The organism is Xanthomonas sp. GPE 39 (genome assembly GCF_000963005.1).
Classification (GTDB): domain Bacteria; phylum Pseudomonadota; class Gammaproteobacteria; order Xanthomonadales; family Xanthomonadaceae; genus Xanthomonas_A.
This window is the reverse complement of sequence record NZ_JZHZ01000007.1, coordinates 454,988-511,521: the sequence shown is the minus strand read 5'-3', so window position 1 is coordinate 511,521 and position 56,534 is coordinate 454,988. Positions and strand designations below refer to the sequence as shown.

The following is a 56,534-nucleotide window of genomic DNA, read 5'->3' as shown; positions in this document are numbered from 1 at the left end:
CAGATCCAGCAACTGCCGTGGCGCCAGCCCGAATTTAGCCTTGTCGCCGCCACTGTTTTGCCACTTGCCCGCGCCCAGCGAGGCCAGCCGCATGCGCACGCCCAGACCCGGACGCACATCCAGCGCGCGTGCTTCGTCCAACACCAATTTCAATTCGGACGGCTTCTCGATGACGATGAAGGTCTGCAAGCCCAGCTTACGGCCGATCAACGCCAGACGAATGTACTCACGGTCTTTGTAGCCATTGCACACGATCAACCCGCCCGGACGCGACAACGCCAGCACCGCCATCAGCTCCGGCTTGCTGCCTGCCTCCAGGCCGAAGCCCTCGCCCTGATGACCGGCCAACGTGCCAGCCACGCCACGGTGTTGGTTGACCTTGATCGGATACACCGCCGTGTAGCCGCCGGCATAGTCCCAATCGGCCTGCGCCTGGGCGAAGGCGGCCTGCAACTTGCCCAGGCGTTCGCCGAGGATATCGGGGAAGCGCACCAGCATCGGCAATTTGGCCCCCGCCGCGCGTGCGGCGTCCACCACGTCCGGCAGCACGATCGTCACCCCGTCGGCGCCCTGCGGCCGCACCACCATCCGACCGGCCGTATCCACATCGAAATACCCATCGGCCCAGTGCGGGATCGAATAGGTTTTACGGGCCTGGTCGAGGGACCAATCGCTCATCGTGGCGGCTCGGTTGACGGAAAAAGGGCGTGGATTGTAACCCCTGCTACGCGTTGGGTCCGTTACAATCCGCGCCGATCCAACACCCCTTTCTCGGCACGCGCTCGGGAATGGGAAGCTGAGCGCCAGACGTTGCACATGCACGCGGCGGCGCTTGTCCTCCCATCTCCAGCGCTTCGCGCCACTGTTTTCTCCCACACCAAGGGCGAGGATCGCCTGCATTTTTCCAAGGACACCGCATGAGCGCCAACGACAACTGGTACATCGAACACTTCCAGCCCACCGGCTCGGCCATCGGCTATCGCATCACCGGCAAACTGGACGAAGTGCAGTCGCCGTTCCAGAAGATCGAAATCTACGACACCACCGACTGGGGCAAGCTGATGGTGATCGACGGCGCGGTGATGCTGACCACCCGTGACAATTTCTTCTACCACGAAATGATCAGCCATCCGGCGCTGTTCACCCATGCCACGCCCAAGCGCGTGGTCATCATCGGGGGCGGCGACTGCGGCACCCTGCGCGAGGTACTCAAGCACCCTGGCGTGGAGCGCGCAACGCAGTGCGACATCGACGAACAGGTCACGCGCATGGCCGAGAAATACTTCCCGGAACTGTGCGAATCCAACAACGACCCGCGCGCCGAGTTACTGTTCGATGACGGCATCGCCTACATGGCCAACTGCCCAGCCGGCAGTGTGGACATCGTCATCGTCGATTCCACCGATCCGGTCGGCCCGGCCGAGGGCTTGTTCAACAAGGCGTTCTACGCGAGCTGTTTCAAAGCGCTGAAGGACGACGGCATTCTGGTGCAGCAATCCGAATCGCCACTTGCGCTGCTGGACCTCATCAAGGAAATGCGTGCGGAGATGAGCAAAGCCGGCTTCGCCAGCTTCCACACCGTGCCGTTCCCGCAGCCGTGCTACCCGACCGGCTGGTGGAGCGTGACCATGGCGCGTAAACAAGGCGGCTTCGACTTCCGTCACCACGACGCGGCGACCAAACCGTTCGCCACCCGCTACTACAGCGCACACCTGCACACCGGCACCCAGGTGCTGCCACCGTTCGTGGCCGAGGCATTGGGCGGCTGAGCGCCACGCGCACGTCATCGAGCTTGAACGGCTCGATGACGGCCATGACCACCTTCATGCCGTCTTCTCCAATCGCAACCCACTCAGGGTAAGGCGGTTGCGCGATGCCCGGCCGTCGGGTTCAATGGCCCGACACCTCCATCGCCGGAATTTTCCGACAGCGCGTCGCGCCCGTGACCGATGGCCCCGAAACGCCGGGTACTGCAATCTGGTGCCACTTGCCGGAGTACAACCATGATCGATCTCAACCATCTCGACGACCTCGCCCGCCGCCTCAGCGACCTGGTGCCACCAGGCCTGCGCCAATCCCGCGATGAACTGCAAAACACCTTCAAGAGCGCGCTGCAGGCCGGGCTGAGCAAACTCGACCTGGTCACCCGCGAAGAGTTCGAAGTGCAGCGCGCGGTACTGCTGCGCACACGGGAGAAGCTCGAAGCGCTGGAGCGCACAGTCGCCGCGCTGGAAACCGCGCACAGCGCGCAGACACCCTCCTCCAACACCTGATCCAACGACTGCCATGAGCCTGGCGCTGGTGCACAGCCGTGCCCGCGCGGGGGTGCTTGCGCCTCCGGTTCGGGTCGAAGTCCATCTCTCCGGCGGCCTGCCGGCAACGCAGATCGTCGGCCTACCGGAAGCCGCCGTGCGCGAATCGCGCGACCGCGTGCGTGCCGCCATCCTCTGCGCACAATACGCGTTCCCGGCACGACGGATCACCGTCAATCTGGCACCGGCCGATCTGCCCAAAGAAGGCGGCCGCTTCGACCTGCCGATCGCACTGGGCATCCTCGCCGCCGCCGGCCAACTCGATCCACAGGCACTGGACCAGTACGAATTCCTCGGCGAACTGGCGCTCACCGGCGAACTGCGTCCGGTCGATGGCGTCTTGCCGGCCGCGCTGGCCGCCGCGCAAGCCGGGCGCACGTTGATCGTGCCGGCGGACAACGGCGCGGAAGCGGCGTTGGCGCAACACGTGCGCGCATTCACCGCACGCACACTGCTGGAAGTCTGCGGATTGTTGAACGGCAGCAAGACCCTACCCGTGGCCGAAGCACTGCCCGCCACGAGCCTGCCGTTCCCCGATCTGAGCGACGTGCGCGGTCAGGCGCAAGCCCGACGCGCACTGGAGATCGCCGCCGCAGGACATCACCACCTGCTGCTGATCGGCAGCCCCGGCTGTGGCAAAACCCTGCTGGCCTCGCGCCTGCCCGGGATCCTGCCCGAGGCCAGCGAAGCCGAGGCGCTGGAAAGCGCGGCCATCGCATCGGTCAGCGGCCGCGGCCTGGACCCGGCCCGCTGGCGGCAGCGCCCATATCGGTCGCCGCATCACACGGCCAGCGCGGTATCGCTGGTCGGTGGCGGCGCGCATCCACGCCCAGGCGAGATCTCGCTGGCGCACAATGGCGTGCTGTTCTTGGACGAGCTGCCCGAGTGGAACCGGCATGCACTGGAAGTACTACGCGAACCACTGGAATCGGGCCAGGTTACCGTCTCGCGCGCGGCGCGCAGTGCCGAATTCCCCGCGCGCTTCCAACTGGTCGCGGCAATGAATCCCTGCCCCTGCGGCTGGGCCGGCGACCCCAGTGGCCGCTGCCGGTGCAGCGAGGACAGCATCCGCCGCTATCGCGCACGCATCTCCGGCCCCTTGCTGGACCGCATCGACCTGCACGTGGAAGTGCCTAGATTGCCACCACAGGCGCTACGCGCCGATGCCACGGCAAGCGAATCCAGCGCCACCGTGCGCACCCGGGTGGAACAGGCGCGGCAACGGCAACTGATGCGTGCCGCGCGGCCCAACGGCCAGCTCGACCACCACCAGACTATGCGCGACTGCCGCCTGCAACCACACGACGAAGCACTCCTGGAACACGCAATCGATCGCTTGCGACTGTCGGCACGCTCGCTGCACCGCATCCTGCGGGTGGCCCGCACCATCGCCGACCTGGATGGCAGCGAGGCCATCGCCACCCCACATCTCACCGAGGCCATCGCCTACCGGCAACTGGATCGTGGCGAGGCAATCGCGCCGGACGCGGAATCCACGCGGCACGGCGCACTGCGGCGTCACGCCAAGTAGTCAGGCCACCGCGCCACATCGACACGCCACACAGCGCAAAAATGGCGATGGCAGCACCGGCGGATCAGCCGGAAGTTTCGCGCACCATCTCGGCCAGCAACGTATTGCAGCGACGCGCATGGGTAAACGTCATGCCATGCGAGGCACCGGCAAGCAGATGCAGGCGCGGGTCCGGCAACCATTGCGCCAGCGCAGCGGCGTTGTCGCGGTATTGCGCCGGACTGTGTTCGCCGGTGACCAATAGCACCGGCAGCGCCAGCTTGGCGGCCTGCTCCGGAAGATACGCCGGCAGTGCATCATTGATCTGCGGCACCAACGTCTGCGCGTTATCGCGCACCATCTGCCGGAATGTCGTACTGCTACGCGCCCAAGCACCGGGCTGGCTGACAGAATCGACAAAACATTCCAGGCCGGCCTCGACCTGTCCATCCTGCAACAACGCCACCGCGCGCGCGCGGATGGCCAGCACCTCGGCCGACAAGCCATGCGCTTGCGGCCCGCCGGGATCGAACAAACCCAGGCTGGCGACCGCCGCGGGCTGCTGCAACGCCACCTGCCAGGCCACCGCGGCGCCACGCGAATGCCCGATCAGATGCACCGGCTGCGCTTCGCCCGCGATGAAAGCCGCCACTTGCTGCGCGTGCCAGCGCCAACCGAAGACATGCCGCGATGCCGAGCGTAGCGGCGGATAGTATTGACCCAGACTCACTGCACTGAGCTGACAATGATCGGCCAACCCGCGCAGTTGCGGCATCCAGTAGCGGTAATCGCACAACGCCCCATGCACCAACACGACCGGCGCACCATCGCCCACCCGCAGGTAAGCCAGCGCATCGTCCGTACCCAGAGCACGCACTGCGGGCTTGCCTAACGGACCACGCAGACGCGTCACCGGTCACCACACTGCGCGCGGCCACTACCTACGTGAAACATGCGACACGGCCGGCCGGATACCAAGGATGTGCAGCGATGGCGCGGCCTGTCGCACGAGAACGCGCGATCAGCCCCCTGCAGGACTGCTTCTATCTTGGGAATCATCCGTATACCGTTTACTGCTCATGGACACCTCCGAATTATCCATTTTCCACGGCATTGAGGATGTCTAGGAAAACCTGGGCTTATCACCCATCTGATCTCACATTCTCCAAGCTCAATGCTGCCTACTCTCTCGCCGGCCAGTTTGGGTTCGCTCCAAATGACACAGTTGTGCCCACACATCTCCATCGCTGCCGCAACAGCCAGCGCATGAGAGTCATCTGCGTAGGAGATGATCAGGAGGTTGATGCCGCTTTCTTTGCTCATATCCATGTGCCAATGCTGGGACAGGGAGGGTCCAGCGGACTGGACCCTCCGACCATCATGCTGTCAGCGGCGCATCAGTGATCGGCGCGCGTGGAGCCCGTGCCATTGCCACCGGTACCCACGGTGATCTTGGTGCCGTTCTTCTTCGGCTTGTCGCCGCCACCATCATCGTCGTCGCCACCAGAGACCTGGGAAATCTCCTGGTTGCTCAGTTCGCGCGCATGCACGTAGCCCATCACACGCTTGCTGTTGTCGTCGTTCTGCATTTTTCTGCTCCGTAGTAACAAACTATGGTGGCAGCGAAGGCCGCGCTGCCGTCGGCATCCAGGATGGCTCACCCTGAAATCTCTGTGGGTCGGTGACGTACCGCCTCCAACTTCAATCCGCCTTCGCCCAGGCGGTCGCTGATGACGCAGCCCCCACGTAGGACTACCACCCGATCCGCGCTGGCGATTGTGTCGGGCCTGTGCGCGATGATGATTTTGGTGATGTCCAAGCGCGCGATCTCGCTGTTGATGCGGCGTTCGCAGTCCATGTCCAGATGGCTGGTAGCCTCGTCTAGAACGAGAATCTGCGGCTTTTTGTATAATGCTCTCGCGAGCAGGATTCTCTGCTTCTGGCCGCCGGACAGTGACGATCCCATGTCGCCCACGAACGACTCGTAGCCCATCGGCATGGCTTCGATTTCCCCGTCGATCTGTGCCAGGCGGGCTGCGGCAACGATGTCTTCGAGGTGCGCTGCCTCCTCGAAGAAAGAGATGTTATCGGCTATCGACCCTGCGAAAAGAGCGTCGTCCTGCATCACGGTCCCGATCAAACTGCGGTACGCATTCAATCCGTGGTGGCGAATGTCCACGCCATTGATCTCAACACGTCCGCTGGTCGGCTCCAGTAGCCCGAGTATTACCTTTGCCAGGGTACTCTTACCGCAGCCGCTGGCACCAACGATGCACAGTGAAGCACCAGCCTCGACTTCCAGTTCTACCTCGTTAAGCACCAGCGGCTCACCCTCGGCATATCGGAAACAGACACCCCTGATCGACAGGTTCGGCCGGACGATTCTTCCCCCACTCCGCACTGTAGCCGTGCTCCGCTCCGGCAACGCCAGGACGATGTCCGCGATCCGCTCGCCATGGAGGCGCAGCATCCTCAGTTCGACCAGCTTGTCGACCAAGCCGCCCATCTTCGCGGAAAACTGGTCGGCGTACGCGACGAACGCGACGACCATTCCCGCGCTGAATCGCCCTTGCATCGTTAGATATGCACCGAGCGCGATCAGCGATGCACGCAGTAGGCCGAAAAGGCATTGGTTCACCACAACGAACGACAGTGCAATGCGCTGAACCACCACGTCGCGGCTCGCCATTTCTAGGGTGGCATTTGCGAGACGCGCGCTGCGGTCGGCCTGCTTGTTGGCAAGCTTGATGGCCTGTACCCCGCGGACGGACTCCATCAGTACGGTCTGCTGCTTCGCCCCGTACACCAGTTGCTCCTCGGTCGTGCGCCAGAGGGTTCGGTACATCGCCCAGCGAAGCAGGACGTAGACGGCGAACACTCCCAACACACAGCCGGTGAGCGGCAAGCTGTAAACGCACAGAATCACCAGCGCGAGTATTCCCATCGCACCGTCCAGCATGACTTCGACAAAGCTGCCCGTGAGGGTGGCCTGGATGGAGTGGATCGATGAGAACCGGGACACGACGTCGCCCATGTGGCGCTTCTCGAAATACTCCAGTGGCAACTTCATGAGGTGACTGAAGAGGTTACTGGTCCACTGCGCGCTCAAGGACGCACCGAGCCAGCTCAGCAGCCATGCCCGCGCCAGCGTCAGACCGGCTTGGATCGCGATGACCAGCATGAAACCCAGCGTCATCACCAGGAGCAGAGTGTGATCGGAACCCACGAGCACTTGGTCCAGCACCCATTGCATCTGGAATGGAAGGGTGAGGGCCAGCACCTCGATGCCCAGGGCGAGCCCCAAGACCTGAGCGAGCGCGCGCTTCCAGCCCGAGATGCGACCTGTAAGAAGTCGTAGCGGCACGGGCTTCCTGCGCTTCGTCGTCTCAAAGTCCTCACCCGGGATCAGCTCCAGCAAAATGCCGGTGAAGTGTTTCCCGGCCTCCGCCATTCCCATACGCAACTTGCCGCGCGCTGGGTCGTGGATCTCCACGCCCTTGGACGTCACCCTGCTCAGCACCACGAAATGGTTGAGATTCCAATGCAGGATGCACGGAGTGACCGCATCACGCAGATACGGCATGTCCGTACGCAGCGCCCGCGTCGCCAAGCCCAGCGAATGGGCGATATGCATCACGCGGGACAGCGTCGCGCCCTTGAGCGAGGTACTGAAGCGCCGCCGCATGCCGGCAAGATCGGCGTGATGGCCGTGGTAGCCCGCGACCATCGTCAGACACGCCAGCGCGCACTCTGCGGCTTCCGTCTGCATCACCATGGGAAGACGGCTTGCTGCGCGCCAGTCCATCCAGCTCCATGGCGTGTGGCCACATGCTTCTTCAGCCATGCTCGCGATCCTCGGTCGAGCGCAACTTGAGGCTGTAAAGTGGGTCGAAGAGCCAATCGAATAACCGGCGGCGGTCGAGCAGGATGTCCGCGTCGAGCGTCATGCCCGGCCGCAAGGTCTCGGGTCTTCCGTAGACCTGCACGTGCTGGTTTTCCAGATGGACCAGCACCCTGTAGCTCGCCTCCTTGATGTCCTTGCCTGTTGCCTTATTGACCTCGGACGGCGACAACGAACTGCGCGACACCTGTTGCACACGACCGAAGTATTGGCCGAACTTCTGGTAGGGATAGGCACGATAGCGGATGACGACCTGCTCTCCTGCCCGGATGAAGCCGACGGCCTGCGTCGGCACCCAGAGCTCCGCCTGCAATGTCGAGGCAGCAGGCAGCACGGCCACCATCGGCTGATCGGCCAACACGGACTGGCCTGCATAGATGGGAGCACTGGTTACGATGCCGTCGACGGGAGATTTCAAAAGCCCCGCATGCTGCGCGGCGTTTTTCGCGATCATCTGGGCGACATCGGACAGCGCTCGCTCCGTCTCGTTGTTCCGACCGGCGACGATGTCCGGCAACTGATCCGCCTGTGCCTGCAGCTCGCTCATTTGCTGGTGCAACTGGAATCCCTGGCGACGCAGCTCCATAAGCTGCGCCTGGTGCTCAAGCGCCTGGTCGTGCTGGGTCAATATCTGCTGTTTGCTGACGACGCCCGAGTCCTGGTACTTCGACCATTGCTCGTAGAGGGCCATGGCGTCCTTCGCCCGATGGGCCTGCAGTGCGGCCTGGTCATCCACCTGCCGGATCTGCGCCTGGAGCAGCCCCATGCGCTGCCGGATGTCCCTGCGCTGCATGCCTGCCAAACGGTCCTGACCAGTGAGATCGTCCAGCAGCCGCTGGCGTTTAAAGGACAGCTGCTCGGATACCGCAGCGCCGACGTCACCCTTCAATGCGCTGCTTTGCGTTTCCGACACCTCCAGCAGCGGCTGACCCGCTTTGACGCGATCACCCTCGCGCACGAAGATGCGCGTGATGGAGCCAGCCGAGGGAACAACCACCATGAGCAGCCCATGGGTTGGCACCAACGTCCCACTCACTGGCTCACGGCGGGTGTACTGGCCCAGTACGAGCAGCAGCGTGATCGCAAGGACCGCGCACGCACTGAACACCACGAAAACCCATCCAATCCGTGGAGAACGCAGGAATATGGAACCGACCAGCTGGCTACGCCTGTTCTCATAGACCTCGTTGCGGAACAAGCTAGCGCTCACATCATCGTCCTCGCGGTACATGTTCCCACTCGATGCGCCAAAAGAGCTATCTGCGGGCCATGATGTCAGGCTGCTTCTACCGTTCCTATTGGGAAAATTATGAGGACCCAGAACTGCTGGGAGGGTCTAGCTGCCCCCCTATCCGATTCCAGGGCGATTATTTAGGGGGTGGGTTACTTCGGCGATCCGACGGAAAGTGGGGGTGCGGCAGAAAACTTGGACGGGTTATGTGGCGAGCCCAAGGTCTCGCCGGTACTCGATGGGGCTACGGGCTCCCAGCGAGATCTTGATCCGGTCTGCGTTGTACCAAAGGATGTAGGAGTGCAACGCCGCGATGAAGTCCTCGATGGTCGTGGACAACCAGCTGCGCGCGTAGAACAACTCGGTCTTCAGGCGGCCGAAGAAGCCTTCACACGCAGCGTTGTCCGGCGAGCATGCCTTGCGAGACATTGAGCGCGCAAGCTTTGCATCAGCGATCCGCGACAGCCATCCAGGCCACCTGTAGTGGGCGCCGCGATCGGAGTGCACGATCGGCCGTTCGTTGCTGGCTGTGACGGTCTCGATGGCTGCGTCCAGCATCGTATTGACGAGCTCGGCATCCGGGTGCGTGCCGATCGTCCAACTGACGACCATGCCATCGAAGCAGTCGATCATGGGCGACAGGTACACCTTGCCTGCTGGGATCTGGAACTGCGTGAGGTCGGTGAGCCACTTCTCGTTTGGCGCACTTGCGCTGAAGTCCCGGTCCAATATGTTGTCCGGCGCAGGGCTGATCTCGCCCCTGTAAGAGCTGTATCGTCGGCGTTTGCGCGTGGCGGCAACCAGACATTCCTGCTTCATCAGCCGCTGCACCACCTTCTCCGAGATGTTCACGCATTGCCTGGTCAACGAGGCCTGCATCCGACGGTAGCCGTAGCAACGGTAGTTGCGCTCAAAGATGTCTGCCATCACGCGGCGCACGCTGACGTACTTGTCCGCGACATCGAGCCGCGCCCGATGGTAGAAGTAGGAACTGCGGGGCAGGCCAGCTTCATGCAGCAACTCGGCTAGCCCGTAAGTCGATCTCAGGGCATCAACCAACTGCGTCTTCTCCCGATTCGTCAGGCGCTGCCGGTCGATGCCCAGGTCTTTTTTTAGGAGTTCGTTCGCCTTCTTCAACAAGTCTTGCTCCAGGCGAAGGCGCCGGATGTCTCGTCGAAGCGCCGCAGCCTGTTCTTCCAGCTCGGCTAGCTCAGGACTCGGTGGAAGATCTTGCTTACGCTTCATGGATGCAGGTGCGTCGTGGCCGAGCAGTTGATTCTTCCAGGTGTAAAGCGATGGACGAGACACGCCCAACTCCTGGGCCAGCGACTGCGCGCTGCCTTCCCGCATGCACAGCTCGACGACCGCGGACTGCTTCATGGCCGGCGTCAGTGCGGTTGACCGGCCGACAACGCGCTTGCGGGTCTGCGGATGCAACTCCTGAACCCAGAATGGAAGCAACGTCCGTGACGGATACCCGAGCGCCTTGATCGTCGCCGCGAAGCAGCGCCCGTTTTCCAGATAGTGAGCGACTGCAAATTCCTTCTGGGCCTGCGAATACTTCGGTGCGCGTGTGGACCTGATGGCCAAGCCAAGGCCTTGCTCGTATTCCTGGCACCAGTGCTTGAGCGTGTTCTTGGTTGGAAAGCCAAGCTGTCGGATCGTCAATCCGACCCGTTTGCCGAGCTTGATGTAGAGCTGCACGGCTCGAAGCCGGTCCTCGTATGAAAACATGAACTACCCTCCCAGGTAGTCCAAGTTTTCCGCCGCACCCCCAGTGGGTCAGATTTAAATCGGCGTTGACATTCACTGCGTATCGCAGTCATCAAGCGATGCGGTGCCGCCGCTTCAGCCTTCACCTTCATGGCGTTGCGCATAGAAATCTGCCGCCGCCTCGATCAGGTAGGTATAGCGTTTCACCATCCCCTGCCAGGCAAGCGCCTCCAATTGGTGTTCGGCGTGGATATCCTCCGGCACCTCGCTGACCTCATCGATCAACTTTGGGACTTCGTGATTCCACCAACGCAGCATCAGGTCTGGCCGCTGATGCGTACGAATCAGCGACTCCACCAACGACTGCATCGCCGCGAACTGCCGCACCGTGCGGATGCGCTGGCCTTCCAGGAAGTGGATGCTCTTCTTTTGCTCGAGCAGCGCCTTTTCCAGGACATCCAGCCGCTGGCTGAGGTCAGCACGCCCTCGACCGAAAAATCTCACGCGCTTACGCCCCGCCCAGCGCGAGCCGGGGCACATTCGGCGCCGGCAGCAACAGCTTTTTGAAGTAGCTGTCCTTGTAGTAAAAAATCTTGTCCGCCAGGATCGGATAGCCAATCCCCTCGATGAACACGATGGCTTTCTCCGGTGCCAGTCCCTTGACTTCATCCGGATTCATCAACGGACGCCGATCCAGCACCTCGGTATAGCTGTGGCTGTTGCCTTGACCGTAGGACTGCGTGCGCTGCCGACGGCGCACGGTGGTCTCGCCCAGCATCTTCGAATATTCCTCGGCATCGCGTTGCTCTCGCGGAGTGAACACGATCCGCACGCCGAGATTGGTAATCAAGCCGCGCGCTGTGTCGGCGCCATAGACCGATTCCAACTGCGCAATCGACTGGATCACGATCACGATGCGGATGCCATAGCCGGCCACCCAGCCAACGGCCACCGGAACGATCTCCACCCGGCCCAGCGCGGTGAACTCATCGAGCATGAACATGCACTGGTATTTCAACTCTGGGTTGTGCTCGGGCAACTCCCGGCCATTGAGTTTGATCGCCTGCTCGAAGAACAGATTCAACACTCCTTTGGCTTCAATCAGTTTGGCGGGGCTGACGCCCACGTAGATGGACTGGATGGTCTTGCGCAATTTGCTCAGGTCGAAATCGTTCTCGCTGGTGGCGGCATCCACAATCGGATTGCTGAAAATGTTCAGCGGCGCCAGCGCCGTTTCGATGGCGGAGGTGAAGGTCTCCGGCGCCAGGCCGACCAAGTTGTTCAGGCCGGTCCGCGCCTGCGAACCGAGCGCGGGCTGCTTGAGTAGCTCGCCCAGGTAGTGTTGCAGCGACTGGCCGGGTTCGAGGTGAGCGCCGGCGAGCAGACGATAGACGCTGCCCAATGTGGGCAACTTGACTGCTTCGTTGTGATCATCCCCGTCTGCCTGGGCAACATACTCATCGAACAGGTACTCGCAGGCAGCGATGAACGTCTTTCTCGCGATGGCCGGCCAGAATGGATTGTCGCCGCTCATCTCCTTGTACAGCGTGGCGGCGATGGCGACGATGTCGCCGTTGCGGTGATTCGGGTCCAGGCGCACGTAGCCCAGCGGATTCCAACGGTGCGTGCTGCCGTCGTCGCTGAACGGATCGAACAGATACACCTGGCCGTATTTGGCGCGCTGGCCTGCGGTTTTTTCCCATGCCTCGCGCTTGACATCCAGGATCACCGCCGACTCCAGCCATGCCAGCAAATTCGGAATGACCACGCTCACGCCCTTGCCGCCACGGGTACTGGCCGCCAACAGCAAGTGCTTGGACTTGCCGATACGGATGAAGCGGCGACCGAAGCGACAGGCAATCAATCCATGCGGATCGTCCTTGAGCACATCATGCCGGGACAGATCGCCGCTGCGCGCCCAGCGCGCATTGCCATACAACTCCTGCGCCTTCGTCCGCAGCATGGCATACACCATGATGAGGTAGAGCATGACAGGCAAGCCGAAGCCGCAGATGCCCGCCAGCTTGATTTTCGGCGCATACGGATGCCACGCCGGTTGATCCACCACCTGCCAATAGCGCCAATAGGTCAGCAGATGGACCTGTGCGTGCTCTCCGAGCAGGGTCAGCACAAGAAAGCCGGACAGATACAGCCCAGCCATGGCAACGGGTAGCAACGCGATGACGGCGGCAATGCCTTTGGTACGCGAATTCATCGGGGGACTCTTCCTTGGGGAATCGGGGGAAATCGAACGTGAGGGATGCTGCAACGCCTTGCGGCGGGTGAAGTCGTCGGCGCGGTGCGGTTCAGCGCACGGCTGTCCATGCGGTGTGCCTGGATGGCCTTCGATTGCCGCCTACAGCTTCATGACCAACCCCTGCCCTTGCATCTGCGCCGCGCGCTGGGCCTGCATGGCCTGCTGCTCGGCGAGGTTCTGCTGCTCCACCGTCTGTAATTGCTGGCTGGCCTGGGCCACGTCCGGCGCTTGCGTCAGTTGCGGCGCAGACACTGTCGCCCATAATTTCCCGTGGGATTGCACCACGTAGTTCGGCGTCTGGGTCGCAGCGCCCTCCGTCATCCCCAGGTAGATCTTGTCCACTTCGGTCTGCCACAGTTTGCGTGTCTCCACGACGACTTGCGCCGCGCGGCGGTCCAACTGCTCCGGATCCGGCACCGGACGACCCCAGCGTTCATGTGCATCGGCAATGGCATCGCGCGCCTGCTCGAACAGCGCATGACGCGGGTGCACCGGATGGCGCATGTCCTCGGCGGTGATCGCCACGGGGGCGATGGCGCGGCTTGGCGGCGCAGGTGCATGGGTCGCTTCCCGTGCCCGCCAGGTGGCGGCATGCTGCTCGGGCGACTTCGCCAGCGCATGCTCGGGATCGATCCGCACCACCTTGCTCTTTTCGTAGATCGAACCGGGATGGTCGTAGGCCAACAGTTGGCCTTCGTGCTGCTTGAAGCCTTTGATGTTGTGTCTGTATTGCGGATTGATGCCGAGCGCGTCGGTGAACCCGGCGGCCAGCCGTTCCTGCTGTGCGGGACCGTAAGGCAATTTATCGCCATGCCTGGGCAGGGTGCAGGACTGTTCCAGCGCGTTCTTGAACAGGGTATAGCGCGAGTGCAGCGCATGGCCCGGATGACGGAAGTCTTGGAGATGTTCATCCGAACGCGGTGGGCGCGTCGGCGGGGTATACAACATCGCCTCGCCCGCTTGGCGCTGTTCGTGTGGATGCGACCGGGGGTCTTGGCTGTGGCGCTGTTCGTGTTCGCGTTGCCGCGCGTCCATGGCCTGACGGTGCAACTGGGCATGTTGCTGCGCGAGGCGGTGTTGCTGCTCGCGCGCTGCCTGCGCTTGCTGTTCCTGCTGCTGCAATTGCGCGATCCGCGCCTGTTCCTGCATGTCCACGCTGGCCGGTTTTTCCTGGGCCGGGTTGCTGTGAGCGGGTGGCGGTTGTGTCTGCCGATGGACTTGCGTCAGGTGCGCCGCCTGCTGCTGCGCCTGTCGTATGTGTTCCTGGCGCAGCTCGGCGGCATGGTCTTCCTGCAGGCCCGTGTGCCTGTCCATGGCAGGGGGCGGCATGGCGGACGCGGCGGCGGATGAAGATGAAGAGGAGGACGTATCCGCGTTCGTCGCTGTGGGAGGGATGGACGCGGCTTGCGGGCTGTGCTGGAACAACTGACCCGGATGCGTCAGCGTGTCGTAGGCTTGCCCGGCTGCGTGTTCGACCACGTCGATGCCGGGCGAGACGATGTATTTGATCCCGTCGTATGTTTGCCCAATGGCCTGTCCGGCGGATGAATGTGCGGCGGACTGCGCGCCATGATAGAGATCGACCGCCTGATTCACGACGTTGGTCCCTGCCGCCTGGACGTCAGGGTCGTGGATGACCCGCTGCGCCGCGTCGGCAACATAGTGCGCACTCTGTTCGACGGCGTGCTTGGCCGACTCGAATTGATCGCCGACGAAGTGGCCCAAACCATCGGCAGCACGCCCGTGCAGGTGCGCCGCTAAGCTTGCCGCCTGACCGACCAGCGGCGCCATGGGGCTCAAGGCAAGGCCAGCCACACCCGCACGCTGTGCATCCGAGGCCATGCGCTCGTCCATGTCGTGTAGCGCATGGCCCAACGTGCGCGCGGCATCGCCGGCATCGTGCAGCTCGCGTGCTTTCCTCTGTACGTATGCGTTATGTTCGATGCCCTCGCGCAGCGGCGTGTCCACGTTCAACGCCAGGTATTCGTTCACCTGCCGCTGGATATCCGCTGGCAGGTGGGTCTGGCCGGGGTGTTCGCGTAGTTGGCGCAGCGCCTGGGACAATTCGGCACGTTCGTGAGCAACCTCCCAGGTGAAATGCTCGAAGGCACTCTGGTGGTCCGCGTAACGCTGCGACGCTTCACTGAACCGCTGCGGGGCCAGGACGTTGTCCGGACTTTGGCTGCCGAAGTGCTGAGCACCGCCGTGGTCCCCCCATCGTGTTGCCATCAGCACATTCGGTGGCGGTGCGCCGACGGGCGCATCCAAATACCGGCCAGCGCGCAGGCTCTGCACATCGTCATGACTGGCTAACGACACCACGCTGCCCACGTGAGGACTGGCCGCGCTCACCACATCGTTGGCCATGCGGTAATTGGTGACGTGGCAGCCGGGCTGCGGCGTGCCATCGGTCAGCCCTCGCGCGCCGTAAGCGTTGTAGGTGGAGCCGGCCAGGCCGTATTTGGCCGCCTCGATCTGCGCCAGCGCGCCGCCGAGGGAGTGGCCGGCGACGGTCACCTGGTCTTTGGGAATGCCCTGCTTGGCGGCCTTGGCGAGCATCTGCGCCGTGAACGCATCGGCGGCGGCTTTTTGTGGATTGACGGCGTCGCGCACCATCGTGGCATCGACGGCGATGTCCTGGAGGGTGGTGAGCGCATGGCTTGCTTTTTCCGCTTTTGTCTCACCGGTAAATAAATCCGTGTCGGTACCACGGTAGGCGATGATGACGTTGTGTGGTACTTCCACGCTTCGATACGCTGTTGCGCGGAAACCGGTAACGAGGTCATTTGCGTAGCCAAAGACGGTATATCTAGCATGATCTAGATATATACGTTTTGTGCTATCAACTTCACCCTGCGAACGGTTTTTATAGGAATTAATAGCAGCGTCGGCGCGCGCTTGATCAGTAGGTTTCATGGCTTGGCTTCCTTGACAGCGATGGTGACTTGGAAGTGAGCATCTGGATGTTGAATCACCTCATCGTCTTCTCCAGTGAGGGTTGGAGCGCCATAGGGAGCGAAAGAAGTATCCCCATACACGCTCTTCTTGAAATAGTAGGTCTCCTGACTTTCTCGCAGGAGTTCCACCAACATCCCCCCCCAATTGAACCTAACCCCCTTGGCAATCGCCACAATGCCAGCACCGGTCGCATCCCAGTGGCACACGCCAAGCTTGAAGTAATCCTCATCCAGCAAGGCGTCGCGATAAAAATATCCCTTCCACGTGTGATCGTCCACCTGTGTCATGGGAACATCGAGCCCGGTACCAGGCACTTGCCGCACACCAACGAACGGCATCATCGGCACGCATTTCTCATTGATGACGTCGTATCCGATATACGCCTTGATCGCATCCCACGGCCCCGGCGCATNTGGCGCCGTCATTGCCGACATCGATGCCTTTGGAGCACCCCGCAGCGGTCAGGGCCAGCGGCATGAGGGCGGTGGCGGCAAGGTGGTGCAGTTTCATCGGGTCGTCCTCAGGGGGATGGGGCGCGGATGCGGCGGCAGGCCGGTACGGCGGCGGCGCGGGTTTGCGCTTGGGTTCCACCGGCAATCCGCCAGGTGGCAGTGGCCCCAGTTCGGCGCGCACCCGCGCATTGATGATGGCCATATCGCGCAGGAGCTGCAGATCGTGCAGCGGATCGCGCACCTTGAGTTTGCGCGGGCGATAGGGATTCTCGCTCTGATCGTCGTGATCGTCGGTGTCCTGGCTCATCGCGCGTTACCTCAAGAAAGGTTGAATGCCGTCAGGGCGGATCGTGCTTTCATGCGGCCAGTCCAGATTGGCCGCATGGCAGGCACGGCGGTCAGGACAATGGTGGGCGCTGCACGGGACGGCGTGGCAAACGGAGGTCTCACCGCCATGGCTTCACCTGTGGGAAGGGAGAGAGACAGCCTACTGCCCAGGGCGTGATCGCGATAGCGCGGTGCCGGCTTGGCGCTGCTCAGGCGCCACGCGGGTTGAGCGACCTTCATGGCTCCGCGTCCGGCATGCATAGTCTCTCGTCGCTGGCAGGCCATGAAAATCAGGAATCTGACTGTCGTGTTGTAGGAATTTTCCTACAGCATTGGCCTACCGCGAGTGCCTCACGCTGCGCCAGCCAAGATGCAGACAGTTTGCCGCGTAGCAATTGACTGACACTCACCTCAAGTCTCCCCGAGGCGATGGCCTCGACCACATCCGGGGCCAGTTGCGCCAGTCGGCTCATCCGGCTGGCCCGGCCGAGGTCGATGCCTTCGGCCTGCGCGATCTCGGTCATGGAATCGAACCGCCCCTGGTCCAGCAGACGCTGCCAGTGGTGCGCCAAGCCGAGCGCGCGCATCAACGCGGTGTCCTGCGGCACCTTGCGTACCTGTCGCTCACGACGGGCCTGCTCGCCGAACTCCTGCGGCATATCCAACGGGGTGATGACCTGCTGCTTGAATCCCCTGCGTATCAACGTCCAGGGCAGGAAGGTTTCCATCTGCACCCCGCCTGCCGGCAGCGGGATCTGATACGTCACCGGATCGCCCGTGACGCGCCCGCGATGTTGTTTACTCATCGCGGCTCCTCGAGACTGGCCATGAGCTGGCGCTGTGCATCCCAGTCGACCATGAGGCGGTTGCGCTGGAACCAGGCCAGGGTGAGCCGCCGTGGTTGCTTGCCCACCATGCACTGCTCCACGATGTCAGGGGCCAGCAGCGTCATGCGCTTGGACTCGTTGACTACTGACTGATCCAGGTTCTCCGCGCGCGCGATAGCCGCTCCGCTCGGCATGGCCCCGATATCCAGCAGATGCTGCCAGTAAAAGGCACGCGCCAGCCCTTCTATCAGCGTGGCGTCGTGGCCACTGCCCTCGCCTGCCGGCGCGCGCTGCACGCCACGGGAGCCAAATGTCAGCGGTACAAAGGTTTCCATCGACGCGTCCATCAAGCCTCGACCTCCAGCAATTCGGCACCGATGCTGTTTGGTACAAACTCCTCGATCAACGCGTTCCAGCCAATCTCCCGCCACCTCACCTTGATCCCGCGCATCTCGCCGGCGTGGACGAGGTCGATGCGCTCGATCATCAGATTGGCGATCCGGTGGCGTTCGACCGGGAACAGCTGATCCCACACGTCGTTGAGCTGCCTCATCGCCATCACGGTGGCGGCCTCGTCGATCTTGGCGCCGGTGCGTTGAATGTGTCGCACCACGGCGACCACCGACTCCGGGCTGGCCAGCACCGTGCGGATCTGGGCTACCACCGCCGCCTCAATCTCCGGCGCGGGCAGGCGCTCGCAACTTTTGCCCGAGGCGCCGAAACGTAATTCGGACTTGGACAAGTAGTAGTGGTACTTGCGCCCCTGCTTGGACGAATAGGTCGGATACATCCGCTCCCCGGAGGGCGCATACAGCAGGCCGCGTAGCAAGGCATCGCTGCGTGAGCGAGTCTTGGTCTCCGCCGCTCGGCGATGCCCGTCCTGGGCCAGCACCTCATGCACCCGCCCCCACAACCCCGGATCGATGATGGCCTCATGCATACCGGTGTACCAACTGCCCTTGTGCGACAACTCGCCGAGGTAGATGCGGTTGCGCAGCAGTTTGTGCAGGTATTTCTTGTCGATGCGTGTGCCTAGGCGCTCCTGCCCCTCTTGCGTCTTCCACGCCTTGGTGGTGATGCCCTCCTCGGCCAAGTTAGCAGCAATCTGGGTGGGCGAGCCGATGGTCAGCATCTGCGCAAAGATCCGGCGCACCACGGTGGCCTCGGTTTCGTTGATCACCAGCTTGCGGTGCTCGACGTCGTAGCCCAAGGGCGGCACGCCGCCCATCCAGAGTCCCTTGCGCTTGGAGGCCGCGATCTTGTCGCGGATACGCTCGCCGGTGACCTCGCGCTCGAACTGGGCGAAGGACAGCAGGACGTTGAGCATCAGCCGTCCCATCGAGGTGGTCGTATTGAACTGCTGCGTGACCGACACGAAGGACACGCCGTGGCGCTCGAACACCTCGACCATCTTGGAAAAGTCGGCCAGGCTGCGCGTCAAACGATCGATCTTGTAGACCACCACGATGTCGATCTGACCACGCTCGATGTCCGCCATCAGACGCTTCAGACCCGGTCGATCTGTGTTGCCACCGGAAAAGCCCGGATCGTCGTAGTCGTCGCCCACCCGCATCCACCCCTCGGTGCGCTGGCTGATTACATAGGCGTGGCCAGCCTCTTTCTGCGCATCGATGGAGTTGAACTCCTGATCCAGACGCTCGTCCGACGATACCCGGCAGTAGACGGCACAGCGTTTACGCGCCTTGTTGGAGGCCATCTGCGTGGAATCGCTCATCGGACACCGCCTTTCTGCTTCAGGCCAAAGAACAGCGGGCCAGACCAATGCGTGCCGGTGATGCGACGGGCAACGGCCGTCAGGCTCTTGAACGTGCTGCCCCCGTACTCGAACAGTCCCTGTGCCGTGACCAGGACTTTGTGTTCCCGCTCTCCCCATTCGCGCAGCAACACTGTGCCAGGTGCAAAGGCGATCTCCTCCGGCCGTGCCCGCAACTTGATCTTGGAGTGCTTGGCGCCAATGGCCTCCAGGCGCTGGCGCGTGGTGTGCGATAAACCGCCAAAGGCGTGTTCCTGGATCTTGTAGGCGATGCGCGATTCAATGAAGCCACGGTTGGGGTAAACGGGACGGCTGGTGAAATAGCGATCCCACACTGACCAAAGATCGGCGATAGGCAGACTGGACAGCGCGGCGATCTGAGCAGCGACAGAGGCGTGTTGGTCGTTCATGGAAACTCCTGCGGATAGGGAGTTGTATAGACGCTCTGGTCGGGCAGAAAGCCAAGTCCACTCTCGGCACTAGGTCGCACTTCCGGACACAAAGTACGGACGATGGCCGCAGCAAGGATGGTGGTGATCTCCTGGGCACGCGCGCTGGCGCTCAGCGTCGCAGCAGGTGCAAGTTCGAGGTGCTTCATGACGGCTCCGGGGAATAGCAACCGTCGAGGATGGTGCGTCGAAATCTCCGAAGTGGATGGCAACACAGGGTAATGGCCCGCGGTTCGATGTCGGCCCCCTCGATGGCGCACCTGCAGATAATTTAGCAACGGCTCAGGTGAGCGATAGGATGATCGGCACGTTAACCAAAAACGGAATTAGGTTATGGCCATGACATTTGGCGCCTTCATTCGCAAGAAGCGCAAGGAAAAAGGTATTCAGATGAATGACCTCGCGCGGCAACTTGCGATCTCTCCCGCTTACTGGTCGCGCATAGAACGCGACATGGAAAAGCCGCCCAAGGACGAACTAATCCAGAAGGCAGCGGACATCTTGGGCTTGAACGCCGACGACGCCTTCGTGGAGGCCAGTCGTCTTCCACCCGACATTCGCAACGATGTGGGAAGTCTGGTGCGGATGTACCGCAAGCACCCCAAAAAGGATCCGTGAGTGTCGCCTGCTGCCGATATGCCCGGCCAAGCGCTGGCGCTGATCACCCTGGCCGATGAGCGCGACCACTCCGTGCGGGTGGAGCGAGACGGCATTGTCTCTCAGGAGGCCAGGATGCACTAACGTCACGCCTGCCTCGCTGCCGACTTCGCGTCGGCATTATTTGCATTTTCAAATTAACAGTTCGCGCAATCGTGTAATTTTGAGAAATGGAATTTGCCCATGTCAGTCGATCCTCTTGATGGACAGCACCCCATTCCCGCTTCTGATCACCAGCCTGGCAAGCAGAAACGCACATGCCAATCGGATGATGCAGGTCCGCTCATCCTGCCGGACATGCAGCACTTCGTCACCTTGCTGCGCAAGGTCAAGCATCCGCACCAGGTCTTGCTGCTGATCGAGCGCGCCAGTGATTCCCCGTTACCCGAGACGGCGACGCTGACCGATGCGGCCAGGGGACCGCTCTCGGTTGAATCGCGCAAGACGATGTTCCATCGGGTCGCAACGCTCGACGCTACGGTCCGGCGTCGCATCGAACACGCCGCCGAGCGCATCATGCTGCTGGACGATGAGTACGGCGCTCAAGCCGTCCAATCGCTGCTCGACGAACACAGCGACGCCGAGTTCCTTGTCATGCCCAGCGACCGCCACAGTCGCGCGCTGTATCTGTATCTGTTGCAGGACTTCCTTGCCAGCGGCGCCAAGCCTGATCCACGCTTTGACCATGCCGAGCGCCTGCAAGCGATGCACCGGCAATGGAAGAGCGACAACTACTCCAGCCACTACCTTGGCCCCAGGGGCGCCGTGCCGCAAGTCGGCCCCGATGTCCAGGACGCCTTGCGCAGTCGCATCACCGCGCTGTTTCCGCAGGTGCCGGCCGACCAGATCCTCATCGAGCAATTCACCCAGCGTGATCTTGCGCACACCGATCCGAGCAGCGGGCAGGATGCAGATGACGCCGACTCCGTCCTCCTGCACACCCTCACCGCCACGTTCAATGGCGCGACCACTCATTACCAGCAGGTCAAGGATGGCGAGGTGGAAGACCATGAAGTGCCCGTTGCGATGTCGGCCTGTTTTTCATGGGAGCCACAGACCGGCGCGCTCAGCGTGCATTGCGAGGATCGTGAAATTCGCCGCGAGTTGGCCACTGTCTTCCGCGATGTTGCACTCGCCTGCAATGACGGCATTGCCGACATCCCCCTGCGCAAATTCGACATCGTTGGCTTTTCCACACCCGAGATGCTCGCGCGCTTGGAACATGAGCGTGTGGCCGGCGTGGAAAAAATCACGATCCTCCAACTCAAGGTCGAGCACCTGTTCGAGCAAATGACGTCCGACGAGGCCAACGAACGCGACATCGTGCAGCACCTGTCCAGCACCCTGCTCATCGGCCGGGATCGGCGCGACACCCGCAACATTTATGAGGTCGCCAACGACGACTACGGCATTGACGACCTGAGCAGGTACACCGTGACACAAGTCAAACTCGTGTTCCGGATGGCCAAACAGCCGCACCGCAAGGCGCATCACCTCGCCGTCCAGATCACCGCACCGAACGGTCTGAACGACAAGAGCAAGACCGAGGATGATCGCAAGCGCGTCCTGCAGCAGCTTGCTCGCATCGGCGTGCTTCGCGAGGGCTGAAGGGGCGCAGGCGATGTCAGTTTACTTGGAGTTTTTCAACGCCCTGGATCGGCTGCAACGACTTGACGCACCCGTGATGGCCAAGACACTCGGTCGATCCAGCGCCGATTTTTTGCATCGGCGCTGGATCACCGAGAGCGGATACCTCACCCATGTGATGGTGCCGTTCCTCGACTCGCAACACGAGGTCTAGGTCCAAGCCGACCCGGATGCGGCGCTCTACCGGTATCGCAGTCCACAGCAGCGCGGCAGGACGATCACCAGACCCTTGACGGAGATCGCCCTGTACACCCTGCGGTTGGACGTATGGCTCGAGGATATGGCCTGGTTGATCGGCATCGAGGAACCTCGGCGCTCCACTCGCCGTGTCAGCGTGCCCGATCACCTCTGGCATCTTGGCGATGCACGGATCATGGGCACCCACGATTTCGTGCCGGTGTTCGTGGCCCGGGCTTTCCAGCGCGCCCCGAAAATCGAGATGGCAACGGCGCTGGCCGATGCCATCTGGCCACGCAGTGGCGTCCTATTATTGGCGCCGCCGCCCTCGCTGACCGTCGTGCTACCACGTGACCACGCCATGCGATCTCTTCACGAATTCGTTCGCGTGGACGACGGCAGGGACGTCTTCGATGCGAACGCCTTCGACCGGGTCTTGCGTGGTCATGTCACGTCCACTGGGGTAACGGAACCGGAGCAGTTCTTACAGGGCCAACGCCTGAAGCTTCCCCACTTCGTGACCTGGCGTGAATTGTCGCGGGAACGCGCCAAGATCATCAAACACATGTGGGGGACCGACGGTCAGGCCGCTCCCGAGATGTCGTGGGCGCAGGTCAACCGCATCGCCAACACAGGCTACCAGTCCTTCGATGATGCCTTCGCTGGCAAGGCCGAGCGCGAGGACGTGCTCTGGCTGGTCAAGCGCGGCAAATACCGGCTGCGGCGCAAACCATAAACCCGCACATAAATCGAACCATACATGAACCAGCCACCAGTCCCTCGGTGATGCCTTCGCTGGCAAGGCCGGGCGTGAAGGCGTGCCCTGGCTGATCAAGCGCGGCAGATACCGGCTGCGGCGCAAAAACCATAAATCCGACCATAAATCCGACCATACACGAACCATAAATTCGTGTGGAAACTTCGCTGCGCCCATTTCACCCAAGAGGCGTATCGACATGACAACCCGACTTCCCGACACACAAATCGGTCAACTTTGTGAAAACAAAGATCCCGGTAGCACCACCCGCATCGCCCTTGACGAGAGCGAACTGGCCGCGCGCTGGGGACTCTCCGTCAAGACCCTGCGCCGCTGGCGCCAGGAACACCTCGGCCCGGTCTTCTGCAAGCTCGGAGCGCGCGTCACCTATCTGATCTGCGATGTCGAAGCCTTCGAGCAACGCGTCTCGCGCTACTCGACCTTCGCTCGGGCATATCCGTGAGCACGACGGCGATGCGCGATCAGACACCGACATCGCCGCGATGTGCGTTCGGTACCGCACACCCCCTGGACCCTGACACACCGTCCCTTTCCCATCCCATCCATTCGGAGCGACACGCATGAGCCTGATCACATCACTGCGCCAGAAGCTGTTTTACGTCTACGGCGAACATCTGCCTGAGGAAATCCACTATCACCGGGCCGACGGGCAACACGTCGTTGTCGCGCTCCAAGACGCCACGGTCGACGAACTGGCCTTCGCCATCCAGACCATCCACACCAAGTCTGTGGCACTGAGCCGCCATCGCAACGCGTTGGAAGAACTCCATACCGAGTTACGCAAACGCGCCGCGTGTGGGGCGGACCGCATCGCCGACGTTGCATGGGATAACTGAACATGACCCACCCCCATCCCGTCGAGCGCATCGAACCCATGGTCGATGCCAAATACGCGGCGGCGGCATTGCGCCTGCCCTACTACTGGTTCTCTGACCAGGCGATGCGCAACAAATATCGGATTCCGCACTATCTGCTGGGGGGTCTGGTGCGCTACCGCCTCTCAGAACTGTCCGCATGGGCGGCACGCAGCACGCTCGTCCAGCGCAGGGACACGCCGAACGTTGGTGACGCGACCGAGGGAGCCGAATGATCGACTCCAACAAACATCGCAGCAACATCGAACGCGTCGAGATACGCACCAGCCTGATCGCACGCCTGGAGTCCGTGTTGGCCACCGTGTTTCCCGCAGGCAAGAAGCGCGGCACGACGTTCTTCATCGGCGACACGCTGGGCAATGCGGGCGACAGTCTCGAAGTGGTCCTGGCAGGAGAAAAGGCGGGCCTGTGGATCGATCGTGCCACTGGCCAGGGCGGGGATCTCTTTGATCTGATCGCCGCCCACCTTGGCGCCGACATTCATACCGACTTCCCGAAGGTGCTGGATGAGGCCGCCGATCTGCTCGGCCGCGTCCGTTCGGCCCCGGTGCGCAAGGCCGGCAGGCAAGCGTCCGTGGCCGATCTCGGCCCCGCCACCGCCAAGTGGAACTACCTCGATGCCGACGGCAAGTTGATCGCCATCGTCTACCGCTACGATCCGCACGGGCGCAAGAAGCAGTACAGGCCGTGGGATGCCAAGCGCGGCAAGATGAGCCCACCCGACCCTCGCCCCCTGTACAACCAGCCGGGGTTGGTGACGGCCAGCCAGGTCGTGCTGGTCGAAGGGGAAAAATGCGCGCAAGCCTTGATCGGCATCGGCGTTGTGGCGACCACCGCGATGAATGGTGCCAACGCCCCGATCAACAAAACCGACTGGTCGCCATTGGCGGGAAAGTCGGTGCTGATCTGGCCTGACCGCGATCCCCCAGGGTGGGACTATGCCAACCGCGCCTCGCAGGCGATTCTCGGCGCGGGCGCAACCAGCGTTGTCATTCTGGTCCCACCTGATGACAAGCCGGAAGGCTGGGACGCGGCCGATGCCATCTCCAAGGGATTCGACGTCGGCGGTTTCCTCGCCGCTGGCGAACGGATACCGGTGACGCCACCTGTCGAAGAATCCTCCTCACCGGACCTGTTGAACGGTCTGGACTGGACAACCGAGGACGGGTTGGCTTCGGCCTTCACCCGCCGCTATGGCCAGGACTGGCGCTACTGCGCGCTGTGGGGCAAATGGCTGGTGTGGACGGGCGCGCGCTGGAATCCCGATCAGGTGCTGTACGTCTGGCATCTTGCGCGCGGCATCTGCCGGATGGCCTCGCTCAAGGCCGACACCCCCAGGCTCACGAGCAAGCTCGCCAGTTCGGCCACGATTTCCTCGGTCGAGAAGATCGCGCGCTCGGACCCCCAACATGCCTCGACCGCCGAAGAGTGGGACGCCAACGTCTGGGCGCTCAACACACCCGGCGGAGTGGTCGATCTGCGCACGGGCACGATGCGGGCGCACCGTCGCGATGACAGGATGACCAAGGTCACCACGGCCACACCTCAGAGCAGGGTGGACGCAAGCTGTCCGATCTGGTGCGCGTTCCTCGCCGACATCACAGGAGGGGACACCGAGTTGATCGCCTACCTGCAAATGATGGTCGGATACTGCCTGACAGGCGTCACCAGCGAACACGCGCTGTTCTTCCTGTACGGCACGGGCGCAAACGGCAAGTCGGTGTTCGTCAATGTGCTGACGACAATCCTGGGCGACTACGCGGCCAACGCGCCGATGGAGACGTTCATGGAGGCACGCACGGACCGGCATCCGACCGATCTTGCCGGCCTGCGTGGTGCACGTTTCGTCTGCAGCATCGAAACCGAGCAGGGACGGCGCTGGAACGAATCGAAGGTCAAAGCCATCACCGGTGGCGACAAGGTCTCGGCGCGCTTCATGCGCCAGGACTTCTTCGAGTACGTGCCGCAATTCAAGTTGGTGATCGCAGGCAATCACAAGCCCTCGATTCGCAACGTGGACGAGGCGATGAAGCGGCGACTGCACCTGATCCCGTTCACCGTCACCATCCCACCCGAACGGCGCGATGGTCGCCTCACGGAGAAGCTGCTCAAAGAGCGCGATGGGATTCTGGCCTGGGCCGTGGAAGGCTGCGGTCTCTGGCAACACCAGGGTTTGAAGCCAGCCGCCTGCGTAGCTTCGGCGACCGAGGAGTATTTCGAGGCCGAGGACGCACTCGGTCAATGGATCGAGGAGCGCTGCCTGCTGGCCAAAACCTACCGCAAGGGCGTCTCCGAACTCTTCGCGGACTGGCGCGAATGGGCAGAGCGTGCAGGCGAATACGTTGGCTCGGTCAAACGCTTCTCCGAGTTGATGGCGACGCGCAAGTTCGACAAGTGCCGGTTGACCGGAGGCGCGCGCGGCATGGCCGGCATCACCCTCAGACCCAAGCCGCACAACCATCACACCCCCTATCGCGATGACTGAAACAACAGGGCGAGTGACGGATGTGACGGGTTTTCTGATTAATGCGCTACACGTGCGCGCGCACATAAGAGAAGTTATACAGAAAACCCGTCGCATCCGTCACTCGCCCCCTCCCGACTTGGAGCACTTGACGATGAACACGACGATCCTGACCCTGGACCTGGGTACTCACACCGGGTGGGCGCTGCAGCACCTGGACGGCACCATCAACAGCGGCACCGAACATTTCACCCCGCAGCGATTCGAAGGCGGCGGCATGCGCTTCCTGCGCTTCAGACGCTGGCTCAACGAAGTGCTCTCCACCGGCAGTCACATCCACACGGTGTACTTCGAGGAGGTGCGCCGACATGCCGGCGTCGATGCCGCCCATGCCTATGGCGGCTTCATGGGGCATCTGACCGCATGGTGCGAGCACCACCAGATTCCCTACCAGGGCGTACCGGTCGGCACGATCAAGAAGCACGCCACCGGCAAGGGCAACGCGAGCAAAGACGACATGATCGCCGCCGCTCGGCGACGTGGTCATACCCCCATCGATGACAACCAAGCCGATGCACTGGCCCTGCTGCACTGGGCCATCGAGACACAGGGAGTGTGAAATGAAAATCCCGACCCCGACCTACCGCAGCCCGCTTGGACGCTTCCAGCCGGAGCGCGTGGATGTGGAGACGATCAAACGGCAAGGATGGCGCGACCAAGCCATCCTGGTCATCAACGCGCAGGATGAGCGACTGGATTTCATCGAGCGCGAAATCGTGCGACGCATCGGCGAACGCCTGTATGGGAGCAAGCGCCATGGTTAAACGGCATGCTCCGTGGACGATCCAGGAGATTGCGCATCGCTTCGAAGAGGCAGCCTCGACGGGGCGTCGACTGCCTTGCGTTCGCACACCCGGCTACTTCAACGCCTGGCCACACATCCTGCGGCAGCAGTGGGAGGCATTCGCCACAGAGGATCGACCCTATCGCCCCTTTCCACCGAGTCCGCAGGATGTCGAGCGCATGCTGGAGACGATGCGATGGGTGCTGTGGCTCGAAGTGGAACAACGTCACCTGGTGTGGATGCGCGCCAAGCGCTATGGCTGGCGGGACATCACGACCCGCTTCGCCTGTGATCGCACCACCGCATGGCGACGTTGGCACAAGGCACTGGAGATCGTGGCCGAACACCTCAACCGCGACGGACTGCGGTTGCCCTCCAAAAGCGTGGGCAACCCAGGGTAATGCTTGCGCTGATTGTCCACGCTTTGCCATACCTGTCTGTTTTGACGTCATCGCGGCGTGCAACACAACAGGCCGTCCGGGGGTAGTATTTCCGCTACCTTCTGGACAGACCTGTCAGCCACTGCACACAGCATGGCGACACAACTGGCCAACACCATCAACCCGCCGATGAGGACGACTCATGGCGGGTTTTTTCATTTCCAGGCCCCGATGAGCGCACTGCAGATCCACTACCGCCCGGTCGATTCGCTGATCCCCTATGCCCGCAATGCCAAACAGCATTCACAGGCTCAGGTCGCGCAGATCGCCGCCAGCATTCGCGAGTTCGGCTGGGGTGCGCCGATCCTGATCGACGGCCAGAACAATGTGATCGCCGGACACGGTCGTTTGCTGGCGGCTCGTCAGCTTGGCATGGCCGAGGTGCCGGTCGTCCCGTTGGATCACTTGAGCGACACGCAACGCCGCGCGCTGATCCTGGCCGACAACAAGATCGGCGAGAACGCCGCCTGGGATGACAGCCTGCTCGGCATCGAATTGTCCGAATTGCAAGACGCCGGCTTCGATCTCGGCCTGACCGGCTTCTCCCCGGAAGAATGGGAAGCGCTGATCGCCGGTGACGACGCCACCAAGGACGGGCTCACCGACGACGACAATGTGCCGGAGGTACCCGCAACGCCCATCTCCAAAACAGGCGACGTGTGGCTGTTGGGCGAGCACAGGCTGCTGTGCGGCGACGCCACCAAGGCCGACGACTACACCCTGCTGCTCGGCGACGAATTGCCCGACATGGCCTTCACCGATCCGCCCTACAACGTGAATTACGCCAACACCGCCAAGGACAGGATGCGCAGCAAGGACCGCCCGATCCTGAACGATAACTTGGGCGAAGGCTTTGGCGGCTTCCTGACCGAAGCATGCATGAACATCCTGGGATGCACCAAGGGCGCGGTGTACATCGCCATGAGTTCCAGCGAACTCGATACGCTGCAATCGGCCTTCCGTGCAGCCGGTGGTCACTGGTCGACCTTCATCATCTGGGCCAAGAACACCTTCACGATGGGCCGTGCGGACTACCAGCGCCAGTACGAGCCCATCCTGTACGGCTGGCGCGAGGGCATCGATCACTTTTGGTGTGGCGCTCGCGACCAGGGCGATGTCTGGCAGATCAAGAAGCCGCATAAGAACGACCTGCATCCGACCATGAAGCCGGTCGAATTGGTCGAGCGCGCCGTGCGCAACAGCAGCAAGACCAAGGACATCGTGCTCGATCCGTTCGGCGGCTCCGGCTCCACGCTCATTGCCTGCGAAAAGTCCGGCCGGCGCGCGCGCTTGATCGAACTTGATCCGAAGTATGTCGACGTGATCGTGCGCCGCTGGCAGGACTACACCGGGCAAGCAGCAATACGCGCCAGCGATGGTGTGAAATTTGGTTCAACGCTGGAGGCCGAGCAGCCAGGGATGGCGTAAATCCCCCCGCCTGCCCTCGCCTTGCAGCAACCGGTGACGGTGCTGCGCACCGTCACCGCTGTCATGCAATACCCGAGCAAGAAGCCAGGCAATGCCTGGCTTCTTTTCCTCGGTCAATCGTTAGCGCTTTTTTCGCGAGTGCGCGGCTTGGCTTGTTCGGTAACGGCCTCTATCGGCTTGACCCTGGCCATCGCCTTGAGCGGAAATTCCAGCGCCTTGTAGCCCTCGTCGGCGATGAACCAGTCATCGCCGATGCGCTTGATCAGATTCCGATTGCGGAGGCCGTCGATCACCCTCTGGCGGTCAGCGCCTTTGACGTTGCCGGGAACCCAAGTGATCTTGCCCTCGTTGTAATCATCGGCGTTGGCCAGAATGGCGAGTTGGATTGGTGTGATTCGGCTGGTCATTTGAATCTTCCTACGTGTTGGTTGGTGACTGTATGTACGCTCTAATCACCTAGAAATCCAAGTAGTTTTTGCATATTTTCTGATTATTTTTTGTTTTCTTCTTGAGCATTATCCAATGCTCTACGAATTCTTAACTCCACGCATATTTCACCCTATTTTTTTTCATTCGACGCGGTAGACACGCTCACCACCATTGGCTTTATCCGAGATAATGCTCAAACCCAGCCTTTTCTTGAATGCTCCGGCAAAAGTGCCGCGCACCGTATGTGGCTGCCAGCCGGTTGCCTCGCAAATCTGCGCGATGGTGGCGCCTTCATGGCGCTTGAGCATTGCAATCACCTGAGCCTGTTTGCTGTTTTCGCGAGTGCGCGGTTTGGCTTGGACGGCCTCTGGCGCCTTGGCACTGACTGGCGCCTTGCGCGACACGCCCAACGCTTTGTAGCCCTGGGCGCTGATGATCCAAGCATTGCGGTTTGGCTTGATAAATGCGCGATTGAACAGTGATTCGAGCACTTTTTTGCGCGCACCACCGTTGAGATTGTCGGGAACCCAAGTGATCTTGCCCTCGGTATGCTGATGGGCGTGGGTCAGGATGGCGTGCTGGGTGGGTGTGAGCTGGGTGGTCATTTGAATTGTCCTCGGCGTGTTGGTTGGTGATCGCATGAACGCTCCAATCACCTAAAAAGCCAAGTGGTTTTTGCACATTTTTTGCTTATTTTTTTGTTTCCTTCTTGAACAGGCTCCGATGCCCTGCAAAGCCCCCACGCCATGCCGCCACCCTGGTTGCGGCAAGCTGGTTTCGGATGGTTCTGGCTACTGCGCCGACCATCAACGTGACAAGTCGGGGTGGTACCAAGACCGACGCAATGCACATCAACGTGGCTACGGCGCAAAGTGGCAGAAACTGCGCGCCGTCGTCATGCAGCGCGATCAAGGACTGTGCCAGCCATGCAAACAGTCAGGACGCTTGACGCCAGCCGTGGCGGTGGACCACATCGTCCCAAAGTCGCAGGGCGGCACCGATCATCCAAACAACTGCCAGGCGATCTGTCATCGCTGTCACGTACTCAAGACGGCGCAGGAATCGCGCCAGGGACGCGAAGGTGTTTGATGAAAAACAATCTGGACAGATGCACAATGACAACAGTCATGGCATGCTCGATCCACTGCCGTGTAGGCAGCTCAGAAATCGCGTATGGGCCAACGTGAACACGCTGGCGAGTTCACTGCCGTGTAGGCAGCTCAGAAATTCTTGCGGCGGGACAACGAACACCGTCCGCGGTTCACTGCCGTGTAGGCAGCTCAGAAAACTTACGCCCTTCGCGCCCGTCCTTGATCATCGTTCACTGCCGTATAGGCAGCTCAGAAATTCACCTGGTCTCCAACGGCCAGTTCGGTCTTGTTCACTGCCGCATAGGCAGCTCATGCAATGTTCGGGGCATCAATCGGACCCGATGCTGGGTAGGGGGGTCAAATCCTTGCGATGCAATCGCAAAAGACCGCTCGCTCCATCAATTTTTCTCGCGTGCAAAATGAAACAGGGGGGGGTCCCCCCTGCAAGGAATCAATATGGCCGGACGCAAGCGTCTTCCCACCACCGTCAAGCAGATCAAAGGCACGCTGCAAAAGTGCCGCACCAACCTGGGCGAACCCAAGCCACAAGGTGATCTGACAGAGCCACCCGACTACATGAGCGAGGGCGCAAAGTCAGCCTGGCGCTACGCGCTGGAATGCGCGCCACCGCATCTGCTCAAGCGCCTGGACATGTCGGTGCTGGAAGTGTGGGCCTGTGCCGCTGATCTGTATCGCAAGGCACAGACCGGCATCAACAAGAGCGGATTGCTATTGAAGGCACCCAACACCGGCGTGCCGATGCAGTCACCGTATCTGTCCATCGCCAACAAGCAGGCGCAGATCATGACCAAGGCGGCAACCGAGATGGGCTTTACGCCGGCATCGCGCTCGCGTGTCAGCTTGCCCATGGAAACCGCTGAAGACGCCCTGGACCCTTGGGCAGACATCGCCGGCTAGGTAGCGCGATAGCAACCTCACATTACGCCACGCTCGCCTATCGCTATGCCGAAGCCGTGGTCGCCGGCGACATCCTCGCCTGCCGCTGGGTGCAACGCGCCTGCCAACGCCAACTGGACGACCTGGCGCGCTACACCGGCAAAGCCAGTCCCTACCGCTTCAATCCGAAGCTCAAGGACAAGCAGGGTCGCACCTTTTTGCCGGCCGACAACCTGTGCGCCTTCATCGAGCGGCTACCGCACGTCAAAGGTCCACTGGCCGGCGCATCGATCCAGTTGGAACCGTGGCAGGTGTTCATCCTCTCTACCGCATTTGGTTGGGTGCGGCCCGATGGCAAGCGACGGTTTCGTCGCTCCTACATCGAGGTGCCACGCGGCAATGCCAAATCCACCCTGTCCTCGGCGGTGAGCCTGTACATGCTCACGGCCGATGGCGAGGGCGGTGCCGAGGTGTACAGCCTGGCCACCACGCGGGACCAAGCGCGCATCGTGTTCGGCGACGCACAGACCATGGCGCGACGCAGCGCCGGGTTCCGCAGTCGCTTCGCGGTGAACGTTGGCGCACACAACATGCATGTGCTGGGCAGCGGCTCCAAGTTCGAAGCGTTGTCAGCCGAGGGCTCGACGCTGGATGGGCTCAACATCCACTTCGGCTGCATCGACGAACTGCATGCCCACAAGACGCGCACGGTCTACGACGTCGTCGAAACCGGCATGGGTAAACGTGACAACTCGCTGCTGTGGGTGATCACCACCGCCGGCAGCAACCGCGCTGGCATCTGCTATGAGGTGAGGACCTTCGTTACCAAGCTGCTCGATGGTGTGATCCAGGACGATACCCAGTTCGGGATCATCTACGGTCTGGATGAGGGCGATAGCTGGGACACCGAGCAGGCGCTGATCAAGGCCAATCCGAACTGGGGCATCTCGGTGCGTCCGGAGGTGTTGGGACCGCTGCAGGCCAAGGCCATGCAACTACCCAGCGCCATCAACAACTTCAAGACCAAGCACCTCAACGAATGGGTCAACGCCCACACCGCGTGGATGGACATGCGCGCCTGGGATGCATGTGCTGACTCCACCCTGGACCTGGATGACTTCGATGGGCAACCCTGTTGGATCGGCCTGGATCTGGCCAGCAAGACAGACATCGCCGCGCTCATGGTGGTGTTCCAACACCCGGACATCGCCGATGCCTACGCGGTCTTCGGCAAGTATTACCTGCCCGAGGACACGGTCCAGGCCGCCGGCAACAGCCAATATCCCGGCTGGATGCGTAGCGGGCGGCTGACGGTCACCGTGGGCAATGTGATCGATTTTAGTTGGATCGAGGCGGACCTGATCCAGATGGCCTCGCGTTTTGAAATCCAGGCCGTGGCCTTCGATCCGTTCCAGGCCACGCAGTTGTCCACGCGGATGCTGGCCGAAGGTCTGCCGATGATCGAAGTGCGCCCAACGGTACTCAATTTCTCAGAACCGATGAAAACCCTGGAGGCGCTGGTGCTGCAGAAAAAACTCGTCCATGACGGCGACCCGGTGCTGGCGTGGATGGCCAGCAATGTCGTCGCGCACTTGGACGCGAAGGACAACATCTATCCACGTAAGGAGCGACCAGAGAACAAGATCGACGGCATCGTCGCCCTGATCATGGCGTTCTCGCGCGCGATCAAACCTGGCGACGGCATCGTCATCGACAGCAGCTACCAATTGATGGTGTTGTGATGGGACGCCTTGCCGATTTCCTCGGCCATTTCGGCCGCGCGCGCGCTGATGCGAACGACCGCAGCGCATGGGGATCGTTCTGGTTCGAGCCGGTCACTCTGCGCACCACCAGTGGCGCACGGATTTCGAGCGAGTCGGCGCTGCGTCTGTCAGCCGTCTATGCCTGCGTGCGCATCCTGGCCGAAAGCATGGCCTCCTTGCCTTTCATCCTGTACAGCCCACACAGCCGTGGCAAGGTGGAGGTGACCGATCACTGGTTGTACCGGCTATTCCACGTCCGCCCGAATCGGTATCAGAACCCATTCGAGTGGCGCGAAATGCTCATGGGCCACCTGGCGCTGCGCGGCAATGCGTTCTGTCGCATCCTCAGCGATGCAGCCGGCCAGATCACCGATCTGATCCCAATCCACCCGGATCGGGTCAGCCTGGTGCTCTCCAACACCCAAGCCGATGAATACAGCTACCGCATCATCGACCGCTTCGGCAATCAGACCATTCTGCCGCGCGGCGCTGTCTGGCATCTGCGGGGGCTGTCCTCCGACGGCATGATCGGCCTGTCGCCTATCGAGATGGCGCGCGAGAGTGTTGGCCTGGCGCTCACCGCCCAGGAGTACGGCTCGCGCTTTTTTGCCAACGATGCCAAGCCCACGGGCGGCTGGATCGAATACCCCGGCACCTTCAAGGACAAACCTGCCCGCGACAACTTCCGAGAGTCTTACCAGCACGCGCAAGGCGCGATGAACCGGGGCAAGGTGCTGGTCCTGGAAGCAGGCATGAAGTACCACGAGGTCGGCGTGACCAACAAGGAAGCGCAGTTCCTCGAGCTACGCAAATTTCAGGTCACCGACATTGCGCGCTTGTTCCGTGTTCCGCCACACATGATTGCGGACCTCGATCGTGCGACCAATAACAACATCGAACAGCAGTCAATCGAGTTCGTCCGCTACACCATGCGCCCCTGGGCCGAGCGCTGGGAAGCCAGCATCCGCGCCGACCTAATGCTCGATGAAGAAGACATGGACTGCGAATTCGATTTCGCGGCCTTGATGCGCGGTGACGCCAACAGCCGAGCGACTTACTACTCGGCGATGGTCAGCATGGGAGCGCTTACCCGCAATGAGGTCCGCATGGCCGAGAACTACGCACCGCTGCCTGGATTGGACGAACCCTTGGTGGCGCTCAACATGGGCGCCACCGGCCCCAATCAGCAGCCCACACCGACACAAGCGCCGCCGGATGACGACAACGCCGAACCCAGCAAGATCAACGAACAAGACGATGACGATGAAACGTGACATGCGCGGGGAACTACTGCTGGCCGAGTTCCTGACCACCCCCTGGGCCTTGATGCCCGAGCATCTGCATGCGCTGACTGCCGTGTTTGACCGTTGGAGCAAGCATGCGCCGGCCGGTGAAGACCTCCTCGAGCGCGTGATGGCAGACCGCCAGGCACGTCAGATCAAACGTCAAAGTGCGCAATCGGCGTCAGGCGATGGCATCGCGATACTCCCGCTGTATGGCGTGGTGACACAGCGCGGCAACATGGTCGAGGATGTGTCTGGCCCTGGCACCACCAGCACGCAGTTGCTTGGTGCCGCCTTGCGCCAGGCGCTCGCCGATGACACGGTCAGCCAGATCCTGATCGACATCGACAGCCCCGGCGGCAGCGTCTACGGTGTTGCCGAACTGGCGGACCAGATCCAGTCGGCGCGCTCGACCAAGCCGGTCGTGGCCGTGGCCAACAGCCTGGCCGCCAGCGCGGCCTACTGGATCGGCTGCGCCGCTGGGGAGTTGTACGTCACCCCCGGCGGCGAAGTCGGCTCCATCGGGGTGTGGCAAGCGCACTTCGACTATTCGCAAGCGCTGGCCGCTGACGGCGTCACCCCCACCTTGATCTCGGCTGGCAAATACAAGGTCGAAGGCAATCCATACGGACCGCTGGACGAGCAAGCGCTTGGCTTTATGCAATCGCGCGTAGATGACTACTACGGCGCGTTCACCAAAGCCGTCGCCAAAGGGCGTGGCCAGCCGATTGCAAGCGTGCGCGATGGCATGGGCCAGGGCCGCGTGCTGGGCGCAGACGCGGCCCTGGGCCAAAAGATGGTCGATGGCATCGCGACCTTCGATGACGTGATCGCGATGATGCAAAAGCGTGGCCGCGCGCAGAGCCGCGCCACGTCCCGCCTCACCCAAGCCAGGAACACGCTGGCCTTGATGTGAATTCCCCACTGTCCGACATGACCGGGCAGAACCAACGCACAGCCGCCTGAGGGAAGCCTCGGCGGCTTTTTTTATACCCGCGCTCACCCGCACGGGTTTTTTCATTTGGAGAACCCGCAATGAGCAAACACCTACGAGAACTTCAGGCCAAGAAGGCCAAGCTCGTCAAGGAAGCCCGCGCCTTGACCGAAGGCGCCGCCGCCGAGAACCGCGATCTGACGGTCGAAGAGGTCAGCCACTTCGACGCACTACGCGCGCAGATCGAAACAGCGTCTGCCGCCATCGACCGGGAGATGAGCCTGGTAGCCGATGAAGCACGCTCGGCCAGCGTCGCGGTGGCGTTGGCATCAAGCGCCGCCGCGTCGCCGTCTCCTGCTGCCGTCAGCATGCCGGCCGGCGCGAGCATCATCAGCGTCAGCGACAACCGAGAACTCGACCCACGTCGCGGCTTTGCCAGCGTCGGTGAATTCCTCAAATCCGTGCGACAAGCCGAGAGCGCACGTCGCTCAGGCGGCATGGTCGACGAGCGGCTGCTGGTGGGGTCCGGAATCGGCGCCGTCGCTCCCGGACTGGCAGCCAATGAATCGGCCGGCGTGGACGGCGGCTTTGCCATACCGCCGCAGTTTTCCCAGGACATCTTCACCCTCTCGCTAGGCGAGGACGGTCTGCTGCCCATGACCGACAACGTCGAGATCTCCGGCAACAGCATCGCCTTTCCTCGGGATGAGACCACGCCGTGGGGATCGAACGGCGTGCGGGCCTATTGGCAAGGTGAAGCGTCGGTGGCCCAGGCGACCAAGCCGCAACTGGGCCTGACCACCCTGCGACTCAAAAAGCTCATGACACTGGTGCCGATCACCTCCGAGTTGCTGGAGGACACCAACGCACTGACCTCCTATCTGCCACAGCAAATCGCCGAACGCATCCGCTGGAAGACCAACGAGGCCATCCTCAACGGACAAGGCGATGGCGTTCCGCTGGGCGCCTTCCAGTCCGGCGCGGTGATCACCGTGCCCAAGGATCAGAATCAGGCCAGCCAGACGTTGTCGCTGGAGAACCTGCTCAACATGCAGTCGCGCTTCATGCCTGGCTCTGAGAACAGGGGCGTATGGATCATCAACAAGTCGGTCCAAGCCAAGCTCTACGGCATCACCTGGAACGGCATGCCGGCATTCATGCCCATTGGCTACCAGATCAACCTCGGCGGCTCGCTCACACAGGTGCAGCGCAATACCTTGCTGGGAATGCCGGTGATCTTCTCCCAGCACCCTGCCCCACTCTCCAGTCAAGGTGACGTGCTGCTGGTAGACCTGCGGTACTACCAGACGATCACCAAGGCCGGCGGCCTGCAGAGCGCCACCAGCATGCATCTGTACTTCGATGCCGATGCGGTGGCCTTCCGCACGACCTTCCGCATGGATGGGCAAAGCAAGATCGCACAGGCCGTCGCACCCGCCAAGGGCGTAGCCACGCTCTCGCCTTTTGTCCAGCTCGGCGCGCGCTGAACCCACATCACACACACAAGGACATTCCATGGGTTTTCCCAATACCAAGGGGTCGGAGCAATTGGCCATTGTGGGCAGCACGAGCCCCGTCAACGCCAATACTGCGCAAACCGACTGGATCGCTGTCAGCAACGTCCATCGCCTGCTGGCATTGATCGTGATCGGTGCCAACGTAGGCGGCGTGCTGAACGCACAGCTATTGCAAGCACTCGACGCCACAGGCACCAACGCCAAACTCATCACTGCCGCCAATGGCCAAGCCAAAGCGCTGACGCCGATCACCATCGGCAATGCGGCCAACCTGCAGGCGCTGATCGATTGCTCGGTCGATGAACTCGACACCAACAACGGCTACGCCTTCGTGCAATTGCAAATCACGCTCTCCTCCGTCGGCACCATCGCTGGTCTGCTGCTGGGCATCAATCCACGTTTCGAACCTGCCAGCGCTCTCAACGCTGCATCCGTATTGCAGATCACCGGCTGATCTTGGATCAGCCCTCATCCACACCGTTTCCCCAACCGCTCCACCCTCATCAAAGGAGTTTTTCCATGGATCTCATCCGCTATTTCGCCGACTTCTTCCACGTCAACGGTGCAGGCGTGCAATGCGTCAAGTACGCCAAGGGCCAGACCTATCCTGCCAATGACGAAACCCTCGCCCACGTCGAAGCCGGACACGCTCAGATCGTGGTGATCGATGTCACCGCCACACGCACCGACACCCCACAGACCGACCAAAGCCTCGCGCAGGGATCGGTGCAGCAACCCACCAGCGACACCGACACCTCCGCACAGACCAGCGCAGCAACGCCGGGCCAAGCCGCTGACAGTGGCACCACTGCCACCGGCATTGTCGGTACCGTCGGCACGACCGCAGCCAATGACCCAATCACCATTGCGCCCACCTCGGCGACAACCCCTTGTGCTGACTCCACCGCGGTTGCGAACCCGACGGCAATCGCCAACACGACGCCCACGGCTGCAACCGACACCGCGTGTGTCACCGCCGATGTGGCAGTGTCTGCAACGGTCAACGCGCAAGCGACGGATGCACCAACGACCGCACCGCAGGTCCCTGCAACTGCACCGACCGATCTGCCTGCGACCACGCCACCGGATACCGCCTCGGCAAGCACTGACACCCCAGGCTGATGCCATTCCATCTGGTGACACCACCGGCGGTGGATGCCTTCACGGGCATCGCCGAGCCGGTCTCACTGGCGCAAGTCAAACTGCACCTGCGCGTGGACGTCGCTGAGGACGACGCGCTCATCCTGGCACTCATCAGCAGTGCCAGGCAGATGGCCGAGACACTGACCAACCGTCAGTTGCTCTCGGCCACCTGGAATCTGGTGCTGGACGCTTTCCCAGGTCCGAGCCTGATTGGCGTGCCGGCAGGTACGACTTACTCCATCCCCGAACACGCCATCCTCATTGCGAAGGGGCCAGTGCAAGCCGTGACGTCGATCGTCTACCAAGACATGAATCGTAATCTCGTCACGCTGCCGCCCACGGACTACGTGGTGACCTCCACCGATGATCTGACACGCATCACACCGATCTTCGGCCAGACCTGGCAACCGACCCTGCCGCAGATCGGCGCGGTCAATGTCCAGTTCCTCGCCGGCTACGCGGACTCCACCCAGGTGCCAGAGGGCATCAAACACTGGATCAAGTTGCGTGTGGACAGCCTCTACAACCAGCGTGGCGAGGTGGCATTTACGCGCGGAAATATGAGCAAGCTGCCCTACGTGGATGCGCTGTTGGACCCTTACCGAATTGTCTTGCTATGAGTGAAGCCCTCCTACTCCCCGATACCGGAGAACTCAATCGGCGCATCGTGATCTACCGCTGGACAGACGCGCCGAGCATCAACTTCAACATCGACGCGCTCTTCGATGCGGCGATTAGCCGTTGGGCCAAAGTCGAGCCCATTCGCGGAATCGCATCACGCATGGGAGTCACCACCGCCGAAGAGCCCACCCACTATTTTTGGGTGCGCTACGGCGCCGAAACGACAGCGGATTACTTTTCGCAAGACCGGGTGATCGAGTACCACCGGCATCGCTATCGCATCCTCGATGCACAAAATTTCCAGGATGCGGACCTTTTCATCCGCATCACCACCAAGGACCTGGGCGCCATCGATGCGATGGTGCTTGGCGCTCCCATTGCCTGAGAACGACCATGGAACACGACAGTACACAGGGACAGATCGCCGGCATACAGCTGTACGTCGGTTTGAAATTCCATCGCACAATCGATTACGACCGCAAGGCCATGCGCCGTGCCTTGGTCAAGGGCGCAGCCGTCGTGCGCAAGGAGGCGCGCACCCTGGTGTCAGCACGGGTGGTCTCCGAACCTGGCGAATTTCCCGGCCAAGTGACAGGCGCCATGCGTCGCGCGATTGGCGTCATCGGCAAGGGCTCCAAGGGCGGCTGGATCAAGGTGGGCGTGCGTGCCATCCCCGGCAACTTTTATTACCCGGCCGTGCTGTTCTATGGCAGCACGACACGCAACATCCGCGCGCGCGGCAACTTCATGACCACCGCCCTGGCCAATCGCGGCAACCAGATCCGCGAACAAGTGCGTGATGCGCTGCGCCAGGCGCTGCGTCCTCGCTGAGACACGCAGACGCCATGCAGCTCGAACGCATCGTCGCGCAATTGCGCGCGCTGTGCCCATCGTTTAGTGGCCGGGTGGCCGGCGCTGCCCAATTCAAGCCGGTGCAAGAAGCCAGCGCACTGCCGGTCCCGTGCGCCTTTGTGATTCCGCTGGACGACAGGCCCGAACCTCCGACGGCCCTCAACGCCGTCGGACAGGACATGACCGACAGCTTCGGCGTGATCGTGGCACTGGATAACCGGACCGACGAAAAGGGACAACATGCCTGCGACGGTGTGCATGCCATCCGAGCCGAAATTTGGCGTGCCCTGCTTGGCTGGATACCCGGCCCCGTCAACACCGTCAATCCAGCCACCGATTACAACGGCATCTTCTATGAGGGCGGTAGCTTGCTGGCGATGGATCGCGCCCGACTTTGGTATCAGTTCGAATTCGGCGCGCACATGTGGATTGGTGCCAGCGATGGTTGGGAAGCTGGTGCATTGAGCACCTTGCCCACCTTCGGCACCGAGGATGCTCAAGGCCAATGGTTACCCGGCTCCGCCGTCAACCTCGAAGTCGACGTCGGCACGCCCATCTTCGATCCCACCGCCACCTATCCGACCAACCCCAACAGCGATCTCGCACAGTCCACCGTGCGCGCACCGCGTGAGCGCGGTCCGGATGGGCGCGTGGAATTCAACCTTTCCGTTCCGTGAGCTGATCGCAAAGGTCTGCAACGTTGTTCATCACCGCCCGCCACGGCTGCAGGTCGTCGCGGGCACTTTGCATTGGAGCCAAATATGTACGCCATTCCCAAACCGGGCCGCTCAGTGCCCATCCCAGGCACACGCACCCTACTGCCGGCGACAGGCCAAAACATCGGCCCGGTGACCCAATACTGGCAACGCCGACTGCACGAGGGCGACATCACGCTGAGCGAAACACCGCCAACGCTCGCGCCAGCAGGCGATGCGGCAAAGAGCGCCGCTGCAACGACCGCTGCTGCGCCTACTTCAGTCGCTCCCTCACCCACTGCGGTATCGACTAACACTCCACCACCACCGGCCACCGCTGATGCGGCCAGCGCTTCTCAGAGGACGACATGAGCGGCATTTCTTTCGAACACATCCCCTCCAACCAGCGCGTGCCGCTGTTCTATGCGGAGATGGACAACAGTCAGGCCAATCTGGGCGGGCAAGCACTGAATACGTTGCTGATCGGTCAGATGTTGTACTCGGGAACGGCGACACCGAACACAGCCGTCTTGGTCACCGATCCGAAGTCGGCCATGGTCCTGTTCGGCCAGGGTTCGATGCTGGCGCGCATGGTGGCCTTCTATCGCTTGCAGGATGCCGGTTCGTGCAACCTGTGGTGCATTGGGGTGCGGGACGACCCGGCGTCCACCCCGGCCATGGGTACCATCGTCATCAACGGCCAGGCCACTGCACCAGGGGCCATCGCCCTGTACATCGCCGGTCAGCGCGTCAGTGTCGGCGTCCAGATGGGAGATAGCACCACCGACATTGCCACCAACATGGTCAGCAGGATCAATGCCACCGCAGACCTGCCGTTGACCGCCTGGATCGGCGAGAACTCCGATGCCATACACCCGATGCCATCCATTGTCGAAAGCTCGGCCGTGGTCATGCTCGGCAGCAAGTGGAGCGGGCAAAGCGCTAATGACATCACCATCCTCGACTCCTTCCTGGGCTGGAGTGCCGGGGAAAGCGTACCGGCGGGGGTGAGCCTGGCCTATTCCGGCCCGACACTGTCCGGTGGATTAACCGATCCGTCGATGGTCACCACCGCCATCCCCGGCATGGGCGATGACACCTACGACTTCATCATCCACCCCTATGCCAATGCACTAGCACTGACTGACTTGCAACTGGAACTGGACGACATCACCGGCCGTTGGTCCTACGCCAAGCAGATCTATGGCCATGCCTATAGCGCCCTGCGCGGCACGCTCAGCAATCTGGTCGCCTTCGGCATAACCCGCAACGACCAGCACCACACCCTCGCTGCCATCGATGCCGATTGCCCCAATCCCTGCTGGGAATACGCAGCCGCTTACGGTGGCGCCAATGCCGTGGACATCGCAGCCGATCCTGCGCGCCCAACGCAGACCACACCGTTGCTGGGACTGCTTGCACCGCGTGCGGGCAACCGCTTTTTGTTCGAGGACAGGCAGGCGCTACTCAACTTCGGGATCGCCACCAGCTTCGTTTCTGGTGGCCAGCTTCGGATAGAGCGCGCCATCACCACCTACCAGAAAAACAGCTTCGGCGCCCCCGATAGCAGCTATCTGGATTCGGAAACCCTGCACACCTCGGTCTATGTGCTACGTGCGCTCAAGAGCGTGATCACCTCCAAGTACCCCAGGCACAAGTTGGCCGATGACGGCACCCGCTTCGCCGCAGGCCAGGCCATCGTGACCCCGGCGGTGATCAAGGGCGAGCTATGCGCCATCTACGGCCAGATGGAATACCTGGGCATCGTCGAGAACCTGGACACCTTCAAACAGCACCTGATCGTCGAGCGTGATCCCCGCGATACCAACCGCATCAATGTGCTGTTCCCGCCGGACTACGTCAATCAATTGCGGGTGTTCGCGGTGCTGAACCAGTTCCGCCTGCAGTACCCGACCAACCAGATCGTGAACTGACAGGATTCAGCCATGGCACAACGCATTGCAGGCATCTGCTTCATCAAGATCGACGGCGCACAGTTCGAAATCTCCGGCGACATCGAAATCCCACTCACCGAATTTAAGCGCGAGGCCGTCATGGGCCTGTCCGGGCCGGCTGGCTTCAAGGAAACGGCACTGGAGCCCTACATCAAGGTGCTGGCGCTGTTCACCCCGGATTTCCCGGTGAACACCCTGCGCACCAACACCACCCTCACCGTGACCGCTGAACTGGCTAACGGTGTCGTCTACACGCTCTCCAACGCCTTCGTGCGTGGCGAGCCAAAAGCCAAACCGATTGAGGGCACGATCGAGATCGAATTCTCGGGAAGCCAGGGACAATGGAGTAACAACCAATGAGTCATCCAATTTCGACGCAAGAATCTCTCACGCTTCCCCTGAGCTACGCGGTGATCGCACACGGCGAAGAAATCGATTGCCTGATCCTGCGCCATCCCACCACGGCCGATGTGATCGACCTCGGGCAACCGATGCGACTGCTCCCCGGCAATGGCATGGAAGAGCCTGCCGTCGAAGTGCGGATGAATGTGGTCGCCCATTACGTGGCGCGACTGGCCGCCATTCCACTGTCCAGCGTCAAAGCACTGTCGCTGGGTGATTTTGGCCGCGCCACGCAGGCGGTGCTGGGTTTTTTCGGGGAAGACACAGCACCGCCGGATCGAGTGAGCAACTCACCGAACGCGTCTTCGAAGTCGCCTGGTTCTTCAAGACTTCCCCGCGCCACGTCCTGAGTTTGAGCCTGGCCGAATTCGAACTGTGGAACCAACACGCCGAGCGCATCGCCCAGCGCCTGCAGGACAGTCCGTGATGCCATCCCAATACACGCCCCATCATGTCTGATCGTTTTGAACTCAAGGCCATTTTGTCGGCCAATGCGCAAAGCCTCATCCATGCGCTGAAGTCGGTCGAGGCCCCCGCACAAGCCGCGCGCAAATACCTCACCGATATCGGCAAGTCCGCCTCCGGTCTGGCGAGCAAGTTTGGCTTGCCCATCGGCATCGTCGGCGGTCTGGCGGCCGGTTTTGGCCTGGCCAAGGTCAAGGATGCGGTGCACACCTATGCCGAGTTGGGCGAGGCCGTGCATCACGGCGCCACGCGCGCTGGCATGAGCGTGGAACAGTTCCAGCGCATGAAGTACGTCGCCGAACAAAACGGCGTGGCGGTCGAACAGATGGAAGGGGCCATGGGCAAACTCAACCTGACCCTAGGACGAGCGGCCAACGGACGGGGCAAGGAAGCGGCCGCACTACTGACCCATCTGGGCATCGCCATGCACGATGCGTCCGGTCAGTTGCGTTCGGGCATGGGCGTGCTGCCAGAGCTGGCCGACGCCTTCGTGCGCAACGAAAATCCCGCCGTGCGTGCGCGCATGGGGATGGCGCTGTTCGGGAAGAAGTGGCAGGAAATCGTACCGCTGCTGGAGGCCGGTGGCGAAGGCATCGAACAAGCACAGGCGCGCATGTCCCGCTTCAAGGGCGTCATGAACGAGGAAGACATTGGTCGCTCGCGCGAATTCGCCAAATCGCTGCGCGATCTGGAGATCGTCAGTAAGGGTTTCCAGATCATCATTGCCAAGAACCTGGTGCCGGCGATCAAACCGCTGCTGGATGGATTCAACGACTGGATGGCGGCCAACAAAAAACTGGTGTCCGCCGAGGTCGGTCGCATCGCCAAGGACTTGGGGCGCGGGTTGTCCAGCATCGACTGGCGCGGCATGGCCCGCAGTGTGCTGGCGCTCGGACACGGCATTGGCAAGCTGGTCGACTTCGTCGGCGGCCCGCGCAATGCCCTGATCGGTTTGGCGGTCGTGATGAATGCCCAGACCATCATGGCCCTGGGCGGTCTAGTCGCCTCCGTCGGGCGCGCGGGGATCGCGTTGCTGGGGATGGCAGCCAGAGCCTATGTCGCCAGTAATGCAGCGCTGCTGTCGATGCTACGCATGGGACTGGGCGCATCACAGTTGGTCACTGGTCCGTTGGCGCTCTTGCGCTCGGGCTGGACACTGCTGACCACCACGACCGTTTCCATGAGTGGCCTGATGTCCAGCGCCTTTGCCCTGGTCGCCGGTGGCATTCGCGCCGTTGGCGCCGCCATGATGGCCAACCCCCTCGGCATCATCCTCGCCATCGCCTCGGCAGCCTGGCTCATCGTCGAAAACTGGGACACGGTGAAGGGCTGGTTCAACAGCTTCTGGAACTGGATCAAGGCGCATGGCGAACTGATCCTCACCTGCCTCGGTCCGATTGGCTGGATCGCCAACACGATCATTGAACACTGGGAGCCGCTCAAGACGTGGTTCGGCGATTTCGTCAGTTGGTTGTCGGACAAATTGAGTTGGATGGTCGATGCGGCCAAGTCCGTCGGTCATGCCCTCGGCATCGGCGCCGAGGACCACGCATCGGTGGACCCCGCGCCCAGCCGTCCTTCCCGAGGCACACCCTTTTCGGCGCTGGCATCCCCCGTTGCCGGCGACCGGCCCTCCTTGCTGGGGAAATCAGCCGGCACCTCCAAAGTGGAGGGCCAGGTCAACATCAAGATCGATGGTCTGCCCGCCGGCTCGCGCGTCGAGCAGGTTCGTGGCGGCACCATGCCGATCAATGTCGATGCCGGTTACAGCGCGCATGCGCTGCTGATGCCATAGCGCTGGACGACTCTAATGGCCAAGTATTCCGACTCCCTGCATCCGGCCTCCTTTCGCGGGATGGCGTTCCAGGTCAATGGCGCCGACTGTGGTGTCGGTCGTCGCGTGCAGATCCATGAGTACCCCCAGCGCGACACGCCCTGGGTCGAGGACCTCGGCCGCGCCACCCGCGAAATCGCCCTGGACGCCTTTCTGATCGGCACCGACTACATCGATCAAGCCAATGCCTTACTCTCCATGCTGGAAACAGCCGGACCAGGCACGCTCGTGCATCCCTGGCTGGGCACGATGCAGGTGTGCCTATCAGCACCGGCACGCGTACGCTTCGATGCAGCGCTGGGCGTGGCGACCGTGTCCCTGTCCTTCGTCGAGTCCGGCGACCTCACCTTCCCCAATCCGACTCGCTCCACCCAGGCAGCCAGCCGGCTCGCTGCCGATGGACTGGCCACGGCGGCGATCCAAGATTTCACGGACAACTTCACGGTCGCCGGCTTCCAGAGTTTCGTCGCAGCAGCCGCCCAAGGACAACTGGCCACCATGCTGGGTGTCGTGGGAGCAGGCCAGAGCGCGCAAGTGCTGACGAATTTCTCATCCGAAGCCAACTCGCTCGCCAATCTGGTTACCCAGGCGGCCTCTTTCCTGCGCAATCCAGCAATGCTGGGGCACACGCTGCTCACTGCCTTCGGCATGTCCGGCAGCGCAGGCACCGTCGCGGCCTGGTCCAACGTGGTCAAGTTGCTCACCACAACGGTGGCGTCGAAATCCATGCTGGCACGCCCCACGATCATCGCGGCCACACCCTCACGCCGACAGATCGATACCAATGCCGGCGCGCTGTATAACCTGGGTCGACAACTGCTACTCGTGCAGGCCGTGGGCATTTCGTCCCTGGTCGGCACCGAGCAGGACAGCGTGCAAGCCGGCATCAGCCAGCCGCAGGGCAGCACGCCGATCACCCCACAGCAGGTCACCCAAGACAGGATGCTGGCGGCGCGCGACACACTGCTCTCCACCCTCGACGCCGAAATGCACCGCTGCGCAGACGCCGCCTACGAGGCGTTGCAGACAGCCAGCGCAGCGATCTATGCGGACTTGACGACACGAGCGCAGAGCGCGGCACGCCTGACATCCTGGACGCCACCGGAGACGATGCCAATGCTGGCCCTGGCCTACGAGTTGTATGCCGATGCCTCGCGCGATGCCGAGATCCAGTTACGCAACGGTATCCGCCATCCAGGCTTCGTCCCTCCAAATGCGCTTTGCGTGATTGCAGCCTGACATGACGACCCGTGATGCAGGCGATCCGGTCGGTCAGCCGGAGAATCGGGTGCGTCTGGTGGTGGGAGGCCAGGACTTCAGCGGCTGGAAGAAGATCCGCATCGAAGCTGGGATCGAGCGACAGGCGCGTAGCTTCGAACTGGAAGTCACGGATCGCTGGCCAGGATCGACAGCAGCAGCAACGGCGGACACGGCTCCACCACTGTGGCGTCGCATCCGTCCTTTTGACGCCTGCCAGGTTTTCATCGGCAACGACCTGGTACTGACCGGTTATGTCGATGCCACCCCGATCCAATATGACGGCCAGCGCATCAGCGTCACCGTCAAAGGCCGCAGCCGCACCTGCGATCTGGTCGACTGCTGCACGCCCGATACCGGCCGCGCACCGACCGCAAGTCACAGCCTGTGGGCAGACGTCAAAGGCAAGGACGGCAAGACCGGCACCGTCGTGACGCCGGCAGCGGCCAACACCAACGTCTGGCGTAACGCCAAACTGGAAACCATCGCCGCCGCGCTGGCCGCCCCCTATGGCGTGCGCGTGCTGACCGAAATCGATACCGGCGCGCCGATCACCGAACACCACGTCCAGATCGGGGAAACCGTATTCGAGAGCATCGACCGGTTGATGCGCCTGCGCCATGTGTTGTCCACCGACAATGCCCTGGGCGATCTGGTGTTCATCGATGTCGGCAGCACCGGCACTGCCACCACCACGCTCGAGTTGGGCCAGAACATCCAAGACGGCAGCTGCGAACTCGACTTCAAGACGGTGATGTCCAGCTATGTCGTCAAAGGCCAGCGTGCAGGCAATGACGGCGACTTTGGCGTCGATGCCAACGAGGTCCAGGGTGACGATGACGACATGGCCGAATTGGAAGGAGGCATCGCCGACACCGGCACGCCGGTCACCGCCAGTCTGGCCGATGCACGTTCCAAACGCTTCCGTGTCCTGGTCCTCAAGCAGGCCGGCCATGCCGATGCCGGCACCTGTCAGGACCGCGCGCTGTACGAACGCGCACACCGCGCCGCCAAGGCGCTCGAAACCACGTACACGGTCGCCGGCTGGCGCCAAGGTGACGGACAACTGTGGATGCCGAACCTGCTGGTGACTGTGCGCGACGCGCTGATCGGCTTCGACCAGACCATGGTCATTGCCGAGGCGCATTACCTGCTCGACGAAGACGGACTGCGCACGCAGCTGCGTGTCGGTCCCCCCGATGGTTACCGCTCCAAGGCGGCCAAGTCAGGCAAAGGCATCAAGCACGGCGGCGCCGACACCTGGGCCGATGTGGAATGAGACAGCACAGATGATGGAGTTCAACCGTCTGATGGCGCCCTATGCCAGGCGGCTATCGAACATGGTCGCCAGAGGCACCGTGTCCCTGGTCAACGCGGCGAGCAAGATGCAAAGCCTGCAACTACGCCTGCTGGCCGGCGAATCCAAGGCCGACGTCGAGCATTTCGAGCCGTATGGCTTGACCAGCCATCCTCAGCCCGGCGCCGAATGCATCGCCCTGTTCCTCGATGGAGACCGCTCCCATGGCGTCGTCATGTGCGTGGCCGACCGACGCTATCGCGTTAAAAGCTTGGAGAGCGGCGAAGTCATCCTGCATGACGACCAGGGGCAATCGGTCTACCTCATGCGCAATGGCATCAAGCTGACCGACAAGGCCGGATCGACCGTGGTACTGCAAGGTGACGGCAGCGGGGTCATGACCTTCAACGCCGGCCTCACGATCAATGCCAACAGCAAGGTGGTCGGAACGTTGGACGTCACGCAGAACATCACCTGCGAGGCCAGCATCACGGCGGCACAAGATGTCGGCGATCAACGCGGCACCAAAACCATGGTGGGTATGCGTGCGGTTTTCAACGGCCACACGCACAGCGGCACCGACAGTCACGGCGACAGCTTCACCAGCAAACCGCCCAATTCAACGCAATAGACCCACGTCCACACCATGCGCGACGCCATGCCCCTGACCGCCGTTTTTGGCGGCCAGACAACCCCGCTCGGCCTGCTCCAGGACATCGACAACGACAAGGTCCATCCGTTGGTGCGCGCCGTCCTCATCAGCTTGTTCACTTGGCGACGGGCCAATGCCGACGACACCTTGCCCGACCCGCGTGGCTTTCGCATGGGCTGGTGGGGCGACACCTATCCCGTGGTGGCCAACGACCGCATCGGCTCACGTCTGTGGCTGCTGGCGCGCGCCAAGCTCACCCCAAGCACGGTGCAACGCGCACAGGACTACGCCGAAGAAGCCCTGCAGTGGCTGATCGAGGACGGTGTCGCTGCGCGCATCGCCGTGCGCGCCGAGCGCCAGGATCTGTCCACGCTGGCCCTGCAATGCACGCTGTTCGCCGCCGATGGCAACGCCAACGCCGTGCTGAGGTTCGACAACCTCTGGAGTCTCTTGAATGTTTAACCGTCCCTCCCTGTCGGACCTGATCAATCGCACCACGAACGACGTGTTCCAACGGCTGCAGCAGGACAACGTGTTGCGACGCGCCGACGCGCAGGTCTACGCCCGCGTCCTGGCGGGCGTGGCCCATGGGTTATACGGTTTTATCGAATGGATCAGCCGCCAGATCATCATCGACACCGCCGAGGCCGAGTTCCTCGAACGCTGGGCATCCATCTGGCGCGTGCAGCGCCTGACCGCAACCCCCGCCACCGGCACCATCACCTTCACCGTGGCCCCGAATGCAGCAGACATTCCGGTCGGAACTCTGGTGCAAACGCTCGATGGCACACAGTTCCAAACGACAGCCGACATCACAGTCAGTGGGCTCCAGGCCACGACCAGCGTCACCGCAGTCGTCCCGTCCGCCGCCAGCAACAACTACGCCGGGCAGACGGTCAATCTGGTCACCCCGGTACTGGGCGTGCAGACCACGGCCGTCCTCGGCGCGCTGAGCGGCGGCGGCGACCGCGAGTTAGACGATAGTCTGCGCGAGAAACTACTCAACCGCATCCAAAAACCGCCGCAAGGCGGAGATGCCAACGACTACGTGCAATGGACCCTGGCAGCACCCGGCGGCGGTGCTACACGCGCCTGGGTCGTGGCCGAACAATTCGGAGAAGGCACCGTGGGCGTGGCGTTCGTCTGCGATGGAAATGGCACCGGCGCCGCGATCCTTCCCTCGACCGCGCAAATCGCAGCCGTGGCGACCTACATCGACACGGTTCGCCCGGTCACCGCACATGTGACGGTCTATGCACCGCTCGCCGTGCCGATCAATTTTGCAATCGCAGGATTGAGTCCCAACACCCTGGCGGTTCAACAGGCCGTTGTGGCCGAGCTGACCGATCTGCTCGCCCGTGAAGGTCAGCCCGGCGGCACAATCCTGCTGTCGCACATGCGCTCTGCGATTTCCTCTGCAGCCCAGGAATGGGATTACGTCCTGCTCACGCCGATCACCAACGTCGTGTTGCCGAGCAGCCAGATCCCAGTCATGGGCAAGGTGGCATGGCAGTGATGCAACAGATCAGCCAGCCACTGAACGCCGCCGACTACCTGGCATCGCTGCAAAAACTTCTGCCCTATGGGCCAGCCTGGACCGATGACCCCGACGCGGCCATCACCCGATTACTGACCGGCCTGGCACAGGAACTGGCACGGTGCGATGCCAGCAGCTGGCAACTCATCGAGGAGGCCGATCCGCGCACCACCGATGCATTGTTTCCCGATTGGGAACGTGTCGCCGGCTTGCCCGATCTGTGCGTCACCTCGCTCAGCGGTCAACAGACGCTTGCACAGCGACGGACCGCCCTGGTCTCACGACTCACCCAGATCGGCGGCCAGTCGCGCGCCTACTTCGTGGCCGTGGCCCGCACATTGGGTTCCACCATCACGATCACCGAGGGCTGGCAGGCCATCGACACCGTCATCTCGCCGGTCAACAACCCGCTGACCAATGGCCGCTGGGTCTACACCTGGACGATCCACGCACCGCTCGGGGACACGCGCAGGACGCTCACGGTCAATGGCCGTGTCTGCGATCCGCTGGCGACCTGGCGCAACACATTGCTCGAGTGCGTGATGCGGCGGCTCAAGCCCGCTCACACCACGCTGCTCTTCAGCTACACGTAGGAGATCACATGGACAACCGCGTCTGGGAGGCCAATGCCGCCCAAACTCCCCCCGTTCTACCCGCCAATCCGTCAATCGGTTATCCGACCGACGGCAATCCGACCACCAATACACCGGCAACGACACCTGGGGATTACTGGTTCTATCAGGTCAGCGAAGAGATCCGCAACGTGATCCTGGCCGGTGGCCTCGCCCCCGATCACAACGCACTCAATCAGCTCGTGCAGGCGATTGAAGCATTGATCAATGCCGCGATCACCAACGCACTGGCGAACTACAAACCACCGGCACCGCCACCACCTCCTCCGCCGCCGCCTCCACCTCCACCTCCACCGCCACCTCCACCTCCGCCTCCGCCTCCACCTCCGCCTCCACCTCCGCCTCCACCTCCACCTCCACCTCCACCGCCACCGCCACCGCCACCGCCACCGCCACCTCCACCTCCACCTCCGCCTCCGCCTCCGCCTCCGCCTCCACCTCCACCTCCACCTCCACCTCCACCTCCACCTCCGCCTCCGCCTCCGCCTCCGCCACCACCGTCCCCACCAGATGGTTAATCCAGGGAGATGATCATGTACCTGCAAATGGCCGGTCTGCAGTTCATGCCGACCGGTGTGATCCTGTATGTCATCAACTACGTCGACATTGATCGACAGCACCTTGCCCGCGAAATCGACGAGCGTTACGAACCTTTCCACCACTGGGGGGAAGTGCCAGACGACTTCAGCTACCTCACCCCGTATCGATACCGGCTGCGCGGCAGCGTGGTGGAAGCCGCACCACCAGATCTGCACGACTACCGCTTCCACTACCGACGGTTGCTACTGATTGACCAAGTGCATGCGGCGTTGCGAGCGCAACGGACTGTATTCGCCTCACGCTCGTTGCCACTACAGGACCAGGTACTTGATCTCGCCCATGCCCAATGCCAGCAGTTGGACGATCACGGTGATGGTGAGGCGTTACCGCTGCTCAACGCGATGGCTACCGCCTGGAACACCACGCTGGCCACTGCGGCAACGCGGGTACGGATGGAATACGCCGACCGACAGGACACGTTGGTCCAGTCCGAGGTCCGCCGCCTACATGCGCTGGCTGCTGTTTGTGCCGCACGTGATCACCACGATCTGGATGCGCTGTTCGTGAGGTACGGCGGCCATGACTGACTTACTGGTCGCCCGCAATCTGGTGCAGTGCAATCCGTTCGCGAGCGGTTTACGCCAGGTCATCCGAGGCGTCCTCACAACTTCCCGCCTGGCATGTAACCCCGATCTTCTGCGCTTTGACGCCTGCTGTCCGATACCCGATGCGACAACAACACAGCAGATCTCTTTCGCGCACTGCTGTGATGCACGCGCGCGCGCGCTGCTCGATGCACATGCGCGACTGCACGTCATGTGGTCTGGTGGGATCGATTCGACCGTGGCGCTAGTCGCCTTGCTCAAAGCCTTGCCTGGCAACGAACTCGACCGGCTCACTGTGTACCTGTCGAGCCACAGCATCGCCGAGAATCCAGGGTTCTACCAAGCCCAGATCGCCGGCAGGCTGTCCGTCGAACGCACCGTCGGCAAAGTCGGGCTGTACGACGAAGTAGTGGTCACCGGAGAGCTCGGTGACCAGTTGTTTGGGTCCGATTTGATGTTGGAGGCCACGCGACGATTGGGGTTTGAAAGCCTGGCACAGCCGCATGCCCTGGTCCTGCCTCGTCTGTTCGGCAGCATCGCCGCAAACGAGCAGACCGGTACCGCGCTCTATCGACGCTACGCACCAATCGCCGACGAAGCTCCCTACCCTCTGGTCAGCGCACAGGATTTCCTGTGGTGGTGGAACTTCTCCCAGAAATGGCAGCACGTGAAGTACCGGCAACTGCTCTATGAGCCGCCAGGTTCGGACTATCGCGCGCTGCTCGGCAAGATCCAGCATTTCTTCGACACGCCGGCATTCCAGCATTGGAGCATCACCCATCCGGCCGACAAACTTGGCGCCAGCATCGACACCTACAAAATGCCGGCCAAGCGCTACATCGTAGCCTTCACCGGCGATCAGAGCTATCTGACCAAGGTGAAGATCGGCTCGCTGTGCAAGGTGTTCAAGTATCCACCGGTGGCTGCTATCACCACCGATGGCACTCCGGTCGATCAGGCCGCTTTGCAGGCGTTCGTTCGTTCTGACTGAGCCAGCACTTCGACTCGCGCGGACCGTTGCTGAGTCACCTCCACACCCCGCCACCCGCTCTCCATTTCCGAACCCATCGTTCCGAAGGAGGAATCGCCTTGCCTTTCATCGTTACGAAAACCAACGCCCAACAGGTCGGCGAAGTGCAAGGATTCAAAGACAGCATCGATCTCGGGTTAGCAACCTTGATCGTCAAAAATCATTTTTGCTCCGTCACCATCTCGGAATGAAAAATGGCGTAATCGAGCAGATCAATCACCTGCTGTGTACGCTCTTGACGAGCACGAACAAAGATTCCAGCCAAATAAAAAATTGCAGCAAATATCAAAGGCGCCCAGAAGTACTTTGAATCATTATTTTTTATTAATGTTGATGCAGTCGCCACCAAAACTATAAACGCAGGGAATATACCGATTTTTCGCAAATCTCCGACAAAAAAACTAAAACGACCATCTAAATTATTGAAATGTCTCTTGTATTGCAGCAGGCCGTATCCCAACCATTTCTTGTCATAGTATTGAAGCCGATCCAGGTAATCTGCATCGCCCAACATGTCAGTCTTTAGACGTAAAAATTGAACGGAAAACCCATTTTTTCGATTAATCCAGAAAAATACACCTTGGCCCAATATTAATACAATTAGGCAGGCCATTCCAGAAAAGCACAATACAATATAAAACAAATCAATGAAAAACAATATTGTCGACGAATGAAACGCGCATTGAAGCAAGGCGAAAAAAAATAATACTATCGCAACGCCAAAATAAAAATATCCTGTAATTCTTTCCAGTCTACGTATCCACACCGGCAACCTGAACACCTCTTTATCACGATTGACAACTGTCATTTCCTGCAACAAAGAGAACAGCGAAACGAGAGATTCTTGCTTGAGCATGTTGGTATCGAGTTCGTTGATTGAGCTATCAAGGTATCAGATAAACGGAGCTACCACCTCTAACCACCTATTTATCTAACTACCTATTTATTGAACTCATTCGTCAAAAGGAGGAATCGCCGTGCCTTTCAGCGTGACGAAAACCACCACCCGCCATGGCAACGAATTAACTGAATTCAAATACAGCGTCGATCTCTAGTTTTCGACCTCGATCATCATTTCAGCCTTTTTACGTCATCACATCGGCATGAAGAATGGCGTAATTGAGCAAATCCATCACCTGCTGGGCGCGTTCCTGACGGACACGGGTGTAAAGACCCACAATATAAGAACATCCGACCACAACAAAAGGCACAAAAAAGTGCATGATATTATTTTCCTTTACCACCATTGAAAATGCTATAAATAAAGCCAAGAACGCGGGAAACACACCTTTCTTTCGAAGATCTCCAATAATAAAATCAAAACGGCCCTCCAAACTATAAAAGTGACTCCGGTACTGTAACAATGCGTATTCCAATGCGGATTTTTCATAGCATTGAAGCTGGGCCAGGAAACCTGCATAGGCCAACATATCGAGTTTTAGGTGCAAAAATTGCACTGGCAACGCCTGCTTACGACGGGTCCAGTAATAGACAATTTCGTTCAATCCCATAGTCACAAAGTGGGCCGCACTAGAGATAATTAGCGGAACCAATGAAGCCTTAAAGAATAATAGATGGATTTCCGAAGGAAATATATATTGAAGCAATAACGCAATCATTGCAATTATCGAAAATGCAAGATTTATAAAGTAAATGGAAATTACTGACCGATGCAACCATACTTGTGATCGATACACCGGTTTGAAAGGTTTAAAAATCGTCATTTCGTGCAGCAACGAGAACAGCGAAACGAGAGATTCCTGCTTGAGCATGTTGGTATCGAGTTCGTTGATCGAACTGTAAAGATATCAGGCAAACGGGAAGCTGATTGGATTTCTGGCGTCCCCATCAATCATCCGCCGGCAACCGCCATCACCACCAATGGCACTCCGGTCGATCAGTCAGGCTTGCAGGCTTTCTCCGCTCTGACTCCCCACACCGCTTCGACTCGAGCGGACTGTTGCTGAGTCATCCCCACCCCGCTCCCACTCTCCATTTTTCACCCCATCCTTCCGAAGGAGGAATCGCCGTGCCTTTCACCGTTACGAAAACCACCACCCGCCCTGCCAACGAAGTGCCTGGATTCAAAGACAGCGCCGATCTCGATCCCGAGGTCGCAACGTCCATCGCCAACGTCAACCATGCGGTTCGCACGCATCCGGCCGTACTGTCCCGCTCGGTCGTAATGTCGGCCGACGGACTCACCAAAACGACGACGACCGTCTGGGAAAGCCAGGAGGCATATGACAGCTTCCAGGCCGCCAACAGCAGTGACCTCAGCAAGGTCTCCAGCGCTGCCAGCGTCTACAACAAGACCAACGGCATCGTCGTCAACACCACCAAGGCAGAAGCCTCATCATGAAAACCGGCGCCTATATCGATGCCCGGCAGAGCATGTACCCGTGCCAGTCCTGGTTGCTGTCCAAACCCATCAAGAACCACATCAACATCCCACCGTTTTGTACGCTGTATGGATTTGTCGTTTCCGCCCCCATAGGTCGGACGGCATCGATCATCGTGGGCACGGGCAACACGGACAAACCGCAGGTTCTGCGTCAAGCAACCCAAGGGCAATACTTCTGCCATGCCACCAGCAGCGAGCATGCCGTGTTGATTCTGGACGAGGGCGTTATGGCCTTTGCCGTGATCCGGCATGGGTTCCGTGGACAAGGACTGGTCGGCGGGCCAATCGAGATGTCTGGACGGCTGTGCTACATCGACAACTGCTCGGACTCGTTGCTGGTCTACCCGCCGCGCAAAGGTGACCCAAGCCTCAACCACTTGTCGTTCCCTGCCGGTGTGCACCAGTCGTTCCACATCCACCCCTCGATCCGCTTAGGCGTGGTCGCCAACGGCTCCGGCTTTGCCTGCTTTGCAGGTCGCGAGATCCCACTCACCGCCGGCACCTTGTTCTGCATCGAAGAGCGCGAATTGCATCGCTTCCGCACTGACGATCAGCCGCTCAATGTCATCGTGTTCCACCCCGATGGCGATTGGGGACCAACCGATCAGGCTCACCCAATGCTCAACCGCACCTATCTGGCGGCTGCGCATCATGGATGATCCGGCGACCATCCGAATGACCTATCCCGAGGCGCAGCTGTGTGCCGGCGGACGGGCGCACCAGGTGCTGATGGCGGTCCGGTCTCCCAACATCGTCGTGCTTGGCGGATTTTTGGACCAAGTCGATTGCCGCGATCTGATCGATCTGGCCGGACCGCGAATGAAACCGTCCTCCGTCGTGCATCACGCACAAGGGACGCGCATCGATGAGACGCGCACCAGTTCCGGTTGCCATTTTTCGCGCGGAGAAGTGGCGCTGGTGGCCGACATCGAGCAGCGCATCGCCGCACTCACCGGCATCCCAGTGGAAAACGGCGAAGGTCTACAGGTGCTGCACTACCTGCCCGGACAGCACTACATCCCGCACTGGGACTACTTTCCACCGGAGAGTCCAACCTCGGCCGACATCGTCCGACCGGAATTGGGCGGGCAACGCATCGCCACGTTCATCGCCTATCTGAACAACGTGCCCCTCGGCGGGGAGACGGAGTTTCCTCGTGCCGGCGTCAAGGTGGCGGCCGTCCAGGGCAATGCCTGCTTTTTCTCCTACCGCACGGCAGACGGCCAACCCGACCCACTGACACTGCACAGCGGCAATTCCGTCATCAACGGCGAGAAGTGGATCGCCGTCAAGTGGCTGCGCGAGGGGCGCTATCCCCGATAGGGCTGACCCAGCCCTAAAGCTGGCCTTTGCAACTTAGGCCGCATTTCACGTTTCAACCAGAGGAATCAAACATGAGTGATGTCTGTGAATGCGGCCGTCCTATTGACCGGCTGCATGGCCTACAAACCACACGCCATGCCTGCGGCGTGCTGTCGGAAAGCGACCGACAGGCATTGGCGGACGCGCTGTGCGAGGCGTTCGAGAAATCAGCGCCAGTACTGTCCCAAGCATTGTCCGACGCACTACAGGCTCAGTTCGAACGCGTGATCGGACGCGGCGTCGTGGGCTGGACAAAACGCATCCTGATCGCCGGCCTGCTTGCGCTGGCCGGCTATACCTTTACCAAGAGCGGAGG

Annotated in this window: 62 protein-coding genes and 1 pseudogene (2 of these 63 running past the window's edge); 43 read left to right on the top strand and 20 right to left on the bottom strand. The window is 61.3% G+C overall.

Annotated elements, in window-relative coordinates:
- Positions 1-678 carry the start of an arginine decarboxylase gene (gene speA / locus XALGPE39_RS02070; protein WP_045726779.1) on the bottom strand. It extends 1,212 nt beyond the left edge of the window, so 678 of the gene's 1,890 nt are visible here — the first part of the coding sequence; the start codon lies at positions 676-678; its stop codon lies beyond the left edge, outside the window.
- A 239-nt stretch (positions 679-917) separates the two neighbouring features.
- Between speA and speE the strand changes: the two genes are divergently transcribed.
- The 3 genes from speE (at position 918) to XALGPE39_RS02055 (ending at position 3,843) form a co-directional block, all read left to right on the top strand.
- A complete protein-coding gene (gene speE / locus XALGPE39_RS02065) occupies positions 918-1,769 on the top strand; it encodes a polyamine aminopropyltransferase (RefSeq protein ID WP_045726778.1) in 852 nt (283 codons plus the stop codon).
- Positions 1,770-2,003: 234 nt separating this feature from the next.
- On the top strand, positions 2,004-2,273 hold the full coding sequence (locus XALGPE39_RS02060) for an accessory factor UbiK family protein (protein ID WP_045726777.1): 270 nt from the start codon (positions 2,004-2,006) through the stop codon (positions 2,271-2,273).
- Between the two features lie 13 nt (positions 2,274-2,286).
- Positions 2,287-3,843 carry a YifB family Mg chelatase-like AAA ATPase gene (locus XALGPE39_RS02055; RefSeq protein WP_045726776.1) on the top strand — a complete coding sequence of 519 codons (1,557 nt, stop codon included), beginning with the start codon at positions 2,287-2,289 and terminating at the stop codon, positions 3,841-3,843.
- 64 nt (positions 3,844-3,907) lie between these two features.
- On the opposite strand, the gene XALGPE39_RS02050 is transcribed toward XALGPE39_RS02055, so the two are convergent.
- From XALGPE39_RS02050 to XALGPE39_RS01980, 14 genes and pseudogenes are all read right to left on the bottom strand, one after another.
- Positions 3,908-4,735 carry an alpha/beta hydrolase gene (locus tag XALGPE39_RS02050; RefSeq protein ID WP_052688110.1) on the bottom strand — a complete coding sequence of 276 codons (828 nt, stop codon included), beginning with the start codon at positions 4,733-4,735 and terminating at the stop codon, positions 3,908-3,910.
- 484 nt (positions 4,736-5,219) lie between these two features.
- Positions 5,220-5,411 carry a hypothetical protein gene (locus XALGPE39_RS02045; RefSeq protein ID WP_045726775.1) on the bottom strand — a complete coding sequence of 64 codons (192 nt, stop codon included), beginning with the start codon at positions 5,409-5,411 and terminating at the stop codon, positions 5,220-5,222.
- Positions 5,412-5,479: 68 nt separating this feature from the next.
- Positions 5,480-7,666, bottom strand: a complete 2,187-nt coding sequence (locus tag XALGPE39_RS02040; protein ID WP_235429733.1) for a peptidase domain-containing ABC transporter — start codon at positions 7,664-7,666, stop codon at positions 5,480-5,482.
- A complete protein-coding gene (locus tag XALGPE39_RS02035) occupies positions 7,659-8,954 on the bottom strand; it encodes an HlyD family efflux transporter periplasmic adaptor subunit (protein ID WP_052689981.1) in 1,296 nt (431 codons plus the stop codon). The genes XALGPE39_RS02040 and XALGPE39_RS02035 overlap by 8 nt, the downstream gene beginning before the upstream one ends.
- Before the next feature lie 204 nt (positions 8,955-9,158).
- Positions 9,159-10,688, bottom strand: a complete 1,530-nt coding sequence (locus tag XALGPE39_RS02030; RefSeq protein ID WP_045726773.1) for an IS3 family transposase — start codon at positions 10,686-10,688, stop codon at positions 9,159-9,161.
- Between the two features lie 114 nt (positions 10,689-10,802).
- Positions 10,803-11,171, bottom strand: a complete 369-nt coding sequence (locus XALGPE39_RS02025) for a hypothetical protein (RefSeq protein WP_152624802.1) — start codon at positions 11,169-11,171, stop codon at positions 10,803-10,805.
- A gap of 4 nt (positions 11,172-11,175) precedes the next feature.
- A complete protein-coding gene (locus XALGPE39_RS02020) occupies positions 11,176-12,882 on the bottom strand; it encodes a type IV secretory system conjugative DNA transfer family protein (RefSeq protein ID WP_045726771.1) in 1,707 nt (568 codons plus the stop codon).
- 141 nt (positions 12,883-13,023) lie between these two features.
- The gene (locus tag XALGPE39_RS15420) at positions 13,024-15,669 is read right to left on the bottom strand and encodes an XVIPCD domain-containing protein (RefSeq protein ID WP_235429732.1); all 2,646 of its coding nucleotides are present in this window, start codon (positions 15,667-15,669) and stop codon (positions 13,024-13,026) included.
- A gap of 167 nt (positions 15,670-15,836) precedes the next feature.
- A pseudogene (locus tag XALGPE39_RS02010) lies at positions 15,837-16,641 on the bottom strand (hypothetical protein).
- A gap of 310 nt (positions 16,642-16,951) precedes the next feature.
- Entirely contained in the window at positions 16,952-17,467 is a 516-nt protein-coding gene (locus tag XALGPE39_RS02000) for a hypothetical protein (protein WP_045726768.1), read from the bottom strand.
- Entirely contained in the window at positions 17,464-17,835 is a 372-nt protein-coding gene (locus XALGPE39_RS01995; RefSeq protein WP_045726767.1) for a hypothetical protein, read from the bottom strand. Before XALGPE39_RS01995 ends, XALGPE39_RS02000 begins: the two co-directional genes overlap by 4 nt.
- On the bottom strand, positions 17,835-19,223 hold the full coding sequence (locus XALGPE39_RS01990) for a recombinase family protein (RefSeq protein ID WP_045726766.1): 1,389 nt from the start codon (positions 19,221-19,223) through the stop codon (positions 17,835-17,837). Before XALGPE39_RS01990 ends, XALGPE39_RS01995 begins: the two co-directional genes overlap by 1 nt.
- Positions 19,220-19,672, bottom strand: coding sequence for a DUF2924 domain-containing protein (locus XALGPE39_RS01985; RefSeq protein WP_045726765.1), 453 nt, complete (start codon positions 19,670-19,672; stop codon positions 19,220-19,222). The genes XALGPE39_RS01990 and XALGPE39_RS01985 overlap by 4 nt, the downstream gene beginning before the upstream one ends.
- Positions 19,669-19,860: a hypothetical protein gene (locus XALGPE39_RS01980; RefSeq protein ID WP_045726764.1), complete on the bottom strand. Its 192-nt coding sequence runs from the start codon at positions 19,858-19,860 to the stop codon at positions 19,669-19,671. The genes XALGPE39_RS01985 and XALGPE39_RS01980 overlap by 4 nt, the downstream gene beginning before the upstream one ends.
- 184 nt (positions 19,861-20,044) lie before the next feature.
- On the opposite strand from XALGPE39_RS01980, the gene XALGPE39_RS01975 reads away from it, so the two are divergent.
- The 12 genes from XALGPE39_RS01975 (at position 20,045) to XALGPE39_RS01925 (ending at position 29,021) form a co-directional block, all read left to right on the top strand.
- On the top strand, positions 20,045-20,329 hold the full coding sequence (locus XALGPE39_RS01975) for a helix-turn-helix transcriptional regulator (RefSeq protein WP_235429731.1): 285 nt from the start codon (positions 20,045-20,047) through the stop codon (positions 20,327-20,329).
- Positions 20,330-20,665: 336 nt separating this feature from the next.
- Positions 20,666-21,976, top strand: a complete 1,311-nt coding sequence (locus tag XALGPE39_RS01970) for a hypothetical protein (protein WP_235429730.1) — start codon at positions 20,666-20,668, stop codon at positions 21,974-21,976.
- A gap of 13 nt (positions 21,977-21,989) precedes the next feature.
- A complete protein-coding gene (locus XALGPE39_RS16155; RefSeq protein WP_200893854.1) occupies positions 21,990-22,169 on the top strand; it encodes a hypothetical protein in 180 nt (59 codons plus the stop codon).
- Between the two features lie 135 nt (positions 22,170-22,304).
- A complete protein-coding gene (locus XALGPE39_RS01965) occupies positions 22,305-22,928 on the top strand; it encodes a hypothetical protein (protein ID WP_200893853.1) in 624 nt (207 codons plus the stop codon).
- Positions 22,929-23,148: 220 nt separating this feature from the next.
- Complete coding sequence (locus tag XALGPE39_RS01960) at positions 23,149-23,412, top strand: helix-turn-helix domain-containing protein (RefSeq protein WP_082061805.1); 264 nt, start codon at positions 23,149-23,151, stop codon at positions 23,410-23,412.
- 118 nt (positions 23,413-23,530) lie between these two features.
- Positions 23,531-23,806, top strand: a complete 276-nt coding sequence (locus tag XALGPE39_RS01955; RefSeq protein ID WP_045726762.1) for a hypothetical protein — start codon at positions 23,531-23,533, stop codon at positions 23,804-23,806.
- 2 nt (positions 23,807-23,808) lie between these two features.
- Positions 23,809-24,060 carry a hypothetical protein gene (locus XALGPE39_RS01950; RefSeq protein WP_045726761.1) on the top strand — a complete coding sequence of 84 codons (252 nt, stop codon included), beginning with the start codon at positions 23,809-23,811 and terminating at the stop codon, positions 24,058-24,060.
- A complete protein-coding gene (locus tag XALGPE39_RS01945; protein WP_045726760.1) occupies positions 24,057-26,330 on the top strand; it encodes a phage/plasmid primase, P4 family in 2,274 nt (757 codons plus the stop codon). Before XALGPE39_RS01950 ends, XALGPE39_RS01945 begins: the two co-directional genes overlap by 4 nt.
- A gap of 133 nt (positions 26,331-26,463) precedes the next feature.
- Positions 26,464-26,928, top strand: a complete 465-nt coding sequence (locus XALGPE39_RS01940; RefSeq protein ID WP_045726759.1) for a hypothetical protein — start codon at positions 26,464-26,466, stop codon at positions 26,926-26,928.
- Position 26,929: 1 nt separating this feature from the next.
- Positions 26,930-27,133, top strand: a complete 204-nt coding sequence (locus XALGPE39_RS01935; protein WP_012916867.1) for a hypothetical protein — start codon at positions 26,930-26,932, stop codon at positions 27,131-27,133.
- Complete coding sequence (locus tag XALGPE39_RS01930) at positions 27,126-27,554, top strand: DUF6362 family protein (RefSeq protein ID WP_045726758.1); 429 nt, start codon at positions 27,126-27,128, stop codon at positions 27,552-27,554. Before XALGPE39_RS01935 ends, XALGPE39_RS01930 begins: the two co-directional genes overlap by 8 nt.
- A gap of 210 nt (positions 27,555-27,764) precedes the next feature.
- A complete protein-coding gene (locus XALGPE39_RS01925) occupies positions 27,765-29,021 on the top strand; it encodes a site-specific DNA-methyltransferase (RefSeq protein WP_045728895.1) in 1,257 nt (418 codons plus the stop codon).
- 113 nt (positions 29,022-29,134) lie between these two features.
- Here XALGPE39_RS01925 and XALGPE39_RS01920 read toward each other — a convergent pair whose 3' ends face one another.
- A complete protein-coding gene (locus XALGPE39_RS01920; RefSeq protein ID WP_052689980.1) occupies positions 29,135-29,428 on the bottom strand; it encodes a hypothetical protein in 294 nt (97 codons plus the stop codon).
- 162 nt (positions 29,429-29,590) lie between these two features.
- Positions 29,591-30,055: a DUF3489 domain-containing protein gene (locus XALGPE39_RS01915; protein ID WP_045726757.1), complete on the bottom strand. Its 465-nt coding sequence runs from the start codon at positions 30,053-30,055 to the stop codon at positions 29,591-29,593.
- Positions 30,056-30,997: 942 nt separating this feature from the next.
- Between XALGPE39_RS01915 and XALGPE39_RS01905 the strand changes: the two genes are divergently transcribed.
- From XALGPE39_RS01905 to XALGPE39_RS01805, 21 genes are all read left to right on the top strand, one after another.
- Positions 30,998-31,459: a phage terminase small subunit P27 family gene (locus tag XALGPE39_RS01905; RefSeq protein ID WP_045726755.1), complete on the top strand. Its 462-nt coding sequence runs from the start codon at positions 30,998-31,000 to the stop codon at positions 31,457-31,459.
- Complete coding sequence (locus XALGPE39_RS01900) at positions 31,438-33,180, top strand: terminase TerL endonuclease subunit (protein WP_200893851.1); 1,743 nt, start codon at positions 31,438-31,440, stop codon at positions 33,178-33,180. Before XALGPE39_RS01905 ends, XALGPE39_RS01900 begins: the two co-directional genes overlap by 22 nt.
- Positions 33,180-34,475 (top strand): phage portal protein, encoded by a 1,296-nt coding sequence (locus XALGPE39_RS01895; RefSeq protein ID WP_052689977.1) that lies wholly within the window; start codon positions 33,180-33,182, stop codon positions 34,473-34,475. Before XALGPE39_RS01900 ends, XALGPE39_RS01895 begins: the two co-directional genes overlap by 1 nt.
- Positions 34,459-35,400, top strand: a complete 942-nt coding sequence (locus tag XALGPE39_RS01890; protein ID WP_200893850.1) for a S49 family peptidase — start codon at positions 34,459-34,461, stop codon at positions 35,398-35,400. Before XALGPE39_RS01895 ends, XALGPE39_RS01890 begins: the two co-directional genes overlap by 17 nt.
- Positions 35,401-35,519: 119 nt before the next feature.
- The gene (locus tag XALGPE39_RS01885; protein ID WP_045726753.1) at positions 35,520-36,905 is read left to right on the top strand and encodes a phage major capsid protein; all 1,386 of its coding nucleotides are present in this window, start codon (positions 35,520-35,522) and stop codon (positions 36,903-36,905) included.
- A gap of 28 nt (positions 36,906-36,933) precedes the next feature.
- A complete protein-coding gene (locus tag XALGPE39_RS01880) occupies positions 36,934-37,389 on the top strand; it encodes a hypothetical protein (RefSeq protein ID WP_045726752.1) in 456 nt (151 codons plus the stop codon).
- Positions 37,390-37,454: 65 nt separating this feature from the next.
- On the top strand, positions 37,455-38,057 hold the full coding sequence (locus XALGPE39_RS14845) for a hypothetical protein (RefSeq protein ID WP_052689975.1): 603 nt from the start codon (positions 37,455-37,457) through the stop codon (positions 38,055-38,057).
- Positions 38,057-38,698 carry a head-tail connector protein gene (locus XALGPE39_RS01870; RefSeq protein WP_045726751.1) on the top strand — a complete coding sequence of 214 codons (642 nt, stop codon included), beginning with the start codon at positions 38,057-38,059 and terminating at the stop codon, positions 38,696-38,698. The genes XALGPE39_RS14845 and XALGPE39_RS01870 overlap by 1 nt, the downstream gene beginning before the upstream one ends.
- Complete coding sequence (locus tag XALGPE39_RS01865; protein WP_045726750.1) at positions 38,695-39,084, top strand: head-tail adaptor protein; 390 nt, start codon at positions 38,695-38,697, stop codon at positions 39,082-39,084. Before XALGPE39_RS01870 ends, XALGPE39_RS01865 begins: the two co-directional genes overlap by 4 nt.
- 8 nt (positions 39,085-39,092) lie before the next feature.
- The gene (locus tag XALGPE39_RS01860; RefSeq protein ID WP_045726749.1) at positions 39,093-39,530 is read left to right on the top strand and encodes a hypothetical protein; all 438 of its coding nucleotides are present in this window, start codon (positions 39,093-39,095) and stop codon (positions 39,528-39,530) included.
- A gap of 14 nt (positions 39,531-39,544) precedes the next feature.
- Positions 39,545-40,228 carry a hypothetical protein gene (locus XALGPE39_RS14840; protein WP_052689973.1) on the top strand — a complete coding sequence of 228 codons (684 nt, stop codon included), beginning with the start codon at positions 39,545-39,547 and terminating at the stop codon, positions 40,226-40,228.
- Positions 40,229-40,614: 386 nt separating this feature from the next.
- Positions 40,615-42,180: a phage tail sheath C-terminal domain-containing protein gene (locus XALGPE39_RS01850; protein ID WP_045726748.1), complete on the top strand. Its 1,566-nt coding sequence runs from the start codon at positions 40,615-40,617 to the stop codon at positions 42,178-42,180.
- 12 nt (positions 42,181-42,192) lie between these two features.
- On the top strand, positions 42,193-42,561 hold the full coding sequence (locus tag XALGPE39_RS01845; protein WP_045726747.1) for a phage tail tube protein: 369 nt from the start codon (positions 42,193-42,195) through the stop codon (positions 42,559-42,561).
- Complete coding sequence (locus XALGPE39_RS14835) at positions 42,558-42,953, top strand: phage tail assembly protein (RefSeq protein WP_082061803.1); 396 nt, start codon at positions 42,558-42,560, stop codon at positions 42,951-42,953. The genes XALGPE39_RS01845 and XALGPE39_RS14835 overlap by 4 nt, the downstream gene beginning before the upstream one ends.
- A 101-nt stretch (positions 42,954-43,054) precedes the next feature.
- Complete coding sequence (locus XALGPE39_RS01835) at positions 43,055-44,863, top strand: hypothetical protein (RefSeq protein ID WP_045726746.1); 1,809 nt, start codon at positions 43,055-43,057, stop codon at positions 44,861-44,863.
- Positions 44,864-44,878: 15 nt separating this feature from the next.
- Entirely contained in the window at positions 44,879-46,141 is a 1,263-nt protein-coding gene (locus tag XALGPE39_RS01830) for a DNA circularization N-terminal domain-containing protein (protein ID WP_045726745.1), read from the top strand.
- 1 nt (position 46,142) lies between these two features.
- Positions 46,143-47,438, top strand: coding sequence for a phage baseplate assembly protein (locus XALGPE39_RS01825; protein ID WP_045726744.1), 1,296 nt, complete (start codon positions 46,143-46,145; stop codon positions 47,436-47,438).
- 10 nt (positions 47,439-47,448) lie between these two features.
- Positions 47,449-48,087 (top strand): phage baseplate assembly protein V, encoded by a 639-nt coding sequence (locus XALGPE39_RS01820; protein ID WP_052690248.1) that lies wholly within the window; start codon positions 47,449-47,451, stop codon positions 48,085-48,087.
- A gap of 27 nt (positions 48,088-48,114) precedes the next feature.
- Complete coding sequence (locus tag XALGPE39_RS01815; RefSeq protein ID WP_082061924.1) at positions 48,115-48,570, top strand: phage GP46 family protein; 456 nt, start codon at positions 48,115-48,117, stop codon at positions 48,568-48,570.
- Positions 48,563-49,624 (top strand): baseplate J/gp47 family protein, encoded by a 1,062-nt coding sequence (locus XALGPE39_RS01810; protein WP_045726743.1) that lies wholly within the window; start codon positions 48,563-48,565, stop codon positions 49,622-49,624. The genes XALGPE39_RS01815 and XALGPE39_RS01810 overlap by 8 nt, the downstream gene beginning before the upstream one ends.
- Positions 49,624-50,238 carry a putative phage tail protein gene (locus XALGPE39_RS01805; protein WP_045728886.1) on the top strand — a complete coding sequence of 205 codons (615 nt, stop codon included), beginning with the start codon at positions 49,624-49,626 and terminating at the stop codon, positions 50,236-50,238. Before XALGPE39_RS01810 ends, XALGPE39_RS01805 begins: the two co-directional genes overlap by 1 nt.
- 255 nt (positions 50,239-50,493) lie before the next feature.
- Here the strand turns inward: XALGPE39_RS01805 and XALGPE39_RS01800 are convergent, their stop codons facing one another.
- Entirely contained in the window at positions 50,494-50,784 is a 291-nt protein-coding gene (locus tag XALGPE39_RS01800) for a hypothetical protein (protein WP_200893849.1), read from the bottom strand.
- Between the two features lie 26 nt (positions 50,785-50,810).
- Here XALGPE39_RS01800 and XALGPE39_RS01795 point away from each other — a divergent pair, with 26 nt between their 5' ends.
- The 3 genes from XALGPE39_RS01795 to XALGPE39_RS16555 all read left to right on the top strand — a co-directional run bounded on the left by XALGPE39_RS01795 (position 50,811) and on the right by XALGPE39_RS16555 (position 52,643).
- Positions 50,811-51,404, top strand: coding sequence for a hypothetical protein (locus XALGPE39_RS01795; RefSeq protein WP_152624800.1), 594 nt, complete (start codon positions 50,811-50,813; stop codon positions 51,402-51,404).
- Between the two features lie 22 nt (positions 51,405-51,426).
- A complete protein-coding gene (locus tag XALGPE39_RS01790; RefSeq protein WP_161795312.1) occupies positions 51,427-52,413 on the top strand; it encodes a hypothetical protein in 987 nt (328 codons plus the stop codon).
- Between the two features lie 98 nt (positions 52,414-52,511).
- Positions 52,512-52,643, top strand: a complete 132-nt coding sequence (locus XALGPE39_RS16555) for a hypothetical protein (protein ID WP_255352703.1) — start codon at positions 52,512-52,514, stop codon at positions 52,641-52,643.
- Here the strand turns inward: XALGPE39_RS16555 and XALGPE39_RS01785 are convergent.
- Complete coding sequence (locus tag XALGPE39_RS01785; RefSeq protein WP_045726739.1) at positions 52,613-53,308, bottom strand: hypothetical protein; 696 nt, start codon at positions 53,306-53,308, stop codon at positions 52,613-52,615. The two genes, XALGPE39_RS16555 and XALGPE39_RS01785, sit on opposite strands and share 31 nt — an antisense overlap.
- Positions 53,309-53,537: 229 nt before the next feature.
- Positions 53,538-54,224: a hypothetical protein gene (locus XALGPE39_RS01780; protein ID WP_152624798.1), complete on the bottom strand. Its 687-nt coding sequence runs from the start codon at positions 54,222-54,224 to the stop codon at positions 53,538-53,540.
- Positions 54,225-54,481: 257 nt separating this feature from the next.
- On the opposite strand from XALGPE39_RS01780, the gene XALGPE39_RS01775 reads away from it, so the two are divergent.
- The 4 genes from XALGPE39_RS01775 to XALGPE39_RS01760 all read left to right on the top strand — a co-directional run.
- Positions 54,482-54,814, top strand: coding sequence for a hypothetical protein (locus XALGPE39_RS01775; protein ID WP_045726737.1), 333 nt, complete (start codon positions 54,482-54,484; stop codon positions 54,812-54,814).
- The gene (locus tag XALGPE39_RS01770; protein ID WP_052689965.1) at positions 54,811-55,515 is read left to right on the top strand and encodes an AraC family ligand binding domain-containing protein; all 705 of its coding nucleotides are present in this window, start codon (positions 54,811-54,813) and stop codon (positions 55,513-55,515) included. The genes XALGPE39_RS01775 and XALGPE39_RS01770 overlap by 4 nt, the downstream gene beginning before the upstream one ends.
- Positions 55,508-56,179, top strand: coding sequence for a 2OG-Fe(II) oxygenase (locus XALGPE39_RS01765; RefSeq protein ID WP_052689963.1), 672 nt, complete (start codon positions 55,508-55,510; stop codon positions 56,177-56,179). The genes XALGPE39_RS01770 and XALGPE39_RS01765 overlap by 8 nt, the downstream gene beginning before the upstream one ends.
- A 71-nt stretch (positions 56,180-56,250) precedes the next feature.
- A protein-coding gene (locus tag XALGPE39_RS01760; protein ID WP_045726736.1) for a hypothetical protein crosses the window boundary here: on the top strand, positions 56,251-56,534 show its 5' portion. Its footprint extends 10 nt past the window's final position; the window shows 284 of its 294 coding nt (coding positions 1-284); its start codon is at positions 56,251-56,253; its stop codon lies beyond the right edge, outside the window.

Coding starts and splice junctions, on each gene's coding strand:
- speE (WP_045726778.1), top strand. CDS start 918: ATGAGCGCCAACGACAACTGGTACATCGAACACTTCCAGCCCACCGGC.
- XALGPE39_RS02060 (WP_045726777.1), top strand. CDS start 2,004: ATGATCGATCTCAACCATCTCGACGACCTCGCCCGCCGCCTCAGCGAC.
- XALGPE39_RS02055 (WP_045726776.1), top strand. CDS start 2,287: ATGAGCCTGGCGCTGGTGCACAGCCGTGCCCGCGCGGGGGTGCTTGCG.
- XALGPE39_RS02045 (WP_045726775.1), bottom strand. CDS start 5,411: ATGCAGAACGACGACAACAGCAAGCGTGTGATGGGCTACGTGCATGCG.
- XALGPE39_RS02040 (WP_235429733.1), bottom strand. CDS start 7,666: ATGGCTGAAGAAGCATGTGGCCACACGCCATGGAGCTGGATGGACTGG.
- XALGPE39_RS02035 (WP_052689981.1), bottom strand. CDS start 8,954: ATGTACCGCGAGGACGATGATGTGAGCGCTAGCTTGTTCCGCAACGAG.
- XALGPE39_RS02030 (WP_045726773.1), bottom strand. CDS start 10,688: ATGTTTTCATACGAGGACCGGCTTCGAGCCGTGCAGCTCTACATCAAG.
- XALGPE39_RS02020 (WP_045726771.1), bottom strand. CDS start 12,882: ATGAATTCGCGTACCAAAGGCATTGCCGCCGTCATCGCGTTGCTACCC.
- XALGPE39_RS02000 (WP_045726768.1), bottom strand. CDS start 17,467: ATGAGTAAACAACATCGCGGGCGCGTCACGGGCGATCCGGTGACGTAT.
- XALGPE39_RS01995 (WP_045726767.1), bottom strand. CDS start 17,835: ATGGACGCGTCGATGGAAACCTTTGTACCGCTGACATTTGGCTCCCGT.
- XALGPE39_RS01990 (WP_045726766.1), bottom strand. CDS start 19,223: ATGAGCGATTCCACGCAGATGGCCTCCAACAAGGCGCGTAAACGCTGT.
- XALGPE39_RS01985 (WP_045726765.1), bottom strand. CDS start 19,672: ATGAACGACCAACACGCCTCTGTCGCTGCTCAGATCGCCGCGCTGTCC.
- XALGPE39_RS01980 (WP_045726764.1), bottom strand. CDS start 19,860: ATGAAGCACCTCGAACTTGCACCTGCTGCGACGCTGAGCGCCAGCGCG.
- XALGPE39_RS01975 (WP_235429731.1), top strand. CDS start 20,045: ATGGCCATGACATTTGGCGCCTTCATTCGCAAGAAGCGCAAGGAAAAA.
- XALGPE39_RS01970 (WP_235429730.1), top strand. CDS start 20,666: ATGCAGCACTTCGTCACCTTGCTGCGCAAGGTCAAGCATCCGCACCAG.
- XALGPE39_RS16155 (WP_200893854.1), top strand. CDS start 21,990: ATGTCAGTTTACTTGGAGTTTTTCAACGCCCTGGATCGGCTGCAACGA.
- XALGPE39_RS01960 (WP_082061805.1), top strand. CDS start 23,149: ATGACAACCCGACTTCCCGACACACAAATCGGTCAACTTTGTGAAAAC.
- XALGPE39_RS01955 (WP_045726762.1), top strand. CDS start 23,531: ATGAGCCTGATCACATCACTGCGCCAGAAGCTGTTTTACGTCTACGGC.
- XALGPE39_RS01950 (WP_045726761.1), top strand. CDS start 23,809: ATGACCCACCCCCATCCCGTCGAGCGCATCGAACCCATGGTCGATGCC.
- XALGPE39_RS01945 (WP_045726760.1), top strand. CDS start 24,057: ATGATCGACTCCAACAAACATCGCAGCAACATCGAACGCGTCGAGATA.
- XALGPE39_RS01940 (WP_045726759.1), top strand. CDS start 26,464: ATGAACACGACGATCCTGACCCTGGACCTGGGTACTCACACCGGGTGG.
- XALGPE39_RS01935 (WP_012916867.1), top strand. CDS start 26,930: ATGAAAATCCCGACCCCGACCTACCGCAGCCCGCTTGGACGCTTCCAG.
- XALGPE39_RS01930 (WP_045726758.1), top strand. CDS start 27,126: ATGGTTAAACGGCATGCTCCGTGGACGATCCAGGAGATTGCGCATCGC.
- XALGPE39_RS01925 (WP_045728895.1), top strand. CDS start 27,765: ATGAGCGCACTGCAGATCCACTACCGCCCGGTCGATTCGCTGATCCCC.
- XALGPE39_RS01920 (WP_052689980.1), bottom strand. CDS start 29,428: ATGACCAGCCGAATCACACCAATCCAACTCGCCATTCTGGCCAACGCC.
- XALGPE39_RS01915 (WP_045726757.1), bottom strand. CDS start 30,055: ATGACCACCCAGCTCACACCCACCCAGCACGCCATCCTGACCCACGCC.
- XALGPE39_RS01905 (WP_045726755.1), top strand. CDS start 30,998: ATGGCCGGACGCAAGCGTCTTCCCACCACCGTCAAGCAGATCAAAGGC.
- XALGPE39_RS01895 (WP_052689977.1), top strand. CDS start 33,180: ATGGGACGCCTTGCCGATTTCCTCGGCCATTTCGGCCGCGCGCGCGCT.
- XALGPE39_RS01890 (WP_200893850.1), top strand. CDS start 34,459: ATGACGATGAAACGTGACATGCGCGGGGAACTACTGCTGGCCGAGTTC.
- XALGPE39_RS01885 (WP_045726753.1), top strand. CDS start 35,520: ATGAGCAAACACCTACGAGAACTTCAGGCCAAGAAGGCCAAGCTCGTC.
- XALGPE39_RS01880 (WP_045726752.1), top strand. CDS start 36,934: ATGGGTTTTCCCAATACCAAGGGGTCGGAGCAATTGGCCATTGTGGGC.
- XALGPE39_RS14845 (WP_052689975.1), top strand. CDS start 37,455: ATGGATCTCATCCGCTATTTCGCCGACTTCTTCCACGTCAACGGTGCA.
- XALGPE39_RS01870 (WP_045726751.1), top strand. CDS start 38,057: ATGCCATTCCATCTGGTGACACCACCGGCGGTGGATGCCTTCACGGGC.
- XALGPE39_RS01865 (WP_045726750.1), top strand. CDS start 38,695: ATGAGTGAAGCCCTCCTACTCCCCGATACCGGAGAACTCAATCGGCGC.
- XALGPE39_RS01860 (WP_045726749.1), top strand. CDS start 39,093: ATGGAACACGACAGTACACAGGGACAGATCGCCGGCATACAGCTGTAC.
- XALGPE39_RS14840 (WP_052689973.1), top strand. CDS start 39,545: ATGCAGCTCGAACGCATCGTCGCGCAATTGCGCGCGCTGTGCCCATCG.
- XALGPE39_RS01850 (WP_045726748.1), top strand. CDS start 40,615: ATGAGCGGCATTTCTTTCGAACACATCCCCTCCAACCAGCGCGTGCCG.
- XALGPE39_RS01845 (WP_045726747.1), top strand. CDS start 42,193: ATGGCACAACGCATTGCAGGCATCTGCTTCATCAAGATCGACGGCGCA.
- XALGPE39_RS14835 (WP_082061803.1), top strand. CDS start 42,558: ATGAGTCATCCAATTTCGACGCAAGAATCTCTCACGCTTCCCCTGAGC.
- XALGPE39_RS01835 (WP_045726746.1), top strand. CDS start 43,055: ATGTCTGATCGTTTTGAACTCAAGGCCATTTTGTCGGCCAATGCGCAA.
- XALGPE39_RS01830 (WP_045726745.1), top strand. CDS start 44,879: ATGGCCAAGTATTCCGACTCCCTGCATCCGGCCTCCTTTCGCGGGATG.
- XALGPE39_RS01825 (WP_045726744.1), top strand. CDS start 46,143: ATGACGACCCGTGATGCAGGCGATCCGGTCGGTCAGCCGGAGAATCGG.
- XALGPE39_RS01820 (WP_052690248.1), top strand. CDS start 47,449: ATGATGGAGTTCAACCGTCTGATGGCGCCCTATGCCAGGCGGCTATCG.
- XALGPE39_RS01815 (WP_082061924.1), top strand. CDS start 48,115: ATGCCCCTGACCGCCGTTTTTGGCGGCCAGACAACCCCGCTCGGCCTG.
- XALGPE39_RS01810 (WP_045726743.1), top strand. CDS start 48,563: ATGTTTAACCGTCCCTCCCTGTCGGACCTGATCAATCGCACCACGAAC.
- XALGPE39_RS01805 (WP_045728886.1), top strand. CDS start 49,624: ATGCAACAGATCAGCCAGCCACTGAACGCCGCCGACTACCTGGCATCG.
- XALGPE39_RS01795 (WP_152624800.1), top strand. CDS start 50,811: ATGTACCTGCAAATGGCCGGTCTGCAGTTCATGCCGACCGGTGTGATC.
- XALGPE39_RS01785 (WP_045726739.1), bottom strand. CDS start 53,308: ATGCTCAAGCAAGAATCTCTCGTTTCGCTGTTCTCTTTGTTGCAGGAA.
- XALGPE39_RS01780 (WP_152624798.1), bottom strand. CDS start 54,224: ATGCTCAAGCAGGAATCTCTCGTTTCGCTGTTCTCGTTGCTGCACGAA.
- XALGPE39_RS01770 (WP_052689965.1), top strand. CDS start 54,811: ATGAAAACCGGCGCCTATATCGATGCCCGGCAGAGCATGTACCCGTGC.
- XALGPE39_RS01765 (WP_052689963.1), top strand. CDS start 55,508: ATGGATGATCCGGCGACCATCCGAATGACCTATCCCGAGGCGCAGCTG.